General features: G+C 37.4%; 37 protein-coding genes (2 of these 37 cut by a window edge). 29 read left to right on the top strand and 8 right to left on the bottom strand.

Going from position 1 to position 57671, the window contains the following annotated elements:
* The 3 genes from M0G43_RS00655 to M0G43_RS00645 form a co-directional block, all read left to right on the top strand.
* Positions 1 to 143: the end of a polysaccharide lyase family 1 protein gene (locus tag M0G43_RS00655; protein ID WP_248022567.1), read on the top strand. 1171 nt of this gene lie to the left of the window's left edge; 143 of the gene's 1314 nt are visible here — the last part of the coding sequence; its start codon lies off the left edge, out of view; it ends in the stop codon at positions 141 to 143.
* A gap of 90 nt (positions 144 to 233) precedes the next feature.
* Positions 234 to 3845: a pectinesterase family protein gene (locus M0G43_RS00650; protein WP_248022566.1), complete on the top strand. Its 3612-nt coding sequence runs from the start codon at positions 234 to 236 to the stop codon at positions 3843 to 3845.
* A 113-nt stretch (positions 3846 to 3958) separates the two neighbouring features.
* On the top strand, positions 3959 to 4756 hold the full coding sequence (locus M0G43_RS00645; protein WP_248022565.1) for a T9SS type A sorting domain-containing protein: 798 nt from the start codon (positions 3959 to 3961) through the stop codon (positions 4754 to 4756).
* A gap of 215 nt (positions 4757 to 4971) precedes the next feature.
* Here the strand turns inward: M0G43_RS00645 and M0G43_RS00640 are convergent, their stop codons facing one another.
* A complete protein-coding gene (locus M0G43_RS00640; RefSeq protein ID WP_248022564.1) occupies positions 4972 to 7452 on the bottom strand; it encodes a T9SS type A sorting domain-containing protein in 2481 nt (826 codons plus the stop codon).
* A 186-nt stretch (positions 7453 to 7638) separates the two neighbouring features.
* Between M0G43_RS00640 and M0G43_RS00635 the strand changes: the two genes are divergently transcribed.
* From M0G43_RS00635 to M0G43_RS00610, 6 genes are all read left to right on the top strand, one after another.
* Positions 7639 to 8100: a cupin domain-containing protein gene (locus tag M0G43_RS00635; RefSeq protein ID WP_248022563.1), complete on the top strand. Its 462-nt coding sequence runs from the start codon at positions 7639 to 7641 to the stop codon at positions 8098 to 8100.
* A 4-nt stretch (positions 8101 to 8104) separates the two neighbouring features.
* Positions 8105 to 9148 (top strand): Gfo/Idh/MocA family oxidoreductase, encoded by a 1044-nt coding sequence (locus M0G43_RS00630; protein WP_248022562.1) that lies wholly within the window; start codon positions 8105 to 8107, stop codon positions 9146 to 9148.
* Positions 9145 to 11163 carry a pectate lyase gene (gene pelA / locus M0G43_RS00625; protein WP_248022561.1) on the top strand — a complete coding sequence of 673 codons (2019 nt, stop codon included), beginning with the start codon at positions 9145 to 9147 and terminating at the stop codon, positions 11161 to 11163. Before M0G43_RS00630 ends, pelA begins: the two co-directional genes overlap by 4 nt.
* Positions 11150 to 11917 carry a rhamnogalacturonan acetylesterase gene (locus M0G43_RS00620; RefSeq protein WP_248022560.1) on the top strand — a complete coding sequence of 256 codons (768 nt, stop codon included), beginning with the start codon at positions 11150 to 11152 and terminating at the stop codon, positions 11915 to 11917. The genes pelA and M0G43_RS00620 overlap by 14 nt, the downstream gene beginning before the upstream one ends.
* Positions 11918 to 11926: 9 nt before the next feature.
* Entirely contained in the window at positions 11927 to 13279 is a 1353-nt protein-coding gene (locus M0G43_RS00615; RefSeq protein WP_248022559.1) for a glycoside hydrolase family 28 protein, read from the top strand.
* A 103-nt stretch (positions 13280 to 13382) separates the two neighbouring features.
* Positions 13383 to 14366 carry a DNA topoisomerase IB gene (locus M0G43_RS00610; protein WP_248022558.1) on the top strand — a complete coding sequence of 328 codons (984 nt, stop codon included), beginning with the start codon at positions 13383 to 13385 and terminating at the stop codon, positions 14364 to 14366.
* A gap of 12 nt (positions 14367 to 14378) precedes the next feature.
* On the opposite strand, the gene M0G43_RS00605 is transcribed toward M0G43_RS00610, so the two are convergent.
* A complete protein-coding gene (locus M0G43_RS00605; RefSeq protein WP_248022557.1) occupies positions 14379 to 16814 on the bottom strand; it encodes a DUF4982 domain-containing protein in 2436 nt (811 codons plus the stop codon).
* A gap of 90 nt (positions 16815 to 16904) precedes the next feature.
* On the opposite strand from M0G43_RS00605, the gene M0G43_RS00600 reads away from it, so the two are divergent.
* The 5 genes from M0G43_RS00600 to M0G43_RS00580 are packed head-to-tail and all read left to right on the top strand — an operon-like array spanning position 16905 to position 23596.
* Positions 16905 to 17903 carry a winged helix-turn-helix domain-containing protein gene (locus tag M0G43_RS00600; RefSeq protein WP_248022556.1) on the top strand — a complete coding sequence of 333 codons (999 nt, stop codon included), beginning with the start codon at positions 16905 to 16907 and terminating at the stop codon, positions 17901 to 17903.
* Entirely contained in the window at positions 17903 to 18808 is a 906-nt protein-coding gene (locus tag M0G43_RS00595) for an aldose 1-epimerase (protein WP_248022555.1), read from the top strand. Before M0G43_RS00600 ends, M0G43_RS00595 begins: the two co-directional genes overlap by 1 nt.
* A complete protein-coding gene (galK, locus tag M0G43_RS00590) occupies positions 18809 to 19960 on the top strand; it encodes a galactokinase (protein ID WP_248022554.1) in 1152 nt (383 codons plus the stop codon).
* 5 nt (positions 19961 to 19965) lie between these two features.
* A complete protein-coding gene (locus M0G43_RS00585) occupies positions 19966 to 20997 on the top strand; it encodes a UDP-glucose--hexose-1-phosphate uridylyltransferase (RefSeq protein WP_248022553.1) in 1032 nt (343 codons plus the stop codon).
* 13 nt (positions 20998 to 21010) lie between these two features.
* On the top strand, positions 21011 to 23596 hold the full coding sequence (locus M0G43_RS00580; RefSeq protein WP_248022552.1) for a hypothetical protein: 2586 nt from the start codon (positions 21011 to 21013) through the stop codon (positions 23594 to 23596).
* 75 nt (positions 23597 to 23671) lie between these two features.
* Here M0G43_RS00580 and M0G43_RS00575 read toward each other — a convergent pair whose 3' ends face one another.
* The 5 genes from M0G43_RS00575 to M0G43_RS00555 form a co-directional block, all read right to left on the bottom strand.
* On the bottom strand, positions 23672 to 26542 hold the full coding sequence (locus tag M0G43_RS00575) for an alpha-amylase family glycosyl hydrolase (RefSeq protein ID WP_248022551.1): 2871 nt from the start codon (positions 26540 to 26542) through the stop codon (positions 23672 to 23674).
* Positions 26543 to 26610: 68 nt separating this feature from the next.
* Positions 26611 to 28239, bottom strand: coding sequence for a SusE domain-containing protein (locus M0G43_RS00570; RefSeq protein ID WP_248022550.1), 1629 nt, complete (start codon positions 28237 to 28239; stop codon positions 26611 to 26613).
* Between the two features lie 4 nt (positions 28240 to 28243).
* Positions 28244 to 29344 (bottom strand): SusE domain-containing protein, encoded by a 1101-nt coding sequence (locus tag M0G43_RS00565; RefSeq protein ID WP_248022549.1) that lies wholly within the window; start codon positions 29342 to 29344, stop codon positions 28244 to 28246.
* Positions 29345 to 29357: 13 nt separating this feature from the next.
* Positions 29358 to 30944 carry a RagB/SusD family nutrient uptake outer membrane protein gene (locus M0G43_RS00560; RefSeq protein ID WP_248022548.1) on the bottom strand — a complete coding sequence of 529 codons (1587 nt, stop codon included), beginning with the start codon at positions 30942 to 30944 and terminating at the stop codon, positions 29358 to 29360.
* Between the two features lie 26 nt (positions 30945 to 30970).
* Positions 30971 to 33820 (bottom strand): SusC/RagA family TonB-linked outer membrane protein, encoded by a 2850-nt coding sequence (locus M0G43_RS00555; RefSeq protein ID WP_248022547.1) that lies wholly within the window; start codon positions 33818 to 33820, stop codon positions 30971 to 30973.
* 340 nt (positions 33821 to 34160) lie between these two features.
* On the opposite strand from M0G43_RS00555, the gene M0G43_RS00550 reads away from it, so the two are divergent.
* From M0G43_RS00550 to M0G43_RS00505, 10 genes are all read left to right on the top strand, one after another.
* Entirely contained in the window at positions 34161 to 35201 is a 1041-nt protein-coding gene (locus M0G43_RS00550; protein ID WP_248022546.1) for a LacI family DNA-binding transcriptional regulator, read from the top strand.
* Positions 35202 to 35340: 139 nt separating this feature from the next.
* The gene (locus tag M0G43_RS00545; protein WP_248022545.1) at positions 35341 to 36708 is read left to right on the top strand and encodes an MFS transporter; all 1368 of its coding nucleotides are present in this window, start codon (positions 35341 to 35343) and stop codon (positions 36706 to 36708) included.
* Positions 36705 to 37370, top strand: coding sequence for a beta-phosphoglucomutase (gene pgmB / locus M0G43_RS00540; protein ID WP_248022544.1), 666 nt, complete (start codon positions 36705 to 36707; stop codon positions 37368 to 37370). The genes M0G43_RS00545 and pgmB overlap by 4 nt, the downstream gene beginning before the upstream one ends.
* A 69-nt stretch (positions 37371 to 37439) precedes the next feature.
* Positions 37440 to 39746, top strand: a complete 2307-nt coding sequence (locus M0G43_RS00535) for a glycoside hydrolase family 65 protein (protein ID WP_248022543.1) — start codon at positions 37440 to 37442, stop codon at positions 39744 to 39746.
* Between the two features lie 26 nt (positions 39747 to 39772).
* Complete coding sequence (locus tag M0G43_RS00530) at positions 39773 to 41632, top strand: glycoside hydrolase family 13 protein (protein WP_248022542.1); 1860 nt, start codon at positions 39773 to 39775, stop codon at positions 41630 to 41632.
* Positions 41629 to 42603 carry an alpha/beta hydrolase gene (locus tag M0G43_RS00525; RefSeq protein ID WP_248022541.1) on the top strand — a complete coding sequence of 325 codons (975 nt, stop codon included), beginning with the start codon at positions 41629 to 41631 and terminating at the stop codon, positions 42601 to 42603. The genes M0G43_RS00530 and M0G43_RS00525 overlap by 4 nt, the downstream gene beginning before the upstream one ends.
* Positions 42604 to 44988, top strand: coding sequence for a TIM-barrel domain-containing protein (locus M0G43_RS00520; RefSeq protein WP_248022540.1), 2385 nt, complete (start codon positions 42604 to 42606; stop codon positions 44986 to 44988).
* Entirely contained in the window at positions 44985 to 46649 is a 1665-nt protein-coding gene (locus M0G43_RS00515; protein WP_248022539.1) for an alpha-amylase family glycosyl hydrolase, read from the top strand. Before M0G43_RS00520 ends, M0G43_RS00515 begins: the two co-directional genes overlap by 4 nt.
* A 10-nt stretch (positions 46650 to 46659) precedes the next feature.
* A complete protein-coding gene (locus M0G43_RS00510) occupies positions 46660 to 48090 on the top strand; it encodes an alpha-amylase family glycosyl hydrolase (RefSeq protein ID WP_248022538.1) in 1431 nt (476 codons plus the stop codon).
* Positions 48091 to 48236: 146 nt separating this feature from the next.
* Positions 48237 to 50615: a GAF domain-containing protein gene (locus tag M0G43_RS00505; protein WP_248022537.1), complete on the top strand. Its 2379-nt coding sequence runs from the start codon at positions 48237 to 48239 to the stop codon at positions 50613 to 50615.
* Here M0G43_RS00505 and M0G43_RS00500 read toward each other — a convergent pair.
* Entirely contained in the window at positions 50612 to 51889 is a 1278-nt protein-coding gene (locus M0G43_RS00500) for a Pycsar system effector family protein (RefSeq protein WP_248022536.1), read from the bottom strand. The two genes, M0G43_RS00505 and M0G43_RS00500, sit on opposite strands and share 4 nt — an antisense overlap.
* Positions 51890 to 52034: 145 nt before the next feature.
* Here M0G43_RS00500 and msrB point away from each other — a divergent pair, with 145 nt between their 5' ends.
* The 5 genes from msrB to M0G43_RS00475 all read left to right on the top strand — a co-directional run.
* Entirely contained in the window at positions 52035 to 52481 is a 447-nt protein-coding gene (msrB, locus tag M0G43_RS00495) for a peptide-methionine (R)-S-oxide reductase MsrB (protein ID WP_248022535.1), read from the top strand.
* A gap of 4 nt (positions 52482 to 52485) precedes the next feature.
* Positions 52486 to 53028: a peptide-methionine (S)-S-oxide reductase MsrA gene (gene msrA / locus M0G43_RS00490; protein ID WP_248022534.1), complete on the top strand. Its 543-nt coding sequence runs from the start codon at positions 52486 to 52488 to the stop codon at positions 53026 to 53028.
* 193 nt (positions 53029 to 53221) lie between these two features.
* Positions 53222 to 54367 carry an ergothioneine biosynthesis protein EgtB gene (gene egtB, locus M0G43_RS00485; RefSeq protein ID WP_248022533.1) on the top strand — a complete coding sequence of 382 codons (1146 nt, stop codon included), beginning with the start codon at positions 53222 to 53224 and terminating at the stop codon, positions 54365 to 54367.
* 1 nt (position 54368) lies between these two features.
* Positions 54369 to 55310, top strand: a complete 942-nt coding sequence (locus tag M0G43_RS00480) for an L-histidine N(alpha)-methyltransferase (RefSeq protein ID WP_248022532.1) — start codon at positions 54369 to 54371, stop codon at positions 55308 to 55310.
* Positions 55311 to 55358: 48 nt separating this feature from the next.
* On the top strand, positions 55359 to 57671 hold the 5' portion of the coding sequence (locus tag M0G43_RS00475; RefSeq protein WP_248022531.1) for a metallophosphoesterase. It continues 1395 nt past the right edge of the window; the window shows 2313 of its 3708 coding nt (coding positions 1–2313); the start codon lies at positions 55359 to 55361; its stop codon lies off the right edge, out of view.

Here is a 57671-nt window from a genome sequence, read left to right as displayed (position 1 = left end):
TAAATGGAAAAAAACTTTACACGAGTTCAGAGAAATTAGATGATGTTTCAGAGATTGATTTCCGTGGATATGAAAGCGGAATTTATTTTTGTAAAGTTGAAGTTGGGTCCAAAGTTGAAATGTTTAAAGTTATTAAAAAGTAATCTCTTGTAAAAATTACTTTTTTTTAAGTTAAAGTAATCGATTGCATATCGATGTAAATATAAATTAACTAATCAATAAATCTTTATAAAATGAAAAAGCTTTCAGTTTTTATCACTTTGACGTTGTTCTTAATTTGTTTTGCACTGCAAGGTCAAACAACTACCAATTATAACTTGGCAGACGGTTCAACGTTCACTAATACTGGTACACAATGGGATCCAGTAACTTCGACAGTTAGTCCTGATGGTAAAGTTAGAACTCAAGCGGCAACTACCCTTTGGCATAGTAACGGTTATGGAGTTTCATTCAAAGAAGGGAATCTTCTAGAGATAGATGTTGATAATACGGATAATACCATTCGTTTTTATGGTTCTGTATACAGTGCAGGGACAATGCATGGAGGAACTACTCCAGGAGGAAGTGAATTGGGGTCCATCGATGTGGATTTAGATTCGCATCCAGGAATGGCTGACCAAACAGGGTACTATGAGTTCAATTATGTTGGGAGCCCAACAACTTTATATTTTACCTTCAACGGTTCGAACGCTTACACTCCAGCTATTGAAGTTACCTCTATGGCAGCGGCAGTGTTAATGACGGATGTCTGGGATTTCGGAGCTGAACAGTTAGATCCTATCTTATATAACAATATGCTATCAGAATCGATTATCAATTCTTGGTATGATATTTCGATTACTCCAGGTTCAAGTGGTGTCAATTTACCATCATTCAGTGCTGGAGATTTAGGTTATGTTACGAATGGAACAAGCGACCGATTAAGATCGACTAACACTAACTTGACAAGATGGGATGAGAACATTGCAAGCTCTACCAATTTTACGGGTAGGGTTTATGTAAATTCTGGAGCCAATACTGGGAGATATTTAACTTTAAATCTTGCCGAAGATGATGAGGTGACGCTCAATACTAGAACCGATGCCGGTGGTGTATTGAATTTCGTATATGTTCCCGATCCTTCTGCCCAAACAGACCAAGTAGCAGTTCCTGCTGCTGAAACCGTTGTGGATTTTGTTGCAAAATCAGCTGGTGAGTACCAGATTTACGATACAACAGGTAAACCGAGTTATTTTAGAGTCTATAGAAAGGCGGCAAACTACATTACTATTACAGGAGCCGTTGACGAATCTCAAGCTCCAGGACTTCCTGGTGGTTATGGCATTCAATTCACCAATGCTGCTGGAAAGGTTGTAACTTCGGTTGTTTCCAGCGGCACATATACGGTAGATTTGCCTGAAGGATATGAATATGAATTGAGTCTTGCAGGAGCAAATGGATATATTATCACAAGTGGAGACACATTGGACGTTGCCGAATCTACAACCACACACGATATTGTTCTTTTACAAGTAGATTTGTACAATTTGAGTGGTAACATTTCAGGATTGCCAGATGTGACTGGTTTGGGGTTAGATTTCACACCAGATCCTGCGGCAGGAAGTATATACACGCCTGTTGTAACCATTGATGAAGCCAATTCTACTTATAGTGTAAATCTGGAAGCCAATATTGAATATACGATATCCGCCATAGGTGTCAATGATTATGAAATTCTTTCGAACACGATCACCATCGGAATGGCTGCGGAAACATCGAATATCAACTTTACATTAAAACCTTTATACAATGTTTCGATTGCGACACCTGATTTGACGGTATCGCAACGATCAGCATTGAGTTTAACTTTTACAAATTTAAATGAAGATGGTTATTCTTATTCTTTTACTGATGTGTCATCTGTAAGTTTAAGAGATGGGGTTTATGAAATTTCGTATGAGGGCCTTGATTTGTATCCAATTGAGTTAGCATTAACCTCAAATCTAGTTGTGTCCTCGGCGCCAACTTCAAAAACTTTAACCTTTAATTCAATTTCAGAATGGCGATTTAATGACAGAGTGATAACAGCAGCAACTGCTTACAAGGGGCTAATATTTACTGGCAATGTCAATGTTAGGGGTGCAAATGGTGATTTGAACGCAGGCAATGGTGCTACCATCGCAATTCCTGTTCAGGTTGGGGACAAAGTGATAATCAAAGATTATTACCAATCCAGTTATTCCGTTGAGGGAGGGCCGACAATTACAAATACATCCAATAGTACTAGTACAAGTGTTACAAGTGAATATATTTATCCAGGAACTTCTGATGGAACTGTGACGATATCAGTTAGTGGAAATTCTTATTTCACGTCGTTCAAGGTGGTTTCAATAGTAGGATATAGTCCAATAGTTACCGTGGGTGTAGATAAAGATTATCAGACAATAAATGGCGCTTTGGACGCTATTTCAAGGATGGAACGTTCAAACGATGAACATGTAATGGTTATGATCGACCCAGGAAATTATGAAGAAATGCTAGTGGTTTCGAACAACAACATTACACTAAAAAATGCTTCAACAAGTCCAAGTATCGGATTATTAAATGCTGGAGTTGATATCGATGCCAATGCGGTGAGAATAACATCTTATTATGGTCAAAAATATAATTTCTTTAGTCAGTCTACCAATAACAAATGGAGCGCTGAAGCATTGGCAGTTAACACTGAAAATGGCTACACAAATTATGTCAATCAAGAAGGAACAGGTGGCGGTTCTTCTTATTGGAATGCTACGGTGGTTATCACGGCTGAAGACATCACTTTTGATAACATCATTCTTGAAAATTCATTCAATCAATACATTTCGTTGAAAGAATCTCAAGATGTCGTTTTGCCTAAAGCTCCGAGTGAGCCTGTTAGACCGACTGATTACGGAAATACAGCAGTTCAAAATAGAGCGGCTGGTTATGTAACGCAGGCAGCAGCCCTTGGCATTGCAGCAAGTGCAGATAGAGTGTTTTTAAACAATTGTAGAGTCATCGGTCGTCAAGATTCTTTTTATGGTGCGTCTGGAGCAAGGTTTGCCGCATATCAAGGTGTAATGATGGGTGCAGTTGATTACATTTTCGGTGGAATGACAGCGGTCTTTTACGAATCAGAATTGATGCTGAACACGAGTGATTCAAGTAGTGACGCGGCTTACATTACTGCAGCTCAACAAACAAGTGGCAGAGGCTTTTTGATGTATCAATGTCACGTAGTTTCCCCAGTTCCTGGTGTTGAGACAGCTTCGGTCAATGGTTCGAAACCAGGATATTTTGGACGTCCTTGGGCACCTAACACAAGTGAGGTTGTTTTCTATAACACCACAATTGATGAATCAACGTATCCAGGTTCAGAAGGACTTTCGTTGATTTCACCAGTAGGATGGACAAGTTCTTTAGGAGGTGAATCTCCAAAGATGTATGAATTTGGCACTATTGAAAATGCACCAGGTGTGGACAATTCTGGTGTTCGTGCGCCTTGGTCAACAGTGTTGTCATCGCCAGTTTTGACTGACGGAACGAACATAACAACATTAAACTTTACTCAAGGGAATGATGGTTGGGATCCATTCGCTTTTTTGGGGATTAATGAAATTGATGGAACTGTTGGAACTTCAGTTAATATCAAAACTTATAATCAAAAATTATTCATTTCGAATGTGACCTCAAAAACCGAAGTGAGAGTATATAGTATGACTGGTGCACTATTGAAAAGTTGCAGCACCTATACGGATATGGAAATGGCTTTACCTCAAGGTTTGTGGATTGTAAAAGCCACTTCTGAAAAAGGTTCTAAAACAGTAAAACTGCTATCCCACTAGGGCTTATTGGCCACTGCACTTTTTTGTTAAAAAAATATGATTTTATAAAAATTTATTAGTATTTTGGTAATCGATTACAATTGTGTAATCGATTAACTAAATACTTTTAAAAAATGAAACAAAAACTACTTTTTATTGTAATGCCATTTTTATTTTGTGTTGTCACTATTAAAGCACAGGATAAGGTGTGGGATTTTGGCAACGACACCGTCAATTGGCCAGAGAATCCAACAGCTTTAACCGAGACTACCACAGTCGATGGATTGACTCAAGTTCCAGAAGGAGGTTCTGGTTTTGGAATAGTCGAAGCTAACAGCGCGACTTGGTTTGCTGGAACAGCAGACGAGTACACTAGCGTAAATCGCTGGAAAGCTGGTGGCAATAGTGGCATTGATCCTTCAGATGGTGTAACATTCTTACCAACGCGACGTTATTTGACCTTTCCAGTAGATGGACCAGTTGCTGTGAAGGTTTGGTTTAGACAAAGTGGTACAAGTACGCCTCGTGATTTATGGGTTACTGACGGTACTTCTGAAGTAACTCACTATGTTGGTTTGGGTGATACAGATCCTCAATATATGGAAGCAGATTATCTAGGTGGAGCAGGAAACCTATATGTTTTATTTGCTGGAAATGCTTACAATTTATACAAACTGGAAATCAGCAGTACTCTTTTAGGTACAAATGATTTGGTTGAGGGTGTTTCAACAAATGTAAAGGCTATCGGAGACACAGTTTATGTTTCGAATGTAAGAAGCAATTCAGAAATAAGCATCTATGCTCTGACAGGTGCATTGGTTAAAACTGTAAATACAAATACTGATACCAGCTTTAGCTTAAACACAGGTTTTTATATTGCTACAATAAAAACAAACGAGGGACAAAAATCAGTAAAATTGTTAGTTCAGTAGAACATAAAATACAGTTGAGTTAATATTTTTAGGTTAAATCCAATTTATGGCGCCTTGAAATTTTTAAGGCGTCTTTTTTTATCTATTATAGTCATTGTACATTGATCTTTATTGAAATAAATAAGGTCTCGATAGTGGTGTAAATTCGGATCAACCTGTCGAAAAAAAAGCCTTCCGTTTATCAGAAGGCTTTTTGTTTTAGTATAGATTCTAAATCAATACTTGACAAACTTTTTAGTTAGAATACCTTTGTGCGTTTGTACTTTCATAAGATAGTGACCTGAACTTAAATTGTCTGTTTCAATTGTTCGAACATTACCTTTGATAGTTTTTATCAAATGGCCAAGCACATCATAAATTAACACAGTTTGTATGTCATCATTGAATTGTATATTTAAAACCTTTGTTACAGGATTTGGATGAATAACTAGTGCAGGATTTGTAGAGTGCTCATCTACTCCTAATGTAAATTGAGTTTTGATGTAATACAAATTCGCGACATTTCCTTTTGTTATGTTATGTGTACCCACTGGCACAGATGGAATGCTCAAAACACCATTGCTAGCCGTATAATTGACTCCATCTAGTTTAATGGTTCCGCTGAATCCTGGATCAAAAACCAATGTTAAAGTCGATTCAGAATTTGTTGTGTAAGCAATATTGGTAGATGATTCTATCTTTAGCCTTGCTGTTAAAGTCAAGCCATCGTAAGTTGTATTCCCAGGAGTAGAATTCATATTGGCTGACGTAAAAGTGTAATAACTACTGTTCAAACCTGAAGCAGTAAAATTATGTATTTCATCACCATTCGGAAGTCCGTTGATAGAAATACTGCCATTTCCAGTTACAGGTGAGCCTGCTGGACCGCTTGTAACAACAGTAAAGTTGACATTTGCTGTTGGTGTTCCGAAAACGGTAACAGATTTAGTGTTTACGTCGATGGTGTAATTGATCCCAGAAGAAGGCAACCCATTCACCGTTGCATTTGTAGCGTCTCCACCCCAAACAAAAATCATATCGCTGATAGCTGTTCCTTCGTCCACCCATTGCTCATTATTGTTTGGTACTGTAAGTGTTTGTGTGCTGCCATTTCCTGACGCATCGCCTTGTATGCAGACCAAACCTGACGTGTAATTATTCAATAGAGCTGCCAACCCAGTGTTCAATGCTGATGAGGTGTCATCGATCGCGTTATTGAAATTCCAATTGATATCACCTCCCGAAACGCGACCAGAATACTGCATCACCTTATCTCTTGCCTCTATTGGTGTATCAATAATCAAAGAATTTATATACAGAGAAGGGTCAGTATCAAAATTATTATAAGTATTACCGCCTTGATAAGAAGAGATGGAATTGCTCACTACTTCATTCCTTGTACTCGCAACATAAGCATCAAATTGAACTGGATAGTTTGCCGCATCGTAAGGAACAAATCGCGTGGCTCCAGTAATATCATTATTATAGGCCTTTATAAAGCCTCCATCTTCACCTGAAAAAGTACCCTGGGCACCATTATAAATGTCGGTTCCTTGCTGTGAGGTCAGCATAGGATATTTGCAGTTCCTAAATAAGTTTCCTTCAACAAATAGAGAAGAACCTTCGGTAGAACCTGAACCATATTTTGCATTTCCGTCAAAGTAATTATTGTAAATATGGGCAGAATAAAAACGAACCCTTGGATGTCTCGAATCTGAATGGTCATACCAGTTGTGATGATAAGTTATATAGAGACCTGTGGTTGTATTTTCACTTAAACCCAATAAATTACTTTTGCCTGTATCCCAAAAGTGATTGTAGGACATTGTCACATAAGTTGAACGTTTACAGTCCAACGCTCCATCGCCTTTTGCTTGGTCGGCATCACCTCCTGGTGCTCCATAAAACATATCGCAATTATGAACCCAAACGTGGTCATTATCTTGCTGTAGCCCCACGTTATCACCTTCGCTTGCATTGGTAAGCATAAAACCTAAATTCCTTACTTCAATGTTGGTACCTCTCTTGATTCTTAATCCCCAACCATTGACAGTGGCATCAGAGCCCACACCTTCAAAAGTGATACTTCCTAAAGGGTTATTCTCATTTTCGATGACAATATCACCATTCAACATATAATTAAGGTCGGTAATGTTACCAATTAAACGTACGGCAAGAGGTCTGTCATCATCACCTCTTTTAAACCCATCTAGAATTGTTTGAAGTCCGACACACGGATTTGAAGTGGCGCCAATGACATTTAGTGATACCGTATTCTTGGAATTTTCGGTAATATAGATCACCACAGCATTTGCCTTTAAGGTCCCGTCAAGATTATAAGCGCCAGGAACGTGGCCGCCTTCGTGGGCAAATCCATTACGGTCGTGAGCCAAAACCGTGATACTGCTCGAAGTTGTGGCAGTGCCTTCTACACCTGCTGTAACCGGAACAACATTAATAGTATATGTTCCAGCTGCAAGCCCTAATACATCGGCACGATAATAACTTCCGTAATTACGGATAAGTTGCGTGTCGATTTGTTGATTGGTAAACCCGTTTCCGGAGTAATAGACATTGTAACTATCAGCACCAGCGACAGGATCCCAAGTTACATAGGCAGATTCAAGCCATCCTACAGATTGCGTGATGGTTACCGTCTGTGCATTCATTTCTATAAATGCAAAAAAGACGAACAAATAAAGTAAAGTTTTTTTCATAAAAACATTAAAGTTAGTTCATACTAAAATAATTATGTAATCGATTGCATATGTATGCGTATTTTTTCAATTATCCAAATTATTTAATCAAATTTTGATAAATTGAGAGAATTTATTCGTTGAAATTAACAGAAATAGCATTTTGGGAGTTTGAAATTTCGTTTTTTGTAAATTATCTTTATATTTATGCAATCGATTACAGAATCTGTTATGAAACAATTTGTGTTAATTTGTTTGATGTGTTTTTCTATCGACTTTGTGTTTTCACAAGAATCGAAAAATGAACCAAAATCTTCCGTTGAAAAGTTTACAATAGACAATTGTGTAAATTCTTTTGATATGGAAGAAACGGTCAAAACTAAAGTTGGCTATCAATATTGGTTTGCTGACAAGGATTTTTTGGATGGTAGAACTTTGAAATTGAGTGTGGTTGCGCCCAAAATGGCCACACACGAACCGCATCGTCATAAAGAGGACGAATTCTTTTTTGTACTCGAGGGTACTGCGGAATTTTTTCTGGATGGTGATACTAGAGTCGCTGGACCTTATACTAGCTTTTATTGTCCGCCGAATTCTTTGCACGGTATTCGTAATGTTGGTGACACAGAATTGAAGTATCTTGTCATTAAAAAGTACAATCAAAATTAAGTTTATGCAGCCAATCAATACAGCATTATGCTCCTTTGGGATGAGCGGACACCTTTTTCACGCACCTTTTATAGATGTCAATCCTAGTTTTAATTTGTATGGCGTTTTGGAACGCAGTAAAAATTTGGCCGAAAAAGCATATCCTAACATCAAAACTTTTCGAAGTCTTGAAGCAATGCTGGAAGATATAAATATCGAATTGGTCATTCTCAATACACCAAACATTACTCATTATGATTTTGCGAAGCAGATTATCAAAGCTGGCAAACATCTTGTGGTTGAAAAACCGTTCACAGCCACAGTCTCTGAAGCAGAAGAATTGATAGCATTGGCAAAGGATAACTATGTTTTGATGTCAGTATATCACAATCGTCGATGGGATAGTGATTTTAAAACCGTTAAGAAAATAGTGGATTCTGGAATCTTGGGTGAGATTGTAGAAGCAGAGTTTCATTATGACCGTTTTGACCCAGGATTGAGTTATAAAGTGCATAAGGAAACACCAACTGAAGCCGTTGGTAGTCTTTATGATTTGGGTTCTCATTTGATTGACCAATCTTTGCAATTGTTTGGTATGCCGAAAGCCGTTTTTGCTCATATGGATACATTTCGGCACAATTCAAAAGTCACAGATTATTTTGATGTAAAACTTTATTATGAACAGCATTTAGTGACATTGAAATCAAGTTATTTTGTGCGTGAAGCTTTACCTGCTTATCAATTGCACGGTAGTAATGGTTCATTTATAAAAACAAAATCCGACATTCAGGAAGGCGAACTTCAAAAGGGAATAAAACCGAATACATCGAATTGGGGTGTAGAGCCTGATTCAGAACAAGGATTATTACATATAATGAAGGATGGCAAATCGCACAAGGATTCCGTTTCTTCAGAAATTGGAGACTATATGGCCTATTATAATGGTATTTATGAAGCGATTCGTCATCAAAAACCTTTACCAGTAACGGCTGAAGAAGGCGCGCAGGTCATCCGAGTGATTGAAGCCGCATTAAAAAGCAATACAGAAAAACAAGTTATAGCTATATGAAATTTTACTTATTTATCCTTACTGCATTGATTTCCTTGCAAGTGCATTCGCAAGTGCACGATAAGTCTTGGCGCGACATTATTTATAAAGGAGATGAAGCCTATTACAAGACTTCTGACGTGAAGCAAATTGCGGATAATGTGCTTTTATATCAACGTGATATTGGTGGTTGGCCAAAGAATATCCAGATGCAAGAGCCATTATCAAACGAGGATAAGCAGAAATTGCGTGAATTAAAGTCGAAGGCTGATGGTGCCACAACAGATAATGGTGCGACGTATCAGGAAATGCTCTTTCTTTCTAAAGTGTATCGCCATTTTCCCGAGGAACGTTACAAGCAAGCGTTCCTTGATGGGCTCAATTACTTGTTGAAAGCACAGTATGATAATGGTGGTTGGCCACAATTTTATCCCTATCCAGAGAATAAGTATTATTCGCATATCACCTATAATGATGATTCTATGGTGAATATTATGAAGGTGCTTCAGGAAATTAAAAACCGTACGGATTATTATTCAATCGCACCTTCCGAAGAAACCATTCAGAAAGCGGAAGTAGCTTTCAATAAAGGTATTGACTGCATCATTAAAACCCAATATGTACAAAACGGTAAACTCACGGCGTGGTGTGCACAGCATGACGAAGTAACATTGCAACCTGCCAAGGCGCGTGCTTATGAGCTTCCTTCTTTGAGCGGCAAGGAGTCTGCCAAGATTGTTTTGTTGTTGATGAGTCTCGACAATCCCTCGCCAGAGGTCATTCGGGCGGTAACTAGTGCCCACGATTGGTTCGAACGTGTGAAAATTACTGGACTCCGTGAAGAACGTGTGTATAACGAAAAAGGTAAGGTCATTGACAAAAAAATGGTTGCTGATGCAGACGCTCCTCCACTTTGGGCACGCTTTATGGAACTGCACAATAACACGCCATTTTTCTGTGACCGCGACGGTATTAAAAAATATAGTCTTGATGAAATTGGAGCTGAACGCCGAAATGGGTATGCTTGGTACACCAACGAACCAAAAGAAGTGCTTAAAAAATTCGACCGCTGGGCAGAGGCACATAACGTAAAAAAAAATGACGATTCACAACAAACAACGCCTGAAGACCCTTTCAACGTAACGGTAGCAGCCGACGGTTCGGGTGATTATCGTACAGTCCAAGAAGCCATCAATAACAGCAAATCTTTTCCGTATGAAAAAATTACTATATTCATCAAGAATGGCATTTATAAGGAGAAAGTGAAAGTACACGAATGGAACACGAACATCACACTTGTAGGAGAAAGTAAAGAGCAAACCATTATCACCTACGATGATTACTTTAACAAGGTTGGGATGGGTCGCAACAGCACCTTTTATACCTATACCTTGCTTGTAGAGGCGGATGATTTCATCGCAAAGAATCTTACCATTGAGAATTCTTCAGGTGATGTTGGGCAGGCAGTTGCATTATCAGTATTCTCCAATCGGGTGGCAATTGTGAACTGTCGTATTTTGGGCAATCAAGATACACTCTACGCTTCGGGTAATGGACGCCAATATTTTAAGGACTGTTATATCGAAGGGACGACCGATTTCATCTTCGGAAGCGCCACAGCATTCTTCGATAATTGCACCATTAATAGTAAAAAGAACTCATATATTACTGCCGCCTCTACCCCGAAGGATACTACCTACGGCTATGTGTTTAAAAATTGTAAGATTACGGCAGATGCTGATGTTAGTAAAGTTTACCTTGGAAGGCCTTGGCGCATTTACGCAAAAACGGTTTTTATCGACTGTGATTTGGGCAACCATATTCTTCCTGAAGGATGGCATAATTGGGATAAACCTGAAGCAGAGCAAACCTCTTTTTATGCAGAATACCAAAACAAAGGAGATGGCTTCCAACCAAAACAACGTGTGCTTTGGTCTTATCAATTGAAAGCTTCAGAAGCAAAACAGTACACACTAGAGACAGTTTTAGGTGAAACCAATAAGTCATCAAAAAAACAATGGTATGAAGGTATTTAAGTTATTGCTACTGCTCGTCTTTTTAGTGGCTTGTAAAGACACTTCCAAAAATGAAGATGACTCTGGAAGAGTTACAAGTATCAATATTCATACGATCGGGGATTCGACAATGGCAAATAAGCCTAATCCTGAAGAAAATCCAGAGCGAGGATGGGCACAGCTATTGCCAGAATTCCTAACCAATAGCGCAACGGTTTTTAACCACGCTGTCAATGGTCGAAGTACACGCAGTTTTATCAATGAAAAACGTTGGGATTCTGTAATGAAACAACTCAAAAAAGGGGATTTTGTGTTTATCCAGTTTGGACACAATGACCAAAAAGTGAACGACCCAAAGCGCTATACGAATCCGCATACTTCGTATCGGAATAACCTCATCAAATTTGTTGAAGAATCGCGCAGTAAAGGTGCTATGCCAGTGCTATTTACGTCTATCGTCCGCCGGAATTTCAACGCAGACGGAACGCTTGTAGATACGCACGGCGTCTATCCGATGGAAGTACGACTCGTAGCACAAGACCTTGATGTTCCGTTGATTGACTTGCAATACCTCACCGAGCAGCTCGAAGAATCCTATGGTGCGGAAGGCTCAAAGACGTTGCATTTGCATTACCTTCCTAATGCCATTCCTTACTATCCAGAAGGAAAAACCGATGACACCCATCTATCTGTGCTTGGAGCGACGGAAGTTGCCAAGCTCGCTGTTGAGGAACTTCGCAAAAAAGTACCATCACTTGGTGATTATTTCAAATAATAACTATCTATGAAAACTGTTAGTGCCATTCTGTTGTTGTTTTTTACGATTCCGATGATGGGTCAGCTGACTTTCAACCGAGATTCTATCGTAAAGTCTATTGAGAGCCAAATCAGTTTACCAAAGATTCCAAATTACCGTGTGAACGTGACCAATTTCGGAGCAAAGGGTGATGGTACGACTGATTGCAAAATCGCTTTCGACAAGGCTATGCATGCCTGTGCCAAGAAGAATGGAGGTACCATTGTAGTTCCGAAAGGGAACTATCTTATCAAAGGACCGATTCATTTTGTAAGCCGCACTGCATTGCATCTTGAAGATGGTGTGAAGCTCATTTTTGGTACCAATCCAAAAGATTATCCATTGGTTCTTACCAGTTGGGAAGGCACGTCGCTCTACAACTATAGTCCTATGATTTATGGTATCGATGTGGAAGATGTTGCCATAACAGGCACGGGAACTATCGATGGCGAGGGCAATTCTGAATGGAGTTCTTGGAAAGCTCTGGAAGATAAAGGCAAGCAATTGAGTGGCGATATGAATCATCAGCAAGTAAATGTGGCGGAGCGACGTTTTGGCGAAGGTCATTATTTACGTCCACAGCTTATTCAGTTCGTCAATTCAAAAAACATTCTTATAGAAGATGTCACGATTGAAGATGCACCTTTTTGGTGTGTGCACCTGTTGAAGAGCGAACGCATTACATTGCGTGGACTTCAGTACAATGCCCATAATAAAAACAATGATGGCATTGATATTGAACAATCGAAATATGTTCTCATCGAAGATATCGACTTTGACAATGCAGACGATAATATTGCTATCAAAGCGGGACGCGACCACGATGGACGTGCTAGTTCAGACCAACCATCGCAGCATATCCTTATTCGGAACAACCGATTTAAAGGTTTGCACGCCATCGTAATTGGCAGTGAAATGAGCGCTGGTGTCCAGAAAGTATATGCGTACGACAATCGAGCGAGCGGTTATTTAAAGCGTGGTATTTATCTGAAAACCAATAGCGACCGAGGTGGCTATATTCGTGATGTGTCAATCACTGATACCGAATTTGGTGACGTGGAAGACGCTATCTACGTAACAGCTAATTACCACGGCGAGGGAAGTGGAGACTTTCCTTCAAAAATCTCAAATATCTATATTTCAAATGTTAGCTTCGGGAATGTGAGCAATACTGCTATCGTGTTGGAGGGTTATGCGACCCAAAAGGTTGAAAATGTTACTCTGGACCGTCTCACTATAAACAAAGCCAAAAACGGAATGACACTTACGAATACAAATAATGTCACGTTTAATGAAGTAGTTATTGGCGAAAAACAAAGCGTTCCAAGCGCTGCCAATTGATATTTTTTAGTATCCTAACCTCCTAAATCAATTTGATTTGAGTTAACAATTCAACTTATAGCATTTGTAATTTGTGTTAAATTGGTCTGCTAATAAAATTCAAATGTATTACCGAAAAAAACACGGCAAAGGTTTTCGTTATCTGGATGAGTCTGGAAACACTATTACGGATAAGGATTTGAAAGAATGGTTCAAATCTTTGGTGATTCCTCCAGCGTGGACAGAGGTTGAAATAAATTCACGAAAAGGTGGAAAAATTCTTGTGACGGGTCGTGATGATAAAGGTCGAAAACAATACATCTACAATCCAAAATTTCGTCAGAAACAGGAGCAACAGAAATTTGATAGAATCCTTCAATTCGCAGATCAGTTGGAGCATATGCGCCGTGTGACAGGACAGCATTTACGAAAACGGACTCTAGGTCGTGAAAAAGTTTTGGCTTGTATGGTTCGTTTGCTCGAAGCCGCCTATTTTAGACCAGGTAGTGACCGCTATGCCAAAGAAAATAAATCTTATGGTTTGACCACCATCCGAAGTAAACATTTACAAATTGAAGGTGATGAGTTGATTTTTCATTATATAGGAAAATCAGGTAAGGAGCAAGAACGTCATATTGTGGGCAAAAAACTGGCTCGTATCGTGAAAGAAATTGATGAATTGCCAGGATATGAAATTTTTAAATTTATTGATGAGGATGGTAATCGACAGGATGTAAAAAGTGACCATCTAAATGAATATATACGGGATGTGATGGGCGAAGAGTTTTCTGCAAAAGATTTTAGAACTTGGGCCGGAACGGTGATAGCTGCTATTGCTCTTGATGAAATAGGGGCTCTTGAAGAAAAGGACCAAAAGGCGTTGGACAAAAATATCCGAAATGCCGTTATCAAAGTGAGTGAACAACTCGGAAACACACCTTCGGTAGCGAGAAGTTCTTATATCGATCCAAGAGTCATTGAAGAATATGTTGATGGAAAAACCATCAATTATTTTCAAAAGGAAGTGAATCATTTGATTAAGAAGAACGAAAACTTGTCTCGCGAAGAGTTAGGTGTTCTGTGTATGCTCAAAAAACGATTGAATTGATTTTTTGACGTATTACTTTTCTTCAGAGTTCAGAGTCATTTTTGCACTTTTCAGATTTTTACTAGAAACCGTCAACTCGATGTTGCCAGCTTCTTCGGAAGACTGAACAATCACCACCAATTTTCCACTAAAAAGCTTCATCGTCGGTTTGTGAAATAGTTCCAAAGATGTGGCATCACCATTGCAGGCTGCTCTGAAACTTCCTTTTCCTTTGACCTTAAAATCCAATTGATTGTTGGCTGTCGGACACGGAATACCATTTTTATCAACTACGGAAACGGTCACAAATGCCAAGTTTTCTCCGTCTGCTTTTAAAGTTTGAACATCTGAATCTAACACAATTTTATACGGATTCCCTGCGGTTCTAATTTCTTCTTCGGCAACGGGCTGTCCATTATCATCCAATGCTACCACTTTTAAAGTTCCAGGTTCATATTTGACATCCATCCACATTAAGCGGTATCTACTTTGTTTGGATTCATTGTTTTTCTTTTGAACTCCAAGACTTTTTCCATTGAGAAATAATTCCGCGCTATCATAATTCGTGTAAACAAAAACAGGTGTCGTTTCGCCTTCACGTCCTTCCCAATTCCAATGTGGTAACATATGCAAGGTGTTGTCCTTGGTATTCCAGCGGCTTCGGTATAAGTAGTATCTATCCTTTGGAATGCCAGCCAAATCAATCATCCCGAAATACGAACTTCTTGAAGGCCAAGCCTCATCATAAGGCGTCGGTTCGCCGAGATAATCAAAACCTGTCCAGACAAATTCACCAATGACCCAAGGCTTGTCATCCTGCAGTACAAAATCATCTTCAGGTAAATTGGACCAACTGCAATATTCCAAATCGTATGAGGAAGACTGAAAATCTGAATAGGTCTTCATACTCGCTTTTTCCGCAGGAAATTTGTAAATCCCGCGAGAGCTAACCGTTGATGCCGTTTCCGAGCCGAGAATAAAACCTTGAGGAAATTTCTCATAAGCTTCTTCATACAAATTCACACGATAATTTAATCCAGGTACATCCATCAAGGCTCCAAAACCGGATTCCATTACCGCTTTTACTTGGTCCATCCCGACAGTTACTGGACGCGTCGGGTCTTCGCGATGGAAAATTTCCTGTAACCATTTGGCACGTTTAACGCCTTCGTTGCCCCACTGGTCTGGCACTTCATTTCCAGAGCTCCACATCACAATGGATGGATGATTTCTAGTAGCACGTACCAAGTTGACCACATCTTTTTCTGCATAGTCTTCGAAATAGCGATTATAACCATTTTCAACTTTCGGTTTTGCCCATTCGTCAAAACTTTCCGCCAAAAACAAAAATCCCATCTCGTCCGCCAATTCCAGTTGCTCAATGGAAGGCATATTATGAGAACTTCTTATGGCGTTGCAACCCAAATCTTTCAAAACGGTCATTTGGCGTCGCAAGGCCGATTTGTTGACTGCTGTTCCCAAAGGTCCCAAATCGTGATGAAGACAAACACCCTTGAATTTCGTAACTTTTCCATTCAAGCGAAAGCCGTGTTCTGGATCAAACTGAATCTGGCGAATCCCGAATTTAGTGCTTATTTCATCTACCAGTTTGCTATCGGTATACAATTTCGAAATTGCTGTGTAGAGATAAGGTGTTTCAGGGCTCCACAGATTGGGATTGCTAACGGCAATATTTTGTTCAAAGGAATTTCCAAAAAGCGTTTGTGTTTCATTGGAATTCAATTTTTGGCCTTCGGCATCGAAAATCTCTGTGACCAATCGCAGATTACTTCCTGAAACATTGGTTTTGATGTTCACTTGAGCAACATCTTTCGTGATTTTTGGAGTGGTGATGAAGGTGCCCCATTGGTCAATGCTTGCCTTATTTTTCAAAACGATTCTAACGTTACGATACAAACCTGCTCCTGGATACCAGCGAGAGGACAAACCTTTATTGGTCAGTTTTACAGCCAACGTATTGCTGTTGTTGCCTTTGAGATAATCGGTAATATCAAAATAAAAATAGGCATAGCCATATTTCCATTCGCCAACTTTTTTTCCGTTGATGAATACTTCAGGTTCACTCATCGCACCATCAAAAACAATGAGTGCTTTCTTATCTTTTGTGAATTCAGTTAAGGTAAAATCGGTACGGTACCAGCCCGTTCCGATGTACGGAAGTGCACCTGTACGACCAGTTTTTTCTGTAGCGATTTTTTCGCCGTTTTGTGAGATGGCCACAACTTGCTTATCGACCTCTTTGTCAAAAGGTCCGTATATGGCCCAATCGTGAGGAACGGTCACAGTTTCCCATTTGGAATCATCAAAATTGGTCGCATAAGCATTAACCACATCTCCTTTATGAAATTTCCAATCGTATTTGAGCTTATGAATTTCTCGAACTTGGGATTGTAGTTGAAATGCAAATGACAAGAAGGTTATGGAGAGAATATACTTTATTGAATTCATAATGATTGCTGCAAAATTATATTATGCTAAAATACTGAATTTTTTTATAAACCATACCAGTACCTACCAGTTTTATTTTATATTTGCATTATGGCATTAATTTCAGTAAAAGAACAATCAGGAACTCCAAAGTACAAACAGATTGTGCACTCTATAGAGAATGCCTTGACACAAGGTACTCTGAAGAAAGGTGATGCCTTGCCATCACTTAATCATATAAGAGACCAATTTTCCTTGTCGAGAGATACCGTTTTGATGGCTTTTAACGAACTGAAAAACCGCGGAATTGTAGAATCTGTAGTTGGGAAAGGTTATTATATCAAGAGCGAACATATTCAAGTAACGCAAAAAATATTCTTGTTGTTTGATGAACTCAATGCCTTCAAAGAGGATTTGTACACGTCTTTTATCAATGAATTGGATAAGAACATTCAGGTGGATATTTTTTTTCATCACTTCAATGAAGATATGTTCCGAAAGCTGATTTATGACAATTTGGGCAATTATAACCATTACGTTATTATGCCTGCCAATCTTAAAAATACGTCGAGTGTCATTGAAAAATTGCCTAGCGATAAGGTGTTCATTTTGGACCAAACAAACGAGGAGTTAGCTGATTATCCAGCCATTTATCAAAATTTTGAAACGGACATTTTTAACAGTTTAATGCAAGCTCAAAACCTTATTGAGAATTATAAAAAGGTAGTACTCCTTTTTCCAGACAAAAAACAGCCTTTGGGAATGTTGAACGGCTTTCAGAAATACCGAAAACACACCGATTTCCCTTGTGAAGTCATCAATTCACTAAAAGACAGAACACTTCAAAAAGGAGAGGTGTACCTGATTTTAGATGATCAAAATCTGATTCTGTTCATCAAGAAACTCAAAGACCAAAACTTGATTTTGGGACAGGACATAGGCGTGATTTCCTATAACGATACCTTGATGAAAGAGATTGTGGAAGGTGGCATCACCACTATTTCAACCGATTTTAACCAAATGGGAAAACGATTGGCCCAAATGATTTTGAACAAAGAACATTTAAAAATTGAAAATCCTAATGCTTTGATTATCAGAAAATCTTTGTGATGTTTGAGGTCAATCACATACAGAAAGAATCAGGGAATTATGTTGAAGTGAAACATTCAACTGAAAAAGTTTATGCCAAAATTGATTTGAATTTGGGAGGTAGTTTGCAAGAACTGATTTTGGATGGCGCGACTGTAATTTCGAGTCAAGAAACCGTCGCATATGAGGTCTCTTATGCATCGTCAATCTTGTTCCCGTTTGTGAACCGCATTGAAAACGGCCAATATCATTTCAATGGAAAATCGTATCAGTTGGATATCAATAAAGTTGAAGAGAACAACGCGCTGCACGGATTGGTTTACAACAAACCTTTTGATTTGGTACATTCATTTGGCTATAAAAATGACGCTGTGGTTCACGTTCGACACATCGAGAACGGAAATAATGCTGGTTTTCCATTCAAATATATTTTGACAGCAAGTTATATTTTCAAGGAAAGTTCTGTTGAAATGATTGTTGACATAAAGAATATGGACAATCGTGCCTTTCCGTTTACGCTTGGCTGGCATCCCTATTTTGTTTCGAGCAATCTATCCGAAAGTTATTTAAGTTTGAATTGCCACCGAAAGATTTTGGTCAACTCACAATTGATTCCCACACACGAAGAAGAAGTGGAAATATTTGACAATTCAAAAATCAAGGATTTAGAATTGGATAATTGTTTTTTGATGGATGGCGAGCAACTGCAATTCAAAACTCCAGATTATCACCTGAATTTCACTTTTTCAAAAACAAATAATTACGTTCAGATTTATATTCCTCCAAATCGGAAAACCATCGCTATTGAGCCTCAATCTGGTGCTGCCAATAGTTTTAACGACCCTCGCGGTTTGAAACTTTTGCAGCCCAATGAACGTTTTGAATCGTATTGGAAAGTCGATGTAAAATCTAATGCAACTGCATAAATGAATACAGAACTCGTACATAAAGTAACACAGGCATTTCAAGAGAAATTTGGAAGTGAGCCGTTAATCATCAGCTCGCCAGGAAGAATCAATATCATCGGCGAACATACCGATTACAATGAGGGTTTTGTGTTTCCGGCCGCCATCGACAAAGGCATTATTGCCGCTATTGGCAAGAGTTCTTCGCCCAATTGTACTGCCTTCGCTTTGGATGCACAAGAAACCTACGAATTTGCGTTGGATGCCATTGAACCTATCACAAACGGCAATTGGAAAAACTTTGTGGTCGGCGTTGTTGGAGAACTTCAGAAGAAAGGAATTGTAGTACAACCTTTCGATGTCGTTTTTGCCGGTGACCTTCCGAAAGGTGCAGGATTGTCATCATCAGCAGCTTTGGAAAACAGCATCGTTTTCGGTTTGAATGAATTGTTCCAATTGAATCTCACCAAACACGAAATGATTGCAATTTCACAAAAAGCAGAACATAATTATGTTGGTGTTCGTTGCGGAATTATGGACCAATACGCAAGTATGTTTGGAGTGGAAGACAGTGCGCTGTTGCTCGATTGCAGAGCGCAAGAATCAAAATCCTACAAGCTCGATTTTAAAGAGTATGGCATTATGTTGATTAATACCAATGTGAGCCATAATTTGGTGGATGCAGAATATAACGATAGGCGTCACGTCTGTGAGAAAGTAGCCAATTTGCTGAAAATAGATTTTTTACGTGACGCGACTGAAGAAGGTCTCAAGGCAATTGAAGACCAACTTACACCTGTGGAGTATCAAAAAGCTTTATATGTGTTACAAGAAAATGAGCGTGTGCTGAATTCTGGGAAAGCCATTGAAAATGATGATTTGGACGCTTTGGGACAATTGCTTTTTGAGGCGCACGATGGTGCACAGCATCAATTTAAAATCAGTTGTCCAGAGTTGGATTTCTTGGTTGAGCAAGCCAAAATGCATCCACAAGTCAAAGGCGCACGCATGATGGGTGGCGGTTTTGGAGGTTGTACCATTAATATTGTTCACCGAGATGCTATGGATTCTTACGCGACTGATATTTCAGAAAAATATTTAAAAACATATGGAAAGCATTGTTCTATTTATAAAGTGAAATTATCACAAGGAACGCATCTCATTCAAAATTAATCACAATGGACACGAATTCTGACATCCACAATTTTTCGCATAAACGCTACAATCCGCTCATTGGAGAGTGGGTTTTGGTTTCTCCACATCGTTCCAAGCGTCCTTGGCAAGGGCAGCAAGAAGAGACGGTCAAAGAGGTGCGTCCTGTTCACGATGCAACCTGCTATTTATGTGCTGGAAACGTGCGTGCCAACGGCGAAGTTAATCCCGATTACAAAAATGTATTTGTGTTTGTCAATGATTTTTCAGCCTTGCAAAGTGATTCAAAATCTTTTAAAGTCGACAATGGGTTGCTAAAGGCGGAAAGTGAACAAGGTGTCTGTAAAGTAATTTGTTTTAGTCCTGACCATTCCAAAAGTTTGGCACAAATGAACGTTCGTGACATCCAAAAAGTGGTGTATGCGTGGCAAGATGAATTCCGACGTTTGAGCAAGCTTAATAACATTCAATATGTTCAGATTTTTGAAAATAAAGGTGCGATTATGGGTTGTAGCAATCCGCATCCTCACGGACAGATTTGGAGCCAATCGAGTTTACCGAATGAGATTCTAAAGAAAGATAAACATCAACTGCATTATTTTGAGCAAAATCAAAGAACGCTTTTAAGTGATTATTTAAAACAAGAATTGCAGTTGAAAGAACGCATTGTGTTTGAAAATAGAGCCTTTGTGGTTCTGATTCCGTTTTGGGCAGTGTGGCCTTACGAGACGATGATAATCCCGAAGTTGTCCGAAAAAGATATTTTGGCAATGACCGAAGAGGAAACCATTCTTTTTGCGGAAGCTATTTCAGTAATTACCAAGTTGTATGACAAGTTGTTCAATACGTCGTTTCCCTATTCCAGCGGGATTCATCAGGCGCCTTGCAATGGCAAAAAGAACGAGCATTGGCATTGGCATATGAGTTTTTATCCGCCTCTGTTACGTAGTGCCACTGTGAAAAAATTTATGGTTGGCTATGAGATGTTCGCTAGTCCACAGCGTGATATCACAGCCGAATCTGCTGCGCAAACCTTAAAACATTTAGCTGAAAATTGACTTAAATCAAATTATGATGATTCTAAAAAAATTAATGACCATTTTATTGATTTGTTGCTTCGGAACTATTTTTTCGCAAGGCAAAAAGCCTCAAGGGAATGTGTATGTCGATAATAAAGGTGTGATGCGTTGGGAAAAAACCAAGGAGGAAGTTTATGGTTTTGGTGTGAATTATACCGTACCGTTTGCCCACGCCTACCGAAACGCCAAGAAAATGGGTGTTGACCCAAAACAAGCTATTGACAATGATGTGTATCATTTCACACGATTGGGTTTTGATTTGTATAGGCTTCACGTTTGGGATACGCAAATCAGCGATGAGGAAGGTAATCTGTTAGAAAATGAATACTTGGATGCGTTTGATTATCTGTTGAAAAAACTGAAAGAGCATAACATCAATTATGTGATTACACCCATTGCTTTTTGGGGCGATGGTTGGCCTGAACCTGATTCTGATACACCAGGATTTTCACACAAATATGGAAAAGCAGATTGCCTCACAAATCCTGATGCCATCAAGGCGCAGCAGAATTATTTGTTCCAATTTTTGAACCATATCAATCCTTATACAGGCGTAGCTTACAAGAATGAACCGAATGTGATTGCCTTTGAAGTTAGCAACGAGCCGCACCATCGCGGAAAGCCTGAAGACGTCACAAAATTTGTCAAAGGAATGGTCGACGCGATGAAGAAAGCAGGCACCAAAAAACCGTTTTTTTACAATATGAGTCACGCCGTCCAATTTATGGATGCCTATTTTAAAGGTGGTGCAGATGGCGGAACGTTTCAATGGTACCCAACAGGTTTGGGATATCAAAGAGAACTGTCAGGGAATTTGTTGCCCAACGTCAATGATTATGATATGCCATTTGATGACATCATCAAAAAACACAACGGAGCCAAATTGGTCTATGAATTTGATGCTGCCGATGTAGGGAAATCGTATATGTATCCAGCGATGGCGAGGAGTTTTAGGACGGCAGGCATTCAAATCGCCACGCATTTTGCCTATGACCCAACGTTTTTGGCGTCTTACAATACAGAGTACAACACACATTATATGAATTTGAATTATACGCCTTCAAAAGCATTGGCGTTAAAAATCTGTTCAGAAGTTTTTCATAATGTTCCGATGTACAAAGAATATGGAACTTACCCTGATAATAATTCCTTTGGAAATTTTAAGGTGGATTACAAATCTGATTTGGCGGAATACAATTCAGATGAAAAGTTCTTTTATACGAATACAACGAATTCAATTCCTAAAGATGAAACCAAATTGAAGGAAATTGCCGGTTTTGGTAATTCATCGGTTGTAAAATATGATGGAGTAGGAGCTTACTTTTTAGACCGGATTTCAGATGGTATTTGGCGGTTGGAAGTACAGCCTGATGCGGTTTGGGTGAGCAATCCATTCGGAAGAAATAGTTTTGATAAAACGGTTGGTGTCATCAATTGGGAAACACATCAAATGACCATCAATCTCCAGAATTTGGGAACTGATTTTGCGATTGAAGCCATTAATGATGATAATACATTCCAAACCAAAACAAGTGGAAAAGCCTTCAGCATTCGACCTGGAACGTATATGTTGAGCAAGGCTGGTGTCAAAAAAACTTGGAAGTCGAATGATATATTTAAGACCAATCAACTGAAAGATTTTTATGCTCCGAAGACGACCGTTGACAAGTCATACTTGAAGCACGAACCCATTCTCGAAATTGCAGAAGGTTCTTCTTTGAAAATTGAAGTTCAATACATTTCTCCCGAAACTCCAGAAACTATTCAAGTCGTTGGTTATTCCGGAAACGAACGATTTAATATCGAAATGAAAAAATCGAATGCCTATCAATATGAAGCCGTCATTCCTACCGATAAAATTTCCATAGGTTATCTCAATTATAACATCATTGTAAAGACGGGAGAAAACTATAGGACCTATCCTGCTGATAGAGCAGGCAGACCGTTTGAATGGGATTTTTATGACAGTGAAACTTATAAAGTGGCGGTTGTGCCATCTACAAACCCGATTCTGTTGTTTGACGCTTTGGAGGATTCCGATTTGCTGGTAAAAGAATGGCGAAACAATTTTAAATTGGTGCCCACCTCAAATCCGAAAGAAGCGGAATACCAGATGAACATCGAAAAACTGTTTGTAGTGGATGAGGAAAATCTGAATTCTGAACCCATTTATGACTATACATTCAAGCATTTTGTGACGGATAGAATTGAAGGTAGAAGAGAAGATTTGTCGTCTAAAAAATATATTGTTTTGAAAGGAAGGGCTCTAAATGATAAACCTTGCAAACTTCAAATTGCAATTGTGATGGACGATGGTTCATCCTACGGAAATGTCATTGAAATCGGAACAGAAACCAAAGATTACAGATTGTCAATTTCAGATTTAAAACCTGTAAAGACGGTCACTTTGCCAAGACCGTATCCAAGTTTTTTGCCTTATTATTTAGAACACAATATCACAGATAAGTTAGACATCAACAGAATTGAAAGTATTCAATTTTCGATAGGTCCAGAGGTTTCTTTTGAAGAAAGACAAGCGTCACATGGTATTGGAATCATATCGGTTACATTGAATTAAATAAAACGAAAAGCCTTTCCTATAAATCACAAGGAAAGGCTCTTCTTCTGGTTGGTGGTATTGGTTTAGACTAACTCAAAGTTTTACCAATTTAGTTGTTGAGGTTTGACCCTCTGTATTTAGAACTTTCACCAAGTAAATACTTTGGGTTAAATCAGAAATATCAAAAGAATCCGTTGTTGTGAAATTTCCTTTAAACGACTTTACCAATTTTCCTGTTAGATCATAAACTTCCAATTCATTTACTGCGATATTGATGTTAAAAGCACTGTTAACAGGATTAGGGTAAATTCTAAAATTATTAACCAAGTTAATTTCTTCTACACCTAGGGTCGAAGCTCTATTTCCATAAATTTTGAATTGACCTGCAGCAATCGGAATGGAAGCACCAGTGTTTGTAACATTCATTGAAGTTGCTCCAGTTGGATCCATTAAATCGTACCATACACCAGCGTATGGGAAATTTGGAGTGACATTTTGAGAAGTCACATCAAAATTGGCTAGAATAACAACATTTTTAAGCTGTGTTGAAGGCAAACTATTATTGAATATATAAATTTTAGGTGTTAATGTTCCACCAGAATTAATATCATAATCTCCCTCAAAAACTTGTTCGTCTTGTTTTAATTGTATCAAACGAGCCCAATCGTTATAAATTTTATTTCTATTCACATCTCCTAACCAATTATTTGTCCATTGAGGTTGAGGTTTTGTATCTAGTTTACAATCGCCGTCAGTTCCACCCGGTTCATTCACAGTACCATTATAGCAAGTGAAAATTGAATTCTGCATTCCTAAATCTCCAAAATGCCAAATCATTTTTGGGCCAGGTACAGGAATTGTCACAGCACCCAAAGCAGACATTCTACCTAGTGCTGTATTCAAGTTTCTTACATTATAGGAACCATTTGTGTTATTTCCATAGGTAATATTTTTATACATCAAACGTTCTTCATCATGACTTTCAGCATAACCCATCACACGAGGTCCTTGAAATTGAGTTCTAGATTTGTGACCAATTCCGGCGATATTGTTATTTGAATTAAAGCCCATTGTTAATTGATTATATGGGTCAGTCATTTTTCCCCACATCATGACGCCTTTGCCTTCATTATAACGATAATTGGCCCACTCTTTTTCCTCATTCTCTTGACCCAAATGTTCAAAAATTACATAATGAGTAGGGTCTAATGACCACGAATAATCAGCGTAAGCCTTCAATATATCCACGCGATCTTGTTGATATGAATTGGTACATCCATCACTTCCTTGACAATTTTGAGTAAAACCTTTAGTTAAATCCCATCTAAAACCATCTATTTTGAATTCTTGAATCCAATGTTTTACAACTCTTTGAACATAATATTGAGTCATAGGTAGTTGATGGTTGAAATCATCTCCTACACTGTAGGAGTGGGTCGCTGTTTGATTAAAATATGGACTTTCAGAACTTGGTCCTCCCCATCCATCACCATCAGGATCGTTCATCCACATACGCACCATCGGGTTTCTACCAAAGGCATGATTAAGGGCTATATCTAAAATAACTGCGATGCCATTTTGATGACATAAATCAACAAACTCTTTCAATTTATTCTCTGTACCGTAATATTTATCCAGTGCCATGTGGAAGGCTGTATTATAACCCCAACTTTCATTGCCTTCATATTCCATTACTGGCATTAACTCGATTGCATTTATATTTAAGTTTTTGAAATAATCAATTTTATCAATAAGAGTTTGATAGTTTCTATTTGCATCAAAATCTCTAATCAATACTTCATAAACAACTAAATCTTCTTTTTTAGGCTTTACGAAATTAGTCACTTGCCAATTGTATGGCGTCTCTCCAGTTTTGAAAAGTGTGACTTCTCGTTCCTGTCCTGAAGGATAAGCAGGAATATTAGGATAAGAGATTGGAGATATTCCTGGGTCGTCAAAAGGCGATAGAACTAATGTAGAGAATGGATCAGCAGTTTTAACTAATCTTGGCGAGCCAGAAATAGGTGTTTCATCCACAACCCAATATTGATAGGTATTATTTTGACCAGCAGTAAGACCGGTAATCTCTAACCAGAATTTACCATTGGAAGGATCTTTTTTCATAGCATATGATGTTCCTGGCTGCCAGTTATTAAAGCTACCAGCTACATATACAAAATCCTTATTAGGAACATTCAAAACAAGAAGTACCGAAGTATTAGAGATATAGTTAATACCATCTACCATATTGGCTGGCATAGTCTGCGTAACTGTACCGGGGTTTACAATAACTGAAAACAATTTCGTAATCGTTGAACCTCCCAAAGTTACTTCTAACTGGTAATTTTGATTCGAAGTAATGTTTGAATGAGTATATGCATAATTTGAAGTGGAAGCATTTGTATTTAATGTTGAGCCATTGGACTTTAGAACATAACTTGCACTTCCTCCTGTATTACTAGCAACGATGTTTAAACTCCCGCCAGAAGCCAAAATCGTAGAACTATTTTGTTGAGGAGTTGTCATATTGACTTGAAACGTCCCAACATTTAATAGAATATCTTGGCTCTTCTTATCTCCAGTACCATTTTTTGCTTTGACCAAAAATCCTATGCGTCCAATACCTGTTCTTGAATAAAAGGTGCTTGGCACAAACGAAATGGTATAAGTATCAGTTCCTGCATTATAAGTTAAACGATTTGCTTCACTTGAGTTTGTCCAAGTACCATTTGTTGGACAGTCCATGATATTTGCGTTGTTTAAATCAAAAGACCATGCCCAAAGGTACAGTGCGTTTCCCGATACTCCCCAAAGAGATTCGTTAATGCTGCTACCATTAAAAGTCAATGTTATGTTATCTGTTTCTTCAAATGTAGAAGGATTTACACTATAGGTAACTGTTTGTTGTTGTGCATAGCACATTGTAGTTAGTAGTGTAAAAAGAAATAGGATAATTTTTTTCATAGCTTAAATTTATTTAATTCAAAAAGGGCTGACCCCAAAGTCAGCCCTTTATTGTGTTTAAATTAGGTTTATTGAACTTGATTTAACTGATATGTATTATTGGCAAGATCAACTCTTATTCGATATAAACCTGAAGTAACATTTATATCACTTCCATTGAGACTTAATATTCCTGCAGTTCCACCGTAATTCGTAGTCCAATCTTCATTAACTCTAAATTTCATTGCCCCATCGATCAGTGTTATAATATCTCCAACCCAAATATCAGGATTAACTTCTGTCAATGAAAAATCGGCGGTTGCACCCCAATCGTTATAAGCGGACCCCACCACTCCTAATATGTCATCGGATACAATAGAGTAGGTGTTATTATTTAAATCAACAGTTATTGTATAAAATCCAGCAGCCACTATAATGTCACTGCCACCAATACTTAAAATGCCGTTAGAACCACCATAATTAGTGCCCCAATCGTTGTTCACTCTAAATTTAATTGCGCCATCTATCAATTTGATTCCTACTTTAAAAGTATTCGTTGTGAAATCGTAATAAAATTTAGCATCTGTCGTAGCTCCCCAATCATTATAAGCCGAACCTACAACACCCAATGACCAAGGTTCAATCGTGTATGTGTTCGTATTGAAATCGATAGTTATTCTATAATTACCAGCTGTGACAGCTATATTATCTCCACCAGCATCCAAAGTACCATCAGCACCTGTGTCTCCAAAGTTATTACCCCAATCATTATTTTCTCTAAACTTAATTTCACCAGTTACAAGGGTTACATATGAAACAATAACGTTAGGTTGGGCAGTCGTATAAAAAGGGGCGTCAGCAAATGCACCCCAGTTATTATATCCAGAACCAACTATACCCCATGTAGAAATACCTGCATATGTTGTAACCTCAATCATTATGCTATCTGAATATCTGACAATATCACCAGATGCAGTTTGTATAGTTGCTTTTACTCTTAAATCTAAATTACCCATTTCTTCAGGTGCTATGCCAGCATTTATGGCCGCTGCATTCAAATCAGAATGTGATATAGAAAGATTAGTCATATTATCAACAGATCCAGCTGTAACAACGTTCGCAAAGTCTGAACCTGCCAATGCTACCTCCAAATCATAAGAAATATCAACTAAAGTATTTGATGGATCAGTATTGAAATCTGGATCTTGCCATTCAACGAGCATAGCTTCATCGCCAGCAGAACCGCTTGACAATACAATTGCAAAACCACTGTTAGGGCTTACTATTATTGGAGGAGTTTCAGGATAAGAATTCACACTAAATATCACTGTATTACTAAACACGTTACCAGCCGACACTCTCATGAAAATAGAAGTGTTTTCATAGGCATTTATTCCTGCCGTTATAAGCGCATTATTAAATTCAGCAACAGACATTGTAAATGTGTTGGTGTTTGAAGAGCCCAATTGTATAGGTGAAGTAAAATCTCCATCTGTAGCCATTTCGATGGTATAATTACTTGCTCCAGTCATATTGTCTATCCAAGCCAGTGTGAATGCTGGATTGTCCGGAAAAGCAAAATTCAAATTAATGTTGGTGGCTTCCGGAGTTACCAATTGAAAACTATCTGGACTTGTAATAGTCAAATCTTCTTCACTACAACCTATTACCAGAAGTAATGCTAATACGATACTAAATCTTCTTAATAAAAATTTCATAATCTTATAAGTTTAAAGGAATTAGGATATAGTCACCAGTTAAATCATTAAACCAAACTTCATAGTCATCTTCAACAATCACGGTAATTGTTCCACCATTTGGAGTTGTCTGACCAGAAAATTGTGTATCACTTCCCCAAGTATCAGTATTATTAGCCACGAATTGAAGCTCACCTGGAACTAAATGAATATTCATGGAATACCATATATGAGGATCAAAAACGTTTCCACCGATACCATATTTTTGAAGAGCAGTTTCAGAACCACCGCTTGGAGTTGCAGAGCCCACAATTCCAACTGAATTTAAAGTTGGAGATGAGCCAACATCAAACGGTTCAACACTGTAGGTCAAATTAGATAAATTTGCTGTGAATGTATAATATCCACTTGATGTTATGTCAGCTATTGGTGAAGGATCGTCTGCAGCTTCAGTAGGTCTATATACTAAACTTCCGCCAGTGCCACCATATTGAGGAGCCCAAGCACCTCGCATTTCAAGCATTTTTAACTGATCTGCATTAAAGTAGCCAGTATAGGTATAAATGTTATCCTCCGTAGCACTTCTAAACAGAGCAGCGTTACTATTGTTATTCTCCCATCCAGATGCACTTGCTGGACCTACAAAATAAAGATCCACATACGGATAATTATAGTAAGGTTTTACCATAAGCATAATCACATTGGAAAAGCTCGGAAGACTATTTTGTGATCCCACAGAAGATTTTATCCTCACATACAGAGAGGCAAATTCAAACGGATCTAATCCTGCATTTGAAGCAGACGCATTCAATTGCGAGGTTGTCCATGAAAATGCTGTATCAGTTGAATTTCCAGCCACATATGGTGCAGAAAAACTTTGATCAGCAGATACTTCAACGGTATAATTTATAGCTGTTTGAACACCATAATTAGCATCACTCCACGTTAATGTAACGGCAGGATTACTAGGGTTTGTATCGTCTAGGTCTATGGTGCTAATATCTGCCTCTAATAAAATAGAGTCACCTTGGTTGGATGCCGTGAACTCATCGCCCGATTTTTCACAGGCGGTGAAGCAAATAATAGCCAAGCTCAATAAACCTAATTTTTTATATAAATGTTTCATGATTAAAATTTTATTAATAACCTGGGTTTTGTTGTAAATTAGGATTAGCACTTAAGTCTGATGTAGGAATAGGAAATACATCTCTAAATGACGCTGTAGTAGTCCCACTTGGAACGTTTCCTTTCCATGGCCAGACACCGTTCGAAGTAAATTGGTTAAATCTTACCAAATCAGTTCTTCTATGACACTCCCAATAAAGCTCGCGAGCCCTTTCATTGATGATAAAATCAAGATTTAGGTTTCCAGCAGAAATATTGGCTGAAGAATTACCATAAGCACGTTCTCTTAACAAATTGATATATCCCACAGCTGTACCAACGTCTCCACCTCCGCCACGAAGAACTGCTTCTGCATACATTAAATAAGCATCAGCCAATCTGAACATTGGAAAATCTGTATCGGGAAAATCTCCGGAAGGATCTGATCCTGGGTTTCCATTTCTGTCTACATTCTTGTATTTTGCGATGGCATAACCGTCTTGAAAATCAGAAACGTCATTTATTTCTAATGATTGGCCTTGTGTGAAGAATAATTCTCTACCGTCAGAAGAGTTTGCCATGCCTGGGAATTTTTCAACAAAAGAACTAGTAGTTCTGACACCAGCCCAACCTCCATTAACACCAAAATCAGCTGGCGACATATCACCACCCACAGGTGCATGACACAAGAAGGTCATTCCACCAAAAGCTTGTGTATATAATCCATCAAAAGCTATAGGGAAGATAATTTCATTTGATTGATCGTTATCTGCCAAAAATAAGTGCTCATAGTTAGGCTCTAATGTATAACCTGCTCCTATCACTTTTTCCACTTGTATTCTTGCGTCATTGTATCTATTCTCACCGATATAGACTTCTGCGTTTAAATAAAGTTTTGCTAAAAGCATCCAAGCAGCAGCTTTATCAGCACGAGCATATTGATTTTGACGAGCTGCAATCAAATCTGAATCAATAGCTATCAATTCAGACTCTATGTAAGCAAAAAGATCATCTGCATTCGTTTGCGTAGGAAGAATGGCTCCAACTATATCATTTTCTGTGGTAAAAGGAACATTTCTATACAAATCCAAAGCGTGATAATAACTCAATGCCCTCATAAAGCGAGCTTCTGCTCTATAAGTTTGAATTTGAGCCCGCAAATCTCCGTCAACACCTCTTTCATCAAGTTTTGCATCAGTGGTTTGTCTAATAAACTCATTGCACAAACTTGTTTGATATAAAACTCTAGAATACATCGTACCAATAAATTCATTACCTGCTGTCCAGTTCTGATAGTGTAAATCCTTTATGGTTCCGTCATTCCATCCAATAATAGCCTCATCAGTAGTCAGTTCTTGTACCTTCCAATATAAACGTAAATAATTGGAGAATCCTTCATCTAATCCTGAAATATCAGGATTTCCAGCAGGTCCTTGTTGCCCACTTATGGCCAATCCTGCATATATTTTTGCCAAAAAAGATTGGTAAGATGCTGGGTCATTAAAAATCTCGTCAGCCGTCGCTTGGTTAATAGGCCTTAAGTCATCAATTTCTTTGGTACAAGAAACAATGGCCAGAAGTCCAAAAGCCAATAGAGCTGTTTTTCTAATTTTGTTTAACATAATTTCTTTCTTTTTATAGTTCTTTTTTAAAATGTAAAATTAAGACCAAGAACAAATGTACGTGGCTTTGGGTATACGTTATTATCAACACCACTCGCAATTTCAGGATCCAAGCCTGAATATTCGGTAATGGTAAATACGTTTTGTGCTGTCAAAGACGCTCTAAACTTGATTTTTTCAAAAGGCACATTATAACCTAGTGATATATTGTCCATTCTCAAGAATGAAGCGTTCTCAACATATAAGTCGGAAAATTGTTGGTTATTTACAAAGTTTGTATTCAACACATCTGTACTTCCATTTCCATAGTGCTGATTTCCAACTTGGTTCAATATTGCCTGACCGTAACCATTCGCAGATTTAAAGTTGTTATACATATAGTTTCCTAAACTTCCTCTTAATGTAAAACTCAAATCGAGATTCTTATAGCTCATATTTGAAGTAAAACCAAAAAATGCATCTGGAGTAGGTGACTGATATCGGTATTTATCACTATCATTGATCACATTGTCACCGTTTAGGTCCATATATGCACCTTCAATAGGTTGTCCATCAGCACCATAAACTTGTTTAAAAACATAGAATGCATTTGGTTCGTACCCTACTGTATTAATTTGAATTAAATTACCTACACCACCAGAAAGGGTCGGGCCGGTAGGGGTACCTATAGAGCCTGGTGCATCGTTAAGGGTAAGTTTAGTAATTTCTACATCACTTAAAGTAAAGTTAGCACTTACATCCCAGTTAAAATTGTCATTTTTCACAGGTGAGAAGTTAATACCAAATTCAACACCTCGACTCACAGTTTCACCAACGTTTTGATCCAAAAAGTTCTCTAAATTACTTCCTGCAGGTACAGGAGCGTACTGCAAAAGGTCTTTATTCTTTCTGTAATATAAATCTACAGTACCTGTGATCTTGTTGTTAAACAAGCCATAATCTAAACCAACGTTATACATTGTGGCTTCTTCCCATTTCAAATCTTCGTTATAACCTTCTGGTCTGATAGTTGGAACAAATTGATTTCCGAACTGATATTGGGATTGAATATCACCCAAACTGTAAACGCCTAGATAAGGGAAAGCTCCACCAATCGCCTGCTGACCAGTAACACCCCAGCTCAATCTCAACTTAAGATTACTAAAAGTATTTAAATCTTTAAGGAAATCTTCATCAGAAGCTAACCAAGCAAAAGCTGCAGAAGGGAAGTTACCATTTCTATTGTCTGGAGAGAAACGTGATGTGATATCTCTTCTAAAAGTACCAGTAAAAATATACTTTTGCGCTAAAGTAATTTCGGCTCTAGCAAAATAAGATTCTAATATAAGTTGGAAAGGTGAAGGAGGAACTACAGCATCAAATTCACCTGTCGCGGTATTGAGATCTCTCGACTCACCTATATTATAAAATCTTTGATACGTATGACCAGCTGTAACATCTACTTTAGAAACAATTGAATTTAAATCTTTCTTATAATTTAGGTATAAGTCCAAAAGACGATTTTTGTTTGTTCCGAAATATGTGCCACGTGATGCAAATTGATCGGCATTCAAATTGTTGAAACCTGCACTAGGATCTGTAAAATAGCGCCCGTCATATTCTTCATAATCAAAGCCAGCATTAACATTTAATCTTAACTCAGGTAAGAAATGGAATTTGTAGTCTAGCTGAATATTAGAAATATTTCTTTTTGCACGTTGTCTGTTATCTCTAAGTAACAATAAAGAAACCGGATTTCTTGGTGCTAAATTTCTAACGCCATCTTCGTCTTCAAATTCAAAGTAACCAGCCCAGTTTCCTTCAACTGGTTGCGTTGGATCAAAGAACAAAGCACTTCCAATTGCTCCTTCATCAGCAAAACGGTTGTCAACAAAACTACCCTTGGAAGTAATATTTACCTTTAAATGATCGTCCAACAAACGATGTTCGTAGTTAAGGTTAATAGCGTTTCTTCTGTATTGAGAAGTTAATAAAATACCATTTTGATTTGCAAGGTTGTAGTTGACACGAATGGAACTGTTTTTAAAACCTTTTGAAACTGTTAGGTTATGTATTCCGCCTTGTGCAGCTTCGTAGATTTCATCTTGCCAATCAGTTTTTGCATTACCTAATAGGTTCTCGTTACCGCCATTGTCTATAATGTACTGTCTGAATTGGTCAGCACTTAAAACATCTACTTTGTCTATCAGTTTACCAGTTGAAATTTGAAGATCATATTCAACTTGTAGCGGAGTGTTTGTTCTGCCTTTTTTTGTCGTGATTATAACAACCCCAGCAGTCGCTCTAGACCCATATATTGCAGTTGCAGAGGCATCCTTTAAGATTGTATAACTTTCAATTTCATTTGGATTGATTGCATTGATACTTTGACCACTTAATGGAATTCCGTCGACGACAATTAGAGGGCTATTGCTTCCACTCAATGAACCACCATTTCTAATTCTTATCTCTGCTCCTGAGCCAGGTGAACCCGAAGAGGACGTGATCCTAACACCAGCAGACTTACCTGCCAAAAGGTTTTCAGGTGAAACGATTGCACCTTTGTTAAACGTTTCCGAATCAATCTTCTCAACAGAACCTGTTGCATCTTTAACGGTTGTTGTACCGTATCCAATTACCACAACTTCATCTAATTTTGCTGTATCTTCAGCTAGTGAAATATTAATTGTTGATTGGTTGTTATAAGTAATTTCTTGTGTCTTATATCCTATGTAAGAGAATACGAGGACATCTCCCGTCTTGACATTTATGGAATATTTACCATCAAAATCTGTCGTTGTCCCAGTACTGGTACCTTTAATAATAACATTTACACCAGGCACAGGCAATGTGCTAGCTTCTTCTGTTACAGTACCCGAAACAGTGGATTGTGACATGAGAATTGAGGGAACAAATAATGTCAGTAGTAATAAACTATTTAAAAATGTTTTCATACACTATTCTTAAGAGTTAGTTGCTTTTAAAATTTAATATATTTTCACTTCTCGGGTTAAATCTATGTAAATTTTAGGTATCTACATTGTATGCATGTCCTAATTAGGTTCGCGAAAACGTTTTCGTGTTAAAAACTTTTTTTTATTTGGCTAGATGATAATGAAAATACCTAAAATTTGTCAAATAAACAATAATGTATCCTCTTTAATGCCAACTTCGGATTTTCAAAAAATCTTAATAGTGGAACTTTTTCATTAAATTCGCTCATATTTCAAATAATAGATGAGAAAGAAAATTACTCTTAAGCAAATAGCCAAAGAACTTGATGTTTCAATATCCACGGTGTCAAAAGCCTTACGAAACAGCATCGAAATAAGTGAAGATACCAGAGAAAAGGTTCAGGCATTTGCAAAGCTCTATAATTATCGGCCAAATAACATTGCATTAAGTCTTAAAAATAGGAAGACGAAGACCATCGGTGTTATTATTCCAGAGATTGTTCATCATTTTTTTGCTAAAGTTATTAGAGGAATTGAACTGGTTGCAAATAGAAGGGGTTATAATGTAATTGTTGGGTTGTCCAATGAATCTTTTGATAAAGAGGTGATTAACATGCAGATGCTTGCCAATGGAAGTATTGATGGATTTATTCTCTCAATTTCAAAAGAAACACTTCAGCAACAAGATTATCACCACTTTAATGAAACCATTAGCCAGGGAATGCCCATCGTGATGTTTGATAGGGTTGTGAACGATATCATTTGTGACAAAGTCATTATCGATGATATGAAAGGTTCCAAAAATGCAGTCAATAAACTTCTTAATAATGGCTGCAAACATGTTGCCATCATTACTACTAAAGACTACGTAAGTGTTGGCAGATTAAGAACACAGGGATATCTTGAAGCCCTTGAAGATCATAAAATGATTCCAAATTCAAACTTAATATTAAAGGTTGATGATGAATTGTTGTCAGAAGATCATTTAGATTCACTTGAAGACGAAATAGAAGGTTTATTCAAACGAAACAAAAACATCGATGGTATTTTTGCAGTGAATGAGCTTTATGCCATTATCGCAATGAAGGTCGCAAGAAAGTTGAACATGAAAATTCCTGATGACATACAAGTTATCGGTTTTACTGATGGAGTATTATCCAAACATGCGACACCTAGCCTTACAACGGTGAGTCAACATGGTCAGGAAATGGGAGAAAAGGCGGCAGATTTGTTGATTGATAAGCTTGAACATGAGGAAGATGAAGAACGTTTTCAGACCGTTGTCATCGAGACAAATCTTATAGAACGCGAATCTACCAAATAATAAAATTGTAGGTTTAATTAAAAACTTTAGTATATTTACGCCTGATTCTATTATATCAAAACTTATATTTTCACTTCTCACAAATAAGTTTTGATAAGTATTTCGCTTATCAATAGTAGTAATTTAATACATACTATAGATGAAAAAGCGCACGCTCGGATTTTGGGAAATCTGGAACATGAGTTTCGGTTTTTTGGGAATCCAAATGGGATTCGCACTTCAAAATGCTAACGCTAGCAGAATTTTACAAATATTTGGTGCAGACGTCCATGAGTTGTCATGGTTTTGGCTAATTGCTCCTATTATGGGATTGATTGTTCAACCAATAATTGGGCATTACAGTGATAATACATGGACACGTTTTGGACGAAGAAAGCCATTTTTCCTTTTGGGTGCCGTGTTGGCATCAGTAGGAATGATACTCATTCCGCAAGCTGATTTTATGATTGCCATTTTGCCTGCTCTTTGGGTAGGCGCTGGTATGCTTATGATAATGGATGCATCCTTCAATATTGCAATGGAACCATTCAGAGCTTTGGTGGCAGATAATCTTGCAGATGAGCAAACAACGAAAGGATTTAGTATTCAGACTGCACTCATTGGAATTGGTGCTGTTATAGGTTCATGGCTTCCATGGGTGTTTGCCAACTGGTTCGGGGTTGCAAAAAACTCTCCTGACGGCACAGTGCCAGATAATCTATTGTGGTCTTTTATAATTGGAGCAATTGTGCTAATAGGTTCCATACTTATCACAATTTTTACCACTAAAGAGTATTCGCCAGAAGAATTGGCTCAATTTGAAGATGAAAAATCACATCGAGAAGCACTTCAGATTGATGGTGAACAACCAAAATCAAAATTGACCGACATTTTTGATGATTTCAGAAAGATGCCTCAAACCATGAGACAGTTAAGTTGGGTTCAATTTTTTTCTTGGTTTGCACTTTTCGGTATGTGGGTATTTTCGGTTCCTGCCATAGCGCAACATGTTTATGGGCTGCCTTCCAATGATTCAAGTAGTGAAACTTATCAAGAGGCTGGGAATTGGGTCGGAATTTTATTTGGGATTTACAACGGTGTTTCTGCCATTTTTGCGTTTCTATTGCCAATTATAGCAAAACAAATAAGTAGGAAAAAAACTCATGCATATGCTTTATTTATAGGAGGTTTAGGGTTGATTATGATTTACTTTACCTCTTCCGAATACGGACTTATTCTTCCGATGATTTGTATAGGAATTGCATGGGCAAGTATTCTTTCAATGCCTTACGCTATGCTCGCAGGCTCCATTTCTCCAAAGAAAATGGGAGTTTACATGGGTATTTTCAATTTTTTCATCGTGATTCCTCAAATAGTCAATGGTGTCATTGGAGGTCCTTTGGTTAAATATGTGTACAACGATCAAGCAATTTTTGCGATCGTAGCCAGCGGTATCAGTTTAATCATTGCAGGATTACTATCCTTTAAAGTGAAAGATAAATTAGATGTAATACATAAAAGCACATGAATAAAAAAGCCTTCATATTCGACCTTGACGGAGTGATAGTCGATACGGCCAAGTATCATTTTTTGGCTTGGAAAAAATTGGCCAACAGCATTGGTGTCGATTTTACGGAACATCAAAATGAGCAGCTTAAAGGTGTCAGCCGTGTAAAATCATTGGAAAAAATTCTGTCGTGGGGAAACAAAAGTATTTCTGAAGACGAATTTATGGAATTGATGGCACTAAAAAATGATGATTATCTAGCTTATATTAAAAAAATGGATGAAACAGAAATTCTTCCAGATGTAGACCGTGTTTTGACATTCCTTATTGAAAATGATCAAAAAATCGCCTTGGGTTCCGCAAGTAAAAATGCTAGAATGATTCTTCAAAAAGTCAATATTCTTGACAAGTTTGAAAGCATCGTGGACGGAAACGACGTATCAAAAGCAAAACCAAATCCAGAGGTGTTTTTAAATGCTGCGAAGAACTTGAACTGCAATGCAAAAGATTGTATTGTTTTTGAAGATTCCGTGGCAGGAGTGAAAGCGGCGAACATTGCCAGCATGATATCCATCGGTATTGGAGATAAAGAAACCTTAAAGGAAGCCGATTATGTCTTCAATGATTTTTCAGAAATCAGCAATGAATTCCTAACAAATTTAATTAACGAAAAAAGAACATAGAGAACGGATATTGACCAGCACATCTTACAGAGAAACGGTCTAAAATCTAAAATCTAACATCTATAAAAAATGAATCAAGATTATATAAAACCAGATGGTTGGTCCATCATTGAAGAGGGTTTCGATGCCTCAAGAGTAAAATCCTCGGAAAGTCTGTTCAGCATTGGAAATGGTGCCATGGGTCAACGTGCCAATTTTGAAGAGCAATATTCTGGTAAAACGTTTCAAGGAAGTTACATCGCTGGTGTTTACTATCCAGATAAAACCCGTGTGGGTTGGTGGAAGAATGGTTATCCAGAATATTTTGCCAAAGTTCTCAATGCACCAAATTGGATTGGCATTAATGTCACCATAAATGGCGAAGTGTTGGATTTAGCAAAATGTAAGGAAGTCAAAAATTTCCGAAGAGAATTGAACATGAAAGAAGGATGGCTCGCTAGAAGCTTTGAGGTGATTTTGCATAATTTTATTGAAGTTAAAGTTGATGCCAAACGCTTTTTGAGTTTGAATCAGGATGAATTGGGAGCAATTGAATATAATTTGACATTATTGAACAATGATGCCCAAGTGGTCGTTGCGCCGTATCTCGATGCTGGAATCACTAATGAAGACAGCAATTGGGACGATAAATTCTGGAACACCATGGATGTCAGTTTTGAAAATGACCAAGCATTCATACGTTCGCATACCATGAAAACGGAATTCCATGTCTGCACGTATATGCAATCAATTATTTCTGTAAATGGCAAAGTGCTGAAACAGGAAAAAACGATTAACGATGCGGTAGATTATATCGAGTTTCAATATCAAAACCAGCTTCATAAAGGTGACACAATTACGGTAACAAAGTTCGGTGGTTATACTGTTGACCGAAACCATAAAAAGGAGGACCTCGTTCAGGCTGCAAAGAACAATTTGCAAAAAGTCACTCAATTAGGATTTGATGCGTTGTTGCAAGAGCAAAAAGAAGCTTGGTCGCAAATATGGGAAATGGCTGACATCACGATTGATGGTGATGTGAAAGCCCAACAAGGTATTCGCTTTAATATTTTCCAGTTGAACCAAACTTATTTGGGTAAAGATGCACGTTTGAATATCGGTCCTAAAGGTTTTACAGGTGAAAAATATGGTGGAAGTACGTATTGGGATACTGAAGCCTATTGCATCCCGTTCTATATGGCTACCAAAGACCAAGAAGTTGCAAGAAAATTATTGGCATATCGCTACCATCACCTTGAAAAAGCTATTGAAAACGCCGAAAAATTGGGATTCAAAAATGGCGCAGCCTTATACCCTATGGTGACCATGAACGGTGAGGAATGCCACAACGAATGGGAAATAACGTTTGAGGAAATCCATAGAAATGGAGCTATTGCCTTTGCAATTTACAACTACTACAGATACACTGGTGATTATAGCTACATTCCAGAAAAAGGTCTGGAAGTATTGATTGGAATTGCACGTTTTTGGCATCAAAGAGCTAATTTTTCAACTGATAAGAATAAATACGTCATTCTCGGAGTTACGGGTCCGAACGAATACGAAAACAATGTGAACAACAATTGGTACACAAATTACATTGCAAAATGGTGTATTGATTACACTTTGGAAAATATTGAAAAAGTGAAATCTGATTTCAATTCGGATTACGCTCGTATTATGAATAAGGTAAACCTGTCTTCATCTGAAATGGACCAATGGAAAGACGTTGCAGACAAGATGTATTTTCCATATTCTGAAAAGCACAATGTGTTTTTACAACAAGATGGATTTTTGGATAAAGACTTGGTGACGGTTGAAAATCTTGACAAATCGCAACGACCTATTAACCAAAAATGGTCATGGGACAAAATATTGCGTTCACCATATATTAAACAAGCTGATACGTTGCAAGGTTTTTATTTCTTTGAAGACCATTTTTCAACTGAAGAATTGGAACGTCATTTCGATTTTTACGAACCATTTACAGTTCATGAAAGTTCATTGTCATCTTGTGTGCATAGTATTCAAGCGGCTAAACTTGATAGAATGGAGCAAGCCTATACATTCTACTTGAGAACGTCGAGACTTGATTTGGATGATTACAACAAAGAAGTTCATGAAGGTCTTCACATCACGTCAATGGCTGGAACATGGATGAGTATTGTGGAAGGTTTTGGCGGCATGCGTGTAGTCAACGACACGTTATCATTCGAGCCGAAAATTCCTAAACAATGGGATGGCTATTCGTTTAAAGTGAATTTCAGAAACCATATTTTAAAAATCTCCATTGGTCAAAATGCCACCAATTTTGAATTGACTGGTGAATCAGATTTAGAGATTTTGGTCAATGGAAAAGCTGTAACGGTCAGTCCTAATAATCTGGTGACGGTTTAAGCTTTAAACTATCTAAAACAGGAAAAATGAAACAACTAATCCAAATTCTATTATCTTTAATTAGTATGACACTTTTTTCACAAGTAGATAGAGTTGAACCACCTAACTGGTGGATAGGTTTTAAAAACACTGAATTGCAATTGCTGGTGAAACATGACAACATTGGCAGTGCGCAAGTTGAAATTTCATATCCGGGATTGACGGTCAAAAAAGTGAGTTCTGGTGAAAGCCCAAACTATCTTTTTATTGATTTGGCTATTTCTGAATCGACCAAACCAGGGATATTTGACATTGTTTTCAATCTGAAAAACGGTAAAAAAGTCAAACAACCGTATCAACTGAAAGAAAGGGAAAAATCGCCTGAAACGTATGTTGGTTTTGATAGCAGTGATGTCATTTATTTAATCACACCAGACCGTTTCGCCAATGGAAATCCAAAGAACGATACCTTTCAAAATTTAAAGGAAAAAACCATAGATAGAACAAATGATTATGGTCGACATGGCGGCGATTTAAGAGGAATTATCAATCATTTAAATTACATTGATGATATGGGTTTTACAGCAGTTTGGCCTTGCCCTGTATTGACGAATGATATGCCAAGAGCATCCTACCATGGCTATGCAATGACCGATTTTTATCAAGTGGACCCTCGTTTTGGAACTTTGGCAGAATATCGAGAATTAGCAGACAAAGCACGAGAAAAAGGAATTAAGTTGGTAATGGACCAAGTGGCGAATCACTGCGGAAGTGAGCATTGGTGGATGAAGGACTTACCGTTTAAGGACTGGGTGAATTTTCAGGAAGATTTCACCAATAAAAGCGATTTAAAAACTTCAAATCATAGAAGAACAAGCAATCAAGATATTTATTCGTCGAATTATGACAGAGAATTGTTGAATGCAGGCTGGTTTGTCTCTTCAATGCCAGATTTGAATCAAAAGAATCCCTTTATGGCAAAGTATATCATCCAAAACAGTATTTGGTGGGTAGAAACGCTTGGTTTGGGTGGCATCCGTCAGGATACCTATCCTTATCCTGACAAGAATTTTATGTCCGATTGGGCTGGCGCCATTATGACTGAATATCCCAATTTCAGTATCGTTGGAGAAGAATGGAGTTACAATCCGCTATTGATTGGTTATTGGCAACAAGGCGCTAACAATCGTGATGGCTACGTGTCAAATTTAAGGTCTACAATGGATTTTGCGATGCAAAGACTGATTGTTGAAGCATTGACTGAAGATGAGCAATGGGATAAAGGTTTGGTGAAAATCTACGAAGGTTTGGCAAACGATTTCCACTACGCCTCTCCAAAAGACATTATGATATTTCCAGATAATCACGATATGAGTCGCATCTTCACACAGTTAAATGAAAATGTCAATGATACAAAAACGGCTTTAAGTTATTTATTGGTTCTGCCTCGAATTCCGCAGATTTACTACGGAACCGAAATTTTGATGAATGACACTGCAAAACCTGGTGACCACGGTCTGATTCGTACGGATTTCCCTGGAGGTTGGGAAGGCGATACTGTAAATGCGTTTACAGGTGAAGGTTTGTCCGATGACCAAAAGGATATGCAATCTTACCTCAAAAAAATCTTGAATTACAGAAAAGATAGCAAAGCCATCCACGAAGGTAAAACGGTTCATTTTGCACCTGATAATGGTGTTTATGCCTTGTTCAGAACTATGGATGATGAAATCGTCGTGCATATCATCAACAAGAATGATTTGCCAATCGAAATCGACCTTTCACGATTTAAGGAAGTTGGTCTCGAAGGCAAAAAAGTTAAGAATATAATCTCTGATGAAGAATTTATGTGGCCAAAAACATTGACATTGAACCATAAAGGAAGCATCATTTTGACTACTAAATGAAAAACATTGTTATCATCATCGCTTTGCTGTTTTTTGTATCGTGCAAAAACGATTCCCATTCAGCAAAGAAAAATATAAAACCAGCTGATACTTCTAACGTTGTAACAGATACTATTGAAGGTGATTTCTCGGGCGGAACTTTGTTGCGAATTGATGACTTTCCGTCGAATTTTATTCCTCCTAGAAAGGTCGATATTTGGTTGCCTTCTAACTATTCCAAGGACAAAAAATACGCCGTTTTGTATATGCACGATGGACAAATGCTGTTCGATGCACGCATTACTTGGAACAAACAGGAATGGATGGTCGATGAGGTGGCGACTAGGTTGATGAACGATAGTATTGTAAAGGACTTTATCGTCGTGGCACCTTTCAACATCAACGAGTTGCGTCACAGCGAATATTTTCCGCAGAAACCTTTTGAAGCATTGACAGATAGACAGAAAGATTCGTTGGTACAAGTTGCGAAAGACAACAATATGCGTTTCGATTCTGTGACTTCTGATAATTATTTAGGCTTTTTGGTTGAAGAATTGAAGCCGTATGTAGACAAAAATTATTCAGTCTTGACCGATAGAGAAAACACCTATGTGGCTGGCTCGAGTATGGGTGGATTAATATCAATGTATGCTATTTCTGAATATCCAAAGGTTTTTGGAGGCGCAGCCTGTCTTTCTACACATTGGCCAGGAGGCAATCCAAATGATAGCGATTTGCTGGCAAATTCCTTTTTTGAGTATATGGAAGATAATGCACCTTCGCCTAAAAACCACAGGCTTTACTTCGATTATGGCACAGAAGCCTTGGACAAATTCTATCCAAAATATGCATCAACGGTTGACAGAATTTATAAAGACAAGGGATACGATGCCACAAATTTCAAAAATCTAAAATTTGAAGGTGCTGACCATTCCGAATTGGCTTGGCAAAAGCGATTACATATTCCTTTTGAATTTTTATTGAAAAAATAAATGAAGCATTTTATTTCCATCATATTGGTTTTGTTGATTCAGTTTGGATTTGCCCAAAATCCCAAACGAACTTTCGAATCCATTAGCCAACAAGATAATACGATTGAGGTTAAGGTAAATGATGGTCTCTACAGGATTGTGCCATACAATCAATTCATCATCGAAACAAGTTATATTCCAAATGGCGAAACCTTCAATCCGTCGTCTCACGCAGTTGTTCTTAAGAAGGAAATGATAAAAACGGATTTCATTGAAAGTGAAAATTCTTATGAATTAAAAACTGATGGGATTTCCATTAAAATTCAAAAACAACCGTTCCAAATTTCTTATGCTTACAAAGGAAAACCCATCATTTCAGAAAAAATGGGTTATGTGAAAAATGATAGTTTGGAAACTATTCAGTTTAATGTCAAAAGCCAGGAAGTTCTCTATGGTGGAGGCGCACGAGCCCTTGGAATGAACCGTCGTGGCCATCGTTTACAACTCTACAATCGAGCACATTATGGTTATGAAACACATTCTGAATTGATGAATTATACGATGCCAATTGTACTGTCTTCAGATAAATATTTGATTCATTTTGACAATGCGCCAATTGGTTTTTTGGATTTGGATAGTCAAAAGAACAATACACTTACTTACGAAACCATTTCTGGTCGCAAAACCTATCAGGTAGTGGTTGGTGATTCTTGGTACGACCTTGTGGATAATTATACCGATTTGACAGGCAAGCAACCGATGCCTCCGCGTTGGGCACTCGGCAATTTTTCCAGCCGATTTGGGTATCACACGCAAGCGGAAGTCGAGGCCACAGTTCAAAAGTTTAGAGATGAAGAAATTCCGTTGGATGCCATAATCATTGATATTTTCTGGTTTGGAAAGGATATTCAAGGTCATATGGGAAATCTTGAGTTTTTAAAAGATTCGTTTCCAAACCCTGTGCAAATGACGAAGGATTTAAAGTCCAAAAATGTCAATACCATTTTGGTGACTGAACCTTTCGTATTGACCACATCTAAAAGATGGCAAGAGGCTGTTGACAAGGGTGTTTTGGCAAAAGATTCCGTTGGAAATCCTTTCAAATTTGATTTTTATTTCGGGAATACTGGTTTGATTGATATATATAATCCGAAAGGAAAATCGTGGTTCTGGAATATTTACAAAGACCTCGCAAATATGGGTGTGACTGGAATCTGGGGCGATTTAGGAGAGCCAGAAGTGCATCCGTCGAAATTGCTTCACGCTACAGGAACGGCTGATGAAGTTCATAATATTTATGGTCACGATTGGGCGAGATTGATTCACGAAGGTTATCAAAAAGATTTTCCGAGTCAGCGTCCGTTTATATTGATGCGTGCTGGTTCATCTGGCTCGCAACGTTTTGGAATGATGCCTTGGTCTGGCGATGTCAATAGAAGTTGGGGAGGTTTGCAAAGTCAACCGGAAATAGCTCTTCAAATGGGAATGCAAGGTTTGGCTTATATGCATTCTGATTTGGGCGGATTTGCTGGAAATAATTTGGACGATGAACTCTATGCGCGTTGGTTGCAGTATGGAGTTTTTCAGCCTATTTACCGACCTCACGCTCAAGAAGAAGTGCCTGCTGAACCTGTTTTCAGGGAACCGAAAACAAAAGCGTTGGCTAAAAAAGCAATTGAACTGCGCTATAAATTATTGCCCTACAATTACACGTTGGCATTTACAAACCATCAAAAAGGTAAGCCCTTGATGCGACCTCTGTTTTTTGAAGATGATACACAAAAACTTCAAAATGATGCTTCAGAATATTTTTGGGGAGATGCTTTTTTGGTCTCACCAATTATGAAATCTGGTGTGACTTCAAAGGATATTTATTTTCCGAAAAATCAGGTTTGGTTTGACTATTATACAGATGAAGAATTTGAAGGCGGAACTACCAAAACAGTCAAAACGCATCAAGGATATATTCCAACTTATGTAAGAGCTGGAGCTTTTATTCCAATGGCAAAGCCTATGCAAAGCACAAAGGAATATAAAGGAGATACGATTGAATTACATTATTACTTTGATAGTTCTGTGGCTGAAAGCAAAGGGAAACTTTACAATGATGATGGAGCAACACCGAATGCCTATGAAAATGGTGCCTATGAATTGTTGCATTTTCAAAGTGAGCTTGAAAAGAATGGGTTGGAACTGGAATTTGAAGCAGAAATTGGGAAGAATTATACAGCTTCTGAAAAGTCAATAGAAATCATAATTCATAACATTTTACGCAAGCCAAAAGGCATCAAAATCGACGGAAAAAAATCAAGTGTCAATTGGAGCGATACTTCAAAAACCTTGACCATTCCGATGCTATGGAATACCAGTAAAACATCTGAAATCGAAATAAAATTATCCAAGTGAAAAACTATCTAACCATCATATTAATCGCTATAGTTCTTTTTGGTTGTGCTGAAAACCCAAAAAAAAACACAGCTGAAAAAAAGCCTGAAACACCTTTCGTTTGGGAAGGAGCAAATCTGTATTTTTTGTTGACCGATAGATTCAATAATGGCGACACTTCAAATGATATCAATTTTGACAGAACAAAGGAAACAGGCAAGTTGCGTGGTTTTGAAGGAGGTGATTTGAAAGGCATCACACAAAAAATTGAGGAAGGTTATTTCAATGATTTGGGTGTCAATGCTATTTGGATGACACCAATCGTCGAGCAAATTCACGGAGGAACTGACGAAGGCACTGGTGTTACTTACGGTTTTCACGGTTATTGGGCAAAAGATTGGACAGCCATCGACCCGAATTATGGTACTGCTGATGATTTGAAGAAATTGGTAGATACAGCTCACAAAAGGGGAATTCGAGTGTTATTGGACGCCGTTATCAATCATACAGGACCAGTTACAGAAGAAGACCCTGTTTGGCCTGACGAATGGGTTCGAACATCGCCTCAATGCGATTACACCACTTATGATTCAACAATAACCTGTACCCTTGTTAAAAACCTTCCAGATATCAAAACGGAAAGCAATGATAATGTGGAGTTGCCACCGCAATTGGTTGAAAAATGGAAAGCAGAAGGTCGCTTCGACCAAGAAGTCGCAGAATTGGACGCTTTCTTTGAAAGAACTGGTCATCCAAGAGCACCAAGATTTTACATTATGAAATGGTTGACCGATTACATCACAGATTTTGGTATTGATGGTTATCGTGTAGACACTGTGAAGCATACCGAGGAGTTCGTTTGGCAAGAGTTCAAAAAAGAATGTGATTTTGCTTTTTCAAAATACAAAACTGACAATCCTGACAAAGTGATGGATGATAATGAGTTTTACTTGGTTGGTGAAGTGTATGGTTATGGTATCTCTGCCGGAAAAGCCTATGATTTGGGTGGAACGAAAATAAATTATTTTGATAATGCGTTTGAAAGCCTTATCAATTTTGAATTCAAATGGAATGCATTGCAGCAAGACAATGAAACGCTTTTTTCAAGATATTCAACCGTTCTTCATAATGATTTAAAAGACTACGGATTGCTGAACTATTTGGCATCGCACGATGATGGCCAACCCTATGATGGCAATCGTGAAAAACCTTATGAAACGGCCACAAAATTGCTTTTGGCTCCAGGAACATCTCAAACATATTATGGCGATGAATCCGCACGTTCGCTCGTGATTGAAGAAACCGTTGGCGATGCGACGCTACGTTCTTTTATGAATTGGGATGATGTGAAAAACAATGAAGAAACTAATAAGCTTTTATCTCATTGGCAAAAGTTGGGTCAATTCAGAAAAAATCATCCAGCTATAGGTGCAGGTGTTCACGAAATGATATCACAATCGCCTTATGTCTTCAAAAGACAGTATTCAAATGGCAACTATTCTGACAAAGTGGTTGTTGGATTGGATTTACCTAGCGGAATGAAAGAATTGGATGTATCATCAGTTTTTAATGAAGGACAAAAATTACGAGATGCATATTCAGGAATGAATGCCACAGTTACGAACGGAAAAATTAACATAGATTCAAAAGAAACCATCGTGCTTTTAGAGGCGATAAAATAAACACAATATTATGAAAAAACTAATTCTGACTTTATTGATTGCAAGTAGTTTTATGGCTTGCAAAGACGACAAAAAAAATATGAATGAAGGTGAAGATGTCACGGCAGAATCAACAGATTCCATTCCGACAATTACAAAAGACGTTATCAATACAGGTGTCATATATGAAGCAAATATCAGACAGTATTCGGCTTCAGGGCATTTTGACGAATTCACAAAAGACATTCCTCAATTGAAACAATTGGGTGTCAAAGTCATTTGGCTGATGCCAGTATTTCCAATCAGTGAAACCAAAAGAAAAGCGACAGGAGGACCAGACAGCAAATTTGCAACCGATTTTCCAGAAGCAGAGCAAGCAAAATATTTGGGAAGTTACTATGCCGTTGCTGATTATACCAAAATCAATCCGGAATTTGGAACTATTGAAGATTTCAGGGAATTGGTAAAAACCGCTCACGATAATGGAATGTTCGTTATTTTGGATTGGGTACCAAATCACACTGGTTGGGACCATGTTTGGATTAAAGACCATCCAGATTTTTATACAAAAGATGCTGATGGCAACATCACACATCCTGCAGGAACCGATTGGACTGACACAGCAGATTTGAATTATGACAATCAAGAGATGCGCAAACAAATGATTGCAGATATGCAGTATTGGGTTAGAGAAGAAGGCGTTGATGGTTTCCGTTGTGATGTCGCTGGTTCGGTACCGTTGGATTTTTGGGAAGATGCAATACCACAATTGAGAAGTACCAAAGATGTTTTTATGCTCGCCGAAGCTTGGGAACCAGAATTGTTCAAGGGAAATCTATTTGATATGGGTTACGCTTGGGATGGTCATCATATGATGAACAATATTGCACAAGGGAAGAATAAAGCTAAAGATTGGTACACCTATTTGGATGAGCGTGATGGTAAATATGAGAAAAATGATATTATGATGAATTTCATTACAAATCACGATGAAAATTCTTGGAGCGGCACTATTGGCGAACGAATGGGTGATGCTGCACCTGCAATGCTCGCTTTGTCCTATATGACAACAGGTATGCCATTGATTTATTCAGGAATGGAGTATGATATGAACCATCGTTTGAAATTTTTCGAAAAAGATTCAATTCCAAAAACAAAAGGAAAGATGTGGCCATTATTGGAGAAGCTTGGCAATTTGAAAAACACCAATCCAGCTTTGGCGAATAGTGAAATAGGAGCAGATTTTGGGAGAATTGAGACTGGAAATGATAATGTCGTTATGTTTACAAGAAATCATAACGGTACGACTGTAGGTTATTTAGCCAACCTTTCAAAGTCGAATCAAACATTTGATTCAGATTATGTAGAGGGAGTGCAAGATTACATGACAGGAGAAGCATTTTCGGCTGAAAATGGAAAGATAACTCTTAAACCGTGGGAATACCACATTCTTATGAAATAATTTTTTCAGTACTTATACGATTGTTGTTTAAAGCCCTATGAAATGAATTAGGGCTTTTTTTATTCAAATTTTATCTTGTTGTTAGATATTTCAACTTGTTTCGTCTAACATATTATTTTGTAAATTTGGATAGAGACATTTGAAGAATGAAAGATTTAAATGACAATATAGAATCACCTTTTACACTCAAAGTTAGTTTTGACAAGCTTCTACAGCATTACGAACTTCTTGCTGAAAGCGATGACAATTTCACGGCATCTAAAGCCAAAGAGATTTTGTCAATTCAAAAAGAGATTCCTGTGTTGAGAAACGGTTTTAGTGATGTGTCTCTTTTAAAAACCTATGAAAAGGAAATTCATTTTATTCTTCAAGATTTGTTTTCACCCGTCCTAGCCACGAATGAAATTAAAACGGCATCTGTACCTTATCATGATTTAATCTTTAACTCGTCTGAACGTTTTAGGAAAATCATCAAAAATGCTGGGGAGGATTACAGTTTAACCATTAAAAACATGCCAGAAGATGATAAGTATCGAGTGGCATGTGTCATCATTTTAAATTTTTATTATGGCTATAAGGTAGACTTTAAGCGTCCTTTTTTCTATGAAATACCCGACATCAATGGCGTATTGCATACATATAAAATTCTATATAATGCAGATTTTACTGAAATCGTACGAACTGAAGATGCTCCGGAAATAACAGAAGATGATTTCAATGAATTGTTGGATGCTTTTGATGATATGGAATTATGGAAAGAAAAGTTTCCTCCAAACAGTTATATTTTCAAAGGATTTGTCATAAGTAATATGTTTGATGTGACAGACGATAAGGCGATTTCAGAAATAAAATCGAGTCTGTTGGTTTCCGGAAAACGTCAAGATGAAAATTTTATAGGGAATCTTCAGACTACATTTGAGTCATTATTTAATATTAAAGGATTGAATGTTGGATTTGTAATTTATAATGAAGAAGATCAAGTTTTTGAAAGAATCGTTGGTAAGGGAATTGAGAGTTATTTGCTGTTTCATGAAGATATGGAATCTTGTAAATCTGCCTTATGCGATGAATCCTATAAAGCTTTAATTGATGATAATACGTTTTTCTGCATTTCTGATGTTGAGAAATACTATGGTCAATCAGGATGCCACAATTTCTATAAAATATTTCACGATCAAGGGATCAAAAGCGCTATTTTGGCACCGATAGCCAATCAAGGAAAATTGTTAGGTGTTTTGGAAATTGTATCCAAAAAGCCAAAACAACTTAATAGTGTCAATGCCAATAAGCTTACGGATGTAATGCCTTATATTGTTTCATCTGTACTTCGTTCTAAAGCCGAAGAAGAAAATTTAATAGAGGCTATCATCCAGCAAGAATGTACATCGATACACCCAAGTGTGGTATGGAAATTTAAAGAGGCAGCCAGAAAATTCGTAAAAGATCAACGCCAGTTTGGGTCAAATGTAGCGTTCAGCAAAATTGGTTTTGAAAATGTTTATCCTTTATTCGGTCAAATTGATGTCAAAGGCTCTTCGGATGCTAGAAATTTGGCAACACAAAAAGATTTATCATTACAATTGAATTTGGTGAGTAAAATTATGGACCAAATAATCAAAGAGGATAAGCTTTTAATATATGAACAATTGAAATTTCAATTGGATACATTCAAGAAAGAACTTGATGAGAACTTTAAAGTCGATAGCGAACACGAAATAACAAGTTTCTTGAAAAAAGAAGTAGAGCCTGTTTTGAAGTTTTTGATGGATAAAAAATTGAAAGCAAAGGATGCTATTTCTGATTATTTTTCAAAAATTGATAGTAATTTAAACGTTATCTATTATTACAGAAAAAACTATGATGATACTATAGCGCTCATCAACAAAAACATGTCATCGTTGATAGACTCAAAACAGGTTGAAGCACAAAAAATGTATCCTCATTATTTTGAACGATATAAAACTGACGGTGTTGAACACAACATGTATATTGGCGAGGCAATAACAAAGGAAGAAAGCTTTAATGAAATCTATCTTTATAATTTAAGGTTGTGGCAGCTTCAAGTGATGTGCGAAATGGAAAGTGAATATTACCAGAACATGAAGAACTATCCAATTTCTCTTGATGTTGCATCTATGATTTTGGTATTCAATCAGCCAATGTCGATTCATTTTCGAATGGATGAAAAACAGTTTGATGTCAACGGTACTTATAACGCCCGTTATGAAGTTGTGAAAAAGCGGGTAGACAAAGCTTTCATCAAAGGCACCAAAGAGCGCATTACCGAAAAGGGTAAAATTTCAATAATTTATTCGCAAAAAGCAGACGAAGAAGAATATTTAAGATACATCAAGTTCCTTCAATCAAAACATGTGCTCGATGAGCAAATTGAATTGGTAGAATTGGAAGACCTTCAAGGTGTTACTGGGTTGAAAGCCATAAGAGTTCCCATTTTGTACCATTCTAAAGGCGAAGAAGAAAAATTCTATACCTATGATGATTTGATTAATGAACTGAAAGCTTAAGCAAATAAAACGTCAGAATCTGCTTCGAAACTTCTTGGTTCAATTTTATAAATGTTGCCTGTTTCTGGTTCCAAAACATCTTTAATATCAGCTCCAGGATTTGTTTTTAAGGCTACCGCAAAAGCAATGACTGACAGGATAATACCAACCATAAAAACAGTATATGTTGCTCTTAAAATACGGTATTTCCTATCTAAAACTTTACCTAAAAAATACAAATCTTTTGTCATTGATTTGTAAACGTATTCTTTGTCATTCAGAAGCTCGTCGATAGCCCATTCAAATTCCTTAAGTTCCATTTTATGAAAGTTACCGAAAAATGTAAGGTTCACTTCCTTGTTCTCAACATCTTCTTTAGTGAATTGCCCACTTGTAATATTAGGTCTTGTGGCAATGATAGACATAATCATTGATATGACACCTACCAATGTAAACAATGCCGTAGGATAAGTAAGGTACGGATTCGTATCCAATTTTGAAATTAAGTTAGCCAAGACCAAAGAGATGATGATTGCATTTACAGATAATAGGATATTAGCTTTAGTGTCTGCAATGTCGCTCAACTTTATATGGTTTCTCAAAGCAGTTCTGTAAAAAGATTGAATGGCACGTTCTGGACTTTCATCTTTATATTTCGCTTTTAACTTTGCTTTAGTTTCTTCTTTTTTAAGTTTCTTTTTCTCTTTCTTTTTCTTTTTAATTAAGGATGTCAGGTTTTCTTCTTTTTGTCCTTGCCAATTCTTAAGCGCGTAATCAGTGAAATATTGATGCTTGGTCGAAAGTACTTTAATATTTTCTTCCAACCATTCATTCGATGAATAAGTTTTCACATCTTGTAGCTCAAGCTCTTTTCTTAAAAATTCACTGGCTTCGTCAAAGTAATCCTTGCCAAAATGAGACGCATCTGCATCACGAATTATTTTACCAACTTCTGTATGTGGCACATCCTTGAATTTGGTTTCCAAAATGCACACATTAATAGCGTCAATTTTTTCTTGAGGAACATTTTGCTCTTTTAAAAATTCAGTGGCAATTTTTACACTTTCTTCCTCGTGACCTTCTCTTGTTTTGATATATCCAACATCGTGTAGTAGTGCGGCAATCTGAACAATTTCCGAATCTTCTGAACTGATGTTGCTGTTATCAACAATTTCTTTGACGCTCTTTAGTACTCTTTTGGTATGTGTATAGTTGTGATAGATAAATGTATTAGGAAGATGCTCCTTAAACAAATCAAATACAAACTTGTCGGTTTTTTCTATAAGTTGAGACATTGCGTTAGGTTAAATATGACATAGCAAATTACTAAAAATTTAGATAAATAGATTGCTCCAATCGCTACGAATTGTAAGACAAAACGTTAAAAGACGACTAAATCGTGTAATTAGTTTTTAACTTTAAAAACAAATAAATAATACTATGCTCACTTGGAAAAATGTCATCGACTTTGCCGTAAATGGTAATCCAGAACCAAATAGAAGGGTTGAAAAAACAGAAGCGGAATGGAAATCAATCTTAACAGCTGAACAATATAGAATAACTCGAAAGAAAGGAACTGAAGCTCCTGGCACTGGTGCTTTATGCAGTGTTTACGATGCGGGAAAATACAGTTGTGTTTGCTGTGATGAACCGTTGTTTGATTCCACAATTAAATATGAATCTAAATCTGGATGGCCAGCCTTCACACAACCTATTGCAGAAAATGCTATAAAGTATGAGAAAGATGTAAGTTTCGGGATGGTTCGTGTTGAGGTGATGTGCAATGTTTGCGATTCTCATTTAGGGCACGTTTTTCCTGACGGTCCAGAGCCAAGTGGTTTGCGTTACTGCGTTAATTCAGAATCCATTAAATTAAATAGAAATTAAAGATATGTCCAGTCAAGCTATAGAAACTGCAACTTTTGGAGGCGGTTGCTTCTGGTGTACGGAGGCAGTTTTTCAACAAGTAAAAGGAGTAGAGAAGGTAGTTTCTGGTTATTCTGGCGGAAAGGTTCCAGGAAAACCAACCTATCGAGAAGTATGTTCAGGATTGACAGGTCATGCTGAAGTAGTACAGATCACGTTTAATTCTAGAGTCATTTCTTATAAAGAATTGGTTGAGATATTTTTGACTACACATGACCCAACAACGCTGAATAGGCAAGGTGCCGACGTCGGCACTCAATACCGTTCAGTTATTTATTTTCATAATGACTCTCAAAAAGAGTTGGCAAAACAAACAATTGATGAATTGTCGAAATATTTTGACAAACCAATAGTAACAGAACTATCTGCTTTGGAGAAGTTTCATGAAGCCGAAGATTATCATCAAAACTATTATCAAAATAATGAAACACAAGGTTATTGTAGTTTTGTAATTACCCCAAAATTGGCAAAACTTCGTAAGCTGTATGCTGATAAGTTGAAGACTTAAATGACATTCAGTCAACTTTTATTTGGATTACGTCAATTGGGCTTTTATATTATTACTTTTTTTACAACATCAGAACTTTGGTCTTTTTATCGAAATCAATCCTTATTCTAGAGTATAGTTATGTGTAGGATAACAATTTGAAAAGCTGAAAATACATTGTATTAAAAAGGCATAATTTCTTACGAAAAAGTAAATGGAACTTAATCAAAAATATATCCAAATTAGAAACGACTTTATCACAATTTGCAAGCCTTTGCAAAATGAGGATTATTCAGTGCAACCAGCAGAGTTTGTGTCGCCCCCCAAATGGCATTTGGCGCATACCACGTGGTTTTTCGAACAGTTTGTTTTGGTAAAATTTAAGGAAGGTTATAAGGTTTTTGATGAAGACTTTGCCTATTTGTTCAATAGCTATTATAACAACGCAGGAGATCGTGTTTTAAGGCCTAATCGAGGATTGATGACGCGGCCTACTGTTGACGAGGTAAGAAACTATAGGGCTTATGTAGATGAAAATGTGATAGAATTATTAAATAAGAATCCATCAGATGAGATAAATGATATTGTCGAACTCGGTCTTCAGCACGAGCAGCAGCATCAAGAGTTATTTCACTACGACATCAAGTATATTTTGGGTCATCAGCCAACCTTTCCCAATTTTAAGTCTGATGTTAAGTTGGATGCAATTACTTCCAATCCACAATTTATTAAAATAGAAGAAGGGATTTATGAAATAGGCTTCAATGGAAAAGGTTTTCATTTCGATTGTGAGCTAGGACATCATAAAGTTTATTTAAATGGCTTTGAAATCAGGAATCAGCTTGTTACAAATGCTGATTACATCGACTTTATAGAATCTGGAGCTTATGACAATTTTAATCTATGGCATGCTGAAGGTTGGGATTTCATAAAGAATGAAAATATCAACTCACCATTATATTGGCACAAATGGAATGACGATTGGTGTGCCTATACGTACGATGGTTTTAAGAAGGTCGACCTTAATCTTCCCGTTTCTCATATTAGTTTTTATGAAGCTTGGGCATTTGCCGAATGGAAAGGAATGCGCCTTCCAACCGAATTTGAGTGGGAAGTAGCATCAAGTAAATTAAGCTACGGACAACTTTGGGAATGGACCAACAGCGCGTTTCTGCCTTATCCTAATTTTAAGAAGCCAGAAGGCGCCATTGGCGAATACAATGGTAAATTCATGGTCAACCAAATGGTGCTGCGAGGTGCTTCAATTGCCACTCCTCAAAATCATAGCAGAAAAACATACAGAAATTTTTTTCATCCAAACTTACGGTGGATGTTTTCTGGAATTAGACTTGTTAAATAACATGGACCAAACATTTGCAAACGACATCATTCAAGGGCTTACTTCCAAAGAAAAACACCTTCCGTCAAAATATTTTTACGATGACAATGGCAGTCATATCTTTCAGGAAATAATGAAAATGCCTGAATATTACTTGACAGATTCAGAATTTGAAATTCTGTCGTTGCAAGCAAATCAAATACATGAAGCACTTAAATTTTCTGAACCTTTCAATATCATCGAATTGGGTGCAGGTGATGGTTTTAAGACTTATAAATTGTTGGAATATTTGCAGAAAAATCAAATAAACTGCCATTATGTGCCGATTGATATTTCGCAAGAAGCAATGGATATTCTCACCAAAAGTTTAAATGACCGCTTACCAAATTTAGTTGTCAAACCAGAGGTTGGCGATTATTTTGAAATCCTTAAACAAGACAGATTCAGTAATGTTCCAAACTTGCTGTTATTTTTAGGAAGTAATATTGGTAATTATTTGGAAGACGATGCCTTTGAGCTCTTGCGTTTATTCAATCAGAACATGAAAAAAGGCGATAAGCTTTTGATCGGTATCGATTTGAAAAAAAACCCATTAGTCGTGAGGAAAGCTTACTTTGATGCTGGCGGAATTACCAAAAGATTCAATTTGAATTTATTGATTCGTATCAATAGAGAATTTGATGCCGATTTTAAGATAGATGATTTTGATTTTTATTGTCAATATGATGCTATTTCAGGTGAAGTGAAAAGCTTTCTGGTAAGTTTGAAAAAACAAGAAGTACATCTAAAAAAACTCGATAGAGTTATCACATTTGATCAAAATGAATTAATTTGGACAGAGTTGTCTAAAAAATATTCAATTGAAGAAATAGAAGAGCTCGCTACGAAAACGGGGTTTTATGTAAATAAACATTTTTTAGATTGCAAACATTATTTCACAGACAGCCTTTGGGAAAAGAAATAAAATTTCATTGAGGATAAATTGATTGATACGATTAACGAAAATTTAAGTATGAGCACCTCTAACAAAATAATTATTTTAGTTCTAATATTTTTCATTTTTAATGCTTGTGCCACCTACAAGCCGCAGTTGAGATACGAAGAAGACGAAACAAATCAATTCCCAAATAAAGAAGTTGATCGTACTTTCTATTTGATAGGTGATGCTGGGATTTCACCAATTGATGGTATGTCGTCTGGTTTAAATGCTTTTCAAAAGTATCTCAAAGGAAAAGAAACTAAAGATGGCTTTGCAATTTTTCTGGGTGACAATATCTATCCAGCAGGTATGCCAAATAAAAATGATAGTTATCGCAAGGAAGCAGAGAATCATATGGATGCCCAATTTAAATCTGTTAAAGGATTTAAGGGCAAAACAATATTTATTCCTGGAAACCATGAATGGTATGCCGATGGATTGATAGGATTGGAAGATGAAGAAAAGTATGTCACCAAAGCATTAGGGGATGATACCTTTCTTCCAAAAAATGGCTGCCCTTTAGAAAGTATAGACGTAAGTGAAACTATTCAATTGATTATTATTGATACACAGTGGTATCTTGAAAATTGGAATCATCATCCAACTATTAATGACAAATGTGAAATCAAAACAAGAGAACGTTTGATGCTTGAAGTGGAAGGAGAAATTAAAAAGGCCCAGGGAAAGACAATCGTAATTGCAATGCACCATCCAATGTTCACAAACGGAGTTCATGGAGGTCAGTTTGCATTTAACAAGCATCTCTACCCTACACAAAGCAATATTCCGTTACCAATTTTATCGTCTTTAGTAGCTCAAATTCGTACGCAAGGTGGTATTTCCATTCAGGATCGATATAATGAATTGTACAATAATTTAATGAAGAGATTGGAAACATTGGCAACAGAAAGTGGAAATATTACATTTGTTTCTGGCCATGAACATACGTTGCAATACATAGAAACGCAGTATATAAAACAAATTGTAAGTGGTTCAGGTTCCAAAGAATCTTACGCAAATTTGGCTGATAACGGTCATTTTTCATATGGTAAACAAGGGTTTGCAGTATACACGATTTTTAAGGATGGCAGCTCCTGGGTACAATATTTCGGGGCCGAAGGTGGTGAGCCACACTTACTTTTTCAAAAAGAAGTATATCCTCCTACCAAACACTTTGATATCTCTAAACTTCCTGATTCTTTCCCCAATGAAGTTGAAGTTTCGGTTTATACTGATGAAGAAACCGATAAAAAAGGCTTTTATGAGACGCTGCTTGGTGAGAGATACCGAAATCTTTACAGCAAAAAAATTAAGGTGCAAGCTGCAACTTTAGACACTTTATATGGAGGTCTCGAAATTGTTAGAAAAGGTGGTGGCCATCAAACTCGATCTTTGAGATTAAAAACCAAAGACGGCAAGGATTTAAACATGAGAGCTTTAAGAAAAAGCGCCACCCAATATTTACAGGCCGTTGTTTTCAAGGATACCTATATTCAGGATGATTTTGAGCAAACTGAAGTTGAAAATCTGATCTTGGATTTTTATACGGCGGCACATCCTTATGCTTTTTTAGCCATCCCAGATCTATCCCATGCGGCAAAATTGTTTCATACCAATCCCCAACTTTTTTATATTCCCAAACATAAATATTTAGGTGATTTTAACTCTGAATATGGTGGTGAGCTGTACATGATTGAAGAGCGTCCTGAAGAGAATTATAGTAACGAACGTAATTTTGGATATGCTGACGATATTGAGAGTACTCATGACATCATAGAGAAAATCAGAAAAGATGAAAAATATAAGATTGACGAAAATGCATATATAAGAGCACGTCTGTTTGATATGCTCATAGGAGATTGGGATCGACATCAAGACCAATGGCGTTGGGCACAGTTTGATCAACCAAACGGAGATAAGCTTTACAGACCTATTCCAAGAGATAGAGATCAGGTTTTTTCTAATTTTGATGGAGCACTGTTGGATGTTTTAAGAGTACTTTCTGGTGCTACTAATCAACTTCAAGTTTATGATGCCGAGTTGAAAGACATTAGATGGATGAATAGTGCAGGAGTTAAATTAGATAGGGTGTTGATTCAACAGTCAAATATTGAGACTTGGTTGAAACAAGCAAAATTTCTTCAAGATAATATTACAGATGAGGTTATCGAAAAAGCCTTTTCTAAAGTTCCTAAAGAAGTCCAAGATGAATCCTTGGCAGATATTAAAGAGAAATTAAAAGGGCGTAGAGGTAATTTGCAGGATATCGCACAGCGCTATTATGATTATCTCAATGGTTTGGTAATTATCAAAGGATCAGACAAGGACGACTATTTTGAGATTACA

Origin of the sequence: Subsaxibacter sp. CAU 1640 (assembly GCF_023156585.1) — a bacterium.
Taxonomy (GTDB): domain Bacteria; phylum Bacteroidota; class Bacteroidia; order Flavobacteriales; family Flavobacteriaceae; genus JBPOFM01.
This window is presented reverse-complemented; position numbering and strand designations above follow the sequence as displayed.

Bases quoted from the DNA above. Each gene is read 5' to 3' on its own strand.
- M0G43_RS00650 (WP_248022566.1), top strand. From the start codon at position 234: ATGAAAAAGCTTTCAGTTTTTATCACTTTGACGTTGTTCTTAATTTGT.
- M0G43_RS00645 (WP_248022565.1), top strand. From the start codon at position 3,959: ATGAAACAAAAACTACTTTTTATTGTAATGCCATTTTTATTTTGTGTT.
- M0G43_RS00640 (WP_248022564.1), bottom strand. From the start codon at position 7,452: ATGAAAAAAACTTTACTTTATTTGTTCGTCTTTTTTGCATTTATAGAA.
- M0G43_RS00635 (WP_248022563.1), top strand. From the start codon at position 7,639: ATGCAATCGATTACAGAATCTGTTATGAAACAATTTGTGTTAATTTGT.
- M0G43_RS00630 (WP_248022562.1), top strand. From the start codon at position 8,105: ATGCAGCCAATCAATACAGCATTATGCTCCTTTGGGATGAGCGGACAC.
- pelA (WP_248022561.1), top strand. From the start codon at position 9,145: ATGAAATTTTACTTATTTATCCTTACTGCATTGATTTCCTTGCAAGTG.
- M0G43_RS00620 (WP_248022560.1), top strand. From the start codon at position 11,150: ATGAAGGTATTTAAGTTATTGCTACTGCTCGTCTTTTTAGTGGCTTGT.
- M0G43_RS00615 (WP_248022559.1), top strand. From the start codon at position 11,927: ATGAAAACTGTTAGTGCCATTCTGTTGTTGTTTTTTACGATTCCGATG.
- M0G43_RS00610 (WP_248022558.1), top strand. From the start codon at position 13,383: ATGTATTACCGAAAAAAACACGGCAAAGGTTTTCGTTATCTGGATGAG.
- M0G43_RS00605 (WP_248022557.1), bottom strand. From the start codon at position 16,814: ATGAATTCAATAAAGTATATTCTCTCCATAACCTTCTTGTCATTTGCA.
- M0G43_RS00600 (WP_248022556.1), top strand. From the start codon at position 16,905: ATGGCATTAATTTCAGTAAAAGAACAATCAGGAACTCCAAAGTACAAA.
- M0G43_RS00595 (WP_248022555.1), top strand. From the start codon at position 17,903: ATGTTTGAGGTCAATCACATACAGAAAGAATCAGGGAATTATGTTGAA.
- galK (WP_248022554.1), top strand. From the start codon at position 18,809: ATGAATACAGAACTCGTACATAAAGTAACACAGGCATTTCAAGAGAAA.
- M0G43_RS00585 (WP_248022553.1), top strand. From the start codon at position 19,966: ATGGACACGAATTCTGACATCCACAATTTTTCGCATAAACGCTACAAT.
- M0G43_RS00580 (WP_248022552.1), top strand. From the start codon at position 21,011: ATGATGATTCTAAAAAAATTAATGACCATTTTATTGATTTGTTGCTTC.
- M0G43_RS00575 (WP_248022551.1), bottom strand. From the start codon at position 26,542: ATGAAAAAAATTATCCTATTTCTTTTTACACTACTAACTACAATGTGC.
- M0G43_RS00570 (WP_248022550.1), bottom strand. From the start codon at position 28,239: ATGAAATTTTTATTAAGAAGATTTAGTATCGTATTAGCATTACTTCTG.
- M0G43_RS00565 (WP_248022549.1), bottom strand. From the start codon at position 29,344: ATGAAACATTTATATAAAAAATTAGGTTTATTGAGCTTGGCTATTATT.
- M0G43_RS00560 (WP_248022548.1), bottom strand. From the start codon at position 30,944: ATGTTAAACAAAATTAGAAAAACAGCTCTATTGGCTTTTGGACTTCTG.
- M0G43_RS00555 (WP_248022547.1), bottom strand. From the start codon at position 33,820: ATGTCACAATCCACTGTTTCGGGTACTGTAACAGAAGAAGCTAGCACA.
- M0G43_RS00550 (WP_248022546.1), top strand. From the start codon at position 34,161: ATGAGAAAGAAAATTACTCTTAAGCAAATAGCCAAAGAACTTGATGTT.
- M0G43_RS00545 (WP_248022545.1), top strand. From the start codon at position 35,341: ATGAAAAAGCGCACGCTCGGATTTTGGGAAATCTGGAACATGAGTTTC.
- pgmB (WP_248022544.1), top strand. From the start codon at position 36,705: ATGAATAAAAAAGCCTTCATATTCGACCTTGACGGAGTGATAGTCGAT.
- M0G43_RS00535 (WP_248022543.1), top strand. From the start codon at position 37,440: ATGAATCAAGATTATATAAAACCAGATGGTTGGTCCATCATTGAAGAG.
- M0G43_RS00530 (WP_248022542.1), top strand. From the start codon at position 39,773: ATGAAACAACTAATCCAAATTCTATTATCTTTAATTAGTATGACACTT.
- M0G43_RS00525 (WP_248022541.1), top strand. From the start codon at position 41,629: ATGAAAAACATTGTTATCATCATCGCTTTGCTGTTTTTTGTATCGTGC.
- M0G43_RS00520 (WP_248022540.1), top strand. From the start codon at position 42,604: ATGAAGCATTTTATTTCCATCATATTGGTTTTGTTGATTCAGTTTGGA.
- M0G43_RS00510 (WP_248022538.1), top strand. From the start codon at position 46,660: ATGAAAAAACTAATTCTGACTTTATTGATTGCAAGTAGTTTTATGGCT.
- M0G43_RS00505 (WP_248022537.1), top strand. From the start codon at position 48,237: ATGAAAGATTTAAATGACAATATAGAATCACCTTTTACACTCAAAGTT.
- M0G43_RS00500 (WP_248022536.1), bottom strand. From the start codon at position 51,889: ATGTCTCAACTTATAGAAAAAACCGACAAGTTTGTATTTGATTTGTTT.
- msrB (WP_248022535.1), top strand. From the start codon at position 52,035: ATGCTCACTTGGAAAAATGTCATCGACTTTGCCGTAAATGGTAATCCA.
- msrA (WP_248022534.1), top strand. From the start codon at position 52,486: ATGTCCAGTCAAGCTATAGAAACTGCAACTTTTGGAGGCGGTTGCTTC.
- egtB (WP_248022533.1), top strand. From the start codon at position 53,222: ATGGAACTTAATCAAAAATATATCCAAATTAGAAACGACTTTATCACA.
- M0G43_RS00480 (WP_248022532.1), top strand. From the start codon at position 54,369: ATGGACCAAACATTTGCAAACGACATCATTCAAGGGCTTACTTCCAAA.